General features: G+C 65.6%; 52 protein-coding genes. 28 read left to right on the top strand and 24 right to left on the bottom strand.

The genetic code is table 11. From position 1 onward, the window contains the following. The first annotated feature begins 455 nt into the window (after positions 1-455). Both AC1DGP_RS30535 and AC1DGP_RS30530 read left to right on the top strand, forming a co-directional pair. Positions 456-2,480 carry a peptidoglycan DD-metalloendopeptidase family protein gene (locus tag AC1DGP_RS30535; protein WP_476832928.1) on the top strand — a complete coding sequence of 675 codons (2,025 nt, stop codon included), beginning with the start codon at positions 456-458 and terminating at the stop codon, positions 2,478-2,480. Between the two features lie 134 nt (positions 2,481-2,614). After that, complete coding sequence (locus AC1DGP_RS30530; RefSeq protein ID WP_441493326.1) at positions 2,615-3,532, top strand: AEC family transporter; 918 nt, start codon at positions 2,615-2,617, stop codon at positions 3,530-3,532. A gap of 89 nt (positions 3,533-3,621) precedes the next feature. On the opposite strand, the gene gluQRS is transcribed toward AC1DGP_RS30530, so the two are convergent. Next, the gene (gene gluQRS, locus AC1DGP_RS30525; protein ID WP_441508256.1) at positions 3,622-4,518 is read right to left on the bottom strand and encodes a tRNA glutamyl-Q(34) synthetase GluQRS; all 897 of its coding nucleotides are present in this window, start codon (positions 4,516-4,518) and stop codon (positions 3,622-3,624) included. 119 nt (positions 4,519-4,637) lie between these two features. Between gluQRS and AC1DGP_RS30520 the strand changes: the two genes are divergently transcribed. After that, positions 4,638-5,279: a DNA-3-methyladenine glycosylase family protein gene (locus AC1DGP_RS30520; protein WP_441508255.1), complete on the top strand. Its 642-nt coding sequence runs from the start codon at positions 4,638-4,640 to the stop codon at positions 5,277-5,279. Positions 5,280-5,349: 70 nt separating this feature from the next. On the opposite strand, the gene AC1DGP_RS30515 is transcribed toward AC1DGP_RS30520, so the two are convergent. Both AC1DGP_RS30515 and AC1DGP_RS30510 read right to left on the bottom strand, forming a co-directional pair. Next, a complete protein-coding gene (locus AC1DGP_RS30515; RefSeq protein WP_113513399.1) occupies positions 5,350-6,135 on the bottom strand; it encodes an HpcH/HpaI aldolase family protein in 786 nt (261 codons plus the stop codon). A gap of 162 nt (positions 6,136-6,297) precedes the next feature. Beyond that, entirely contained in the window at positions 6,298-6,621 is a 324-nt protein-coding gene (locus tag AC1DGP_RS30510) for a DUF1476 domain-containing protein (RefSeq protein ID WP_113513401.1), read from the bottom strand. Positions 6,622-6,930: 309 nt separating this feature from the next. On the opposite strand from AC1DGP_RS30510, the gene purC reads away from it, so the two are divergent. The 4 genes from purC (at position 6,931) to purQ (ending at position 9,354) form a co-directional block, all read left to right on the top strand. After that, a complete protein-coding gene (gene purC, locus AC1DGP_RS30505; protein ID WP_043242352.1) occupies positions 6,931-7,728 on the top strand; it encodes a phosphoribosylaminoimidazolesuccinocarboxamide synthase in 798 nt (265 codons plus the stop codon). Positions 7,729-7,742: 14 nt separating this feature from the next. Next, positions 7,743-8,327 carry a hypothetical protein gene (locus AC1DGP_RS30500; RefSeq protein WP_441508254.1) on the top strand — a complete coding sequence of 195 codons (585 nt, stop codon included), beginning with the start codon at positions 7,743-7,745 and terminating at the stop codon, positions 8,325-8,327. A gap of 84 nt (positions 8,328-8,411) precedes the next feature. Further along, positions 8,412-8,654 carry a phosphoribosylformylglycinamidine synthase subunit PurS gene (gene purS / locus AC1DGP_RS30495; RefSeq protein WP_043242342.1) on the top strand — a complete coding sequence of 81 codons (243 nt, stop codon included), beginning with the start codon at positions 8,412-8,414 and terminating at the stop codon, positions 8,652-8,654. Positions 8,655-8,658: 4 nt separating this feature from the next. After that, the gene (gene purQ / locus AC1DGP_RS30490) at positions 8,659-9,354 is read left to right on the top strand and encodes a phosphoribosylformylglycinamidine synthase subunit PurQ (RefSeq protein ID WP_441493322.1); all 696 of its coding nucleotides are present in this window, start codon (positions 8,659-8,661) and stop codon (positions 9,352-9,354) included. A gap of 69 nt (positions 9,355-9,423) precedes the next feature. On the opposite strand, the gene AC1DGP_RS30485 is transcribed toward purQ, so the two are convergent. The 5 genes from AC1DGP_RS30485 to ccmA form a co-directional block, all read right to left on the bottom strand. Continuing rightward, positions 9,424-10,020: a DsbE family thiol:disulfide interchange protein gene (locus AC1DGP_RS30485; RefSeq protein ID WP_084651247.1), complete on the bottom strand. Its 597-nt coding sequence runs from the start codon at positions 10,018-10,020 to the stop codon at positions 9,424-9,426. Beyond that, positions 10,017-10,190 carry a heme exporter protein CcmD gene (gene ccmD / locus AC1DGP_RS30480; protein ID WP_476832927.1) on the bottom strand — a complete coding sequence of 58 codons (174 nt, stop codon included), beginning with the start codon at positions 10,188-10,190 and terminating at the stop codon, positions 10,017-10,019. The genes AC1DGP_RS30485 and ccmD overlap by 4 nt, the downstream gene beginning before the upstream one ends. Next, positions 10,187-10,945: a heme ABC transporter permease gene (locus tag AC1DGP_RS30475; RefSeq protein WP_476832926.1), complete on the bottom strand. Its 759-nt coding sequence runs from the start codon at positions 10,943-10,945 to the stop codon at positions 10,187-10,189. The genes ccmD and AC1DGP_RS30475 overlap by 4 nt, the downstream gene beginning before the upstream one ends. A gap of 89 nt (positions 10,946-11,034) precedes the next feature. Continuing rightward, a complete protein-coding gene (gene ccmB, locus AC1DGP_RS30470) occupies positions 11,035-11,703 on the bottom strand; it encodes a heme exporter protein CcmB (protein ID WP_441493319.1) in 669 nt (222 codons plus the stop codon). Further along, on the bottom strand, positions 11,700-12,356 hold the full coding sequence (ccmA, locus tag AC1DGP_RS30465; protein ID WP_476832925.1) for a heme ABC exporter ATP-binding protein CcmA: 657 nt from the start codon (positions 12,354-12,356) through the stop codon (positions 11,700-11,702). The genes ccmB and ccmA overlap by 4 nt, the downstream gene beginning before the upstream one ends. Before the next feature lie 195 nt (positions 12,357-12,551). Here ccmA and acnA point away from each other — a divergent pair, with 195 nt between their 5' ends. The 9 genes from acnA (at position 12,552) to AC1DGP_RS30420 (ending at position 22,485) form a co-directional block, all read left to right on the top strand. Beyond that, a complete protein-coding gene (gene acnA, locus AC1DGP_RS30460) occupies positions 12,552-15,251 on the top strand; it encodes an aconitate hydratase AcnA (protein ID WP_476769371.1) in 2,700 nt (899 codons plus the stop codon). 221 nt (positions 15,252-15,472) lie between these two features. After that, on the top strand, positions 15,473-15,754 hold the full coding sequence (locus AC1DGP_RS30455) for an acyl carrier protein (RefSeq protein WP_043242327.1): 282 nt from the start codon (positions 15,473-15,475) through the stop codon (positions 15,752-15,754). Between the two features lie 146 nt (positions 15,755-15,900). Further along, a complete protein-coding gene (locus tag AC1DGP_RS30450; RefSeq protein ID WP_069878634.1) occupies positions 15,901-16,362 on the top strand; it encodes a 3-hydroxyacyl-ACP dehydratase FabZ family protein in 462 nt (153 codons plus the stop codon). Position 16,363: 1 nt separating this feature from the next. Continuing rightward, positions 16,364-17,494: a beta-ketoacyl-ACP synthase gene (locus AC1DGP_RS30445; RefSeq protein ID WP_476832924.1), complete on the top strand. Its 1,131-nt coding sequence runs from the start codon at positions 16,364-16,366 to the stop codon at positions 17,492-17,494. A gap of 10 nt (positions 17,495-17,504) precedes the next feature. Further along, a complete protein-coding gene (locus AC1DGP_RS30440) occupies positions 17,505-18,788 on the top strand; it encodes a beta-ketoacyl-ACP synthase (protein ID WP_441493315.1) in 1,284 nt (427 codons plus the stop codon). Then, positions 18,785-19,531 (top strand): SDR family NAD(P)-dependent oxidoreductase, encoded by a 747-nt coding sequence (locus AC1DGP_RS30435; RefSeq protein ID WP_476832923.1) that lies wholly within the window; start codon positions 18,785-18,787, stop codon positions 19,529-19,531. The genes AC1DGP_RS30440 and AC1DGP_RS30435 overlap by 4 nt, the downstream gene beginning before the upstream one ends. Before the next feature lie 39 nt (positions 19,532-19,570). Then, positions 19,571-20,593, top strand: a complete 1,023-nt coding sequence (locus AC1DGP_RS30430; RefSeq protein WP_113513425.1) for a zinc-binding dehydrogenase — start codon at positions 19,571-19,573, stop codon at positions 20,591-20,593. 103 nt (positions 20,594-20,696) lie between these two features. After that, positions 20,697-21,677: a lipid A biosynthesis lauroyl acyltransferase gene (locus tag AC1DGP_RS30425; protein WP_441493313.1), complete on the top strand. Its 981-nt coding sequence runs from the start codon at positions 20,697-20,699 to the stop codon at positions 21,675-21,677. 67 nt (positions 21,678-21,744) lie between these two features. Continuing rightward, positions 21,745-22,485, top strand: a complete 741-nt coding sequence (locus AC1DGP_RS30420; protein ID WP_476832922.1) for a DUF1223 domain-containing protein — start codon at positions 21,745-21,747, stop codon at positions 22,483-22,485. Between the two features lie 4 nt (positions 22,486-22,489). On the opposite strand, the gene AC1DGP_RS30415 is transcribed toward AC1DGP_RS30420, so the two are convergent. The 3 genes from AC1DGP_RS30415 to AC1DGP_RS30405 form a co-directional block, all read right to left on the bottom strand. Further along, entirely contained in the window at positions 22,490-23,095 is a 606-nt protein-coding gene (locus AC1DGP_RS30415; RefSeq protein WP_476832921.1) for a TPM domain-containing protein, read from the bottom strand. Further along, positions 23,095-23,868 carry a TPM domain-containing protein gene (locus AC1DGP_RS30410; RefSeq protein ID WP_476832920.1) on the bottom strand — a complete coding sequence of 258 codons (774 nt, stop codon included), beginning with the start codon at positions 23,866-23,868 and terminating at the stop codon, positions 23,095-23,097. Before AC1DGP_RS30410 ends, AC1DGP_RS30415 begins: the two co-directional genes overlap by 1 nt. 90 nt (positions 23,869-23,958) lie before the next feature. Beyond that, positions 23,959-24,567 (bottom strand): LemA family protein, encoded by a 609-nt coding sequence (locus tag AC1DGP_RS30405; RefSeq protein ID WP_476832919.1) that lies wholly within the window; start codon positions 24,565-24,567, stop codon positions 23,959-23,961. A 166-nt stretch (positions 24,568-24,733) separates the two neighbouring features. Here AC1DGP_RS30405 and ggt point away from each other — a divergent pair, with 166 nt between their 5' ends. Continuing rightward, positions 24,734-26,506: a gamma-glutamyltransferase gene (gene ggt, locus AC1DGP_RS30400; RefSeq protein ID WP_476832918.1), complete on the top strand. Its 1,773-nt coding sequence runs from the start codon at positions 24,734-24,736 to the stop codon at positions 26,504-26,506. A 192-nt stretch (positions 26,507-26,698) separates the two neighbouring features. Here the strand turns inward: ggt and AC1DGP_RS30395 are convergent, their stop codons facing one another. The 3 genes from AC1DGP_RS30395 to AC1DGP_RS30385 all read right to left on the bottom strand — a co-directional run bounded on the left by AC1DGP_RS30395 (position 26,699) and on the right by AC1DGP_RS30385 (position 29,104). Further along, on the bottom strand, positions 26,699-27,124 hold the full coding sequence (locus AC1DGP_RS30395; RefSeq protein WP_476832917.1) for a hypothetical protein: 426 nt from the start codon (positions 27,122-27,124) through the stop codon (positions 26,699-26,701). Between the two features lie 60 nt (positions 27,125-27,184). Then, on the bottom strand, positions 27,185-28,408 hold the full coding sequence (rlmN, locus tag AC1DGP_RS30390; RefSeq protein WP_476832916.1) for a dual-specificity RNA methyltransferase RlmN: 1,224 nt from the start codon (positions 28,406-28,408) through the stop codon (positions 27,185-27,187). A gap of 102 nt (positions 28,409-28,510) precedes the next feature. Next, complete coding sequence (locus AC1DGP_RS30385; protein ID WP_084651246.1) at positions 28,511-29,104, bottom strand: hypothetical protein; 594 nt, start codon at positions 29,102-29,104, stop codon at positions 28,511-28,513. A gap of 243 nt (positions 29,105-29,347) precedes the next feature. Between AC1DGP_RS30385 and AC1DGP_RS30380 the strand changes: the two genes are divergently transcribed. Then, positions 29,348-30,322, top strand: coding sequence for an NADPH:quinone oxidoreductase family protein (locus tag AC1DGP_RS30380; RefSeq protein ID WP_476832915.1), 975 nt, complete (start codon positions 29,348-29,350; stop codon positions 30,320-30,322). Positions 30,323-30,329: 7 nt separating this feature from the next. On the opposite strand, the gene AC1DGP_RS30375 is transcribed toward AC1DGP_RS30380, so the two are convergent. After that, positions 30,330-30,704 carry a YkvA family protein gene (locus AC1DGP_RS30375; protein ID WP_069878622.1) on the bottom strand — a complete coding sequence of 125 codons (375 nt, stop codon included), beginning with the start codon at positions 30,702-30,704 and terminating at the stop codon, positions 30,330-30,332. Between the two features lie 177 nt (positions 30,705-30,881). On the opposite strand from AC1DGP_RS30375, the gene AC1DGP_RS30370 reads away from it, so the two are divergent. After that, positions 30,882-31,667, top strand: a complete 786-nt coding sequence (locus AC1DGP_RS30370) for an SDR family NAD(P)-dependent oxidoreductase (RefSeq protein WP_441493305.1) — start codon at positions 30,882-30,884, stop codon at positions 31,665-31,667. A gap of 195 nt (positions 31,668-31,862) precedes the next feature. Here AC1DGP_RS30370 and AC1DGP_RS30365 read toward each other — a convergent pair whose 3' ends face one another. Beyond that, entirely contained in the window at positions 31,863-32,489 is a 627-nt protein-coding gene (locus AC1DGP_RS30365) for a septation protein A (protein WP_244523403.1), read from the bottom strand. Beyond that, complete coding sequence (gene ftsY / locus AC1DGP_RS30360) at positions 32,486-33,709, bottom strand: signal recognition particle-docking protein FtsY (protein WP_476832914.1); 1,224 nt, start codon at positions 33,707-33,709, stop codon at positions 32,486-32,488. The genes AC1DGP_RS30365 and ftsY overlap by 4 nt, the downstream gene beginning before the upstream one ends. Positions 33,710-33,780: 71 nt before the next feature. Between ftsY and AC1DGP_RS30355 the strand changes: the two genes are divergently transcribed. From AC1DGP_RS30355 to AC1DGP_RS30345, 3 genes are all read left to right on the top strand, one after another. Then, positions 33,781-34,566 carry an RluA family pseudouridine synthase gene (locus AC1DGP_RS30355; RefSeq protein ID WP_476832913.1) on the top strand — a complete coding sequence of 262 codons (786 nt, stop codon included), beginning with the start codon at positions 33,781-33,783 and terminating at the stop codon, positions 34,564-34,566. Positions 34,567-34,629: 63 nt separating this feature from the next. Further along, positions 34,630-35,268: a DUF6875 domain-containing protein gene (locus tag AC1DGP_RS30350; RefSeq protein WP_476832912.1), complete on the top strand. Its 639-nt coding sequence runs from the start codon at positions 34,630-34,632 to the stop codon at positions 35,266-35,268. Further along, positions 35,268-36,431, top strand: a complete 1,164-nt coding sequence (locus tag AC1DGP_RS30345) for a GNAT family N-acetyltransferase (RefSeq protein ID WP_476832911.1) — start codon at positions 35,268-35,270, stop codon at positions 36,429-36,431. The genes AC1DGP_RS30350 and AC1DGP_RS30345 overlap by 1 nt, the downstream gene beginning before the upstream one ends. On the opposite strand, the gene AC1DGP_RS30340 is transcribed toward AC1DGP_RS30345, so the two are convergent. The 4 genes from AC1DGP_RS30340 to AC1DGP_RS30325 form a co-directional block, all read right to left on the bottom strand. Further along, positions 36,432-36,722 (bottom strand): 4a-hydroxytetrahydrobiopterin dehydratase, encoded by a 291-nt coding sequence (locus tag AC1DGP_RS30340; protein WP_043237017.1) that lies wholly within the window; start codon positions 36,720-36,722, stop codon positions 36,432-36,434. Positions 36,723-36,724: 2 nt separating this feature from the next. After that, positions 36,725-37,303 carry an RNA 2',3'-cyclic phosphodiesterase gene (gene thpR, locus AC1DGP_RS30335; protein WP_441493299.1) on the bottom strand — a complete coding sequence of 193 codons (579 nt, stop codon included), beginning with the start codon at positions 37,301-37,303 and terminating at the stop codon, positions 36,725-36,727. A gap of 109 nt (positions 37,304-37,412) precedes the next feature. Then, on the bottom strand, positions 37,413-38,468 hold the full coding sequence (locus AC1DGP_RS30330; RefSeq protein WP_441508239.1) for an aldo/keto reductase: 1,056 nt from the start codon (positions 38,466-38,468) through the stop codon (positions 37,413-37,415). Positions 38,469-38,590: 122 nt separating this feature from the next. Next, entirely contained in the window at positions 38,591-39,199 is a 609-nt protein-coding gene (locus AC1DGP_RS30325; RefSeq protein ID WP_476832910.1) for an arylesterase, read from the bottom strand. Positions 39,200-39,370: 171 nt separating this feature from the next. Between AC1DGP_RS30325 and AC1DGP_RS30320 the strand changes: the two genes are divergently transcribed. The 4 genes from AC1DGP_RS30320 (at position 39,371) to AC1DGP_RS30305 (ending at position 44,299) form a co-directional block, all read left to right on the top strand. Next, the gene (locus tag AC1DGP_RS30320; RefSeq protein WP_069878613.1) at positions 39,371-40,072 is read left to right on the top strand and encodes an ABC transporter ATP-binding protein; all 702 of its coding nucleotides are present in this window, start codon (positions 39,371-39,373) and stop codon (positions 40,070-40,072) included. Between the two features lie 9 nt (positions 40,073-40,081). Then, positions 40,082-42,670, top strand: coding sequence for an ABC transporter permease (locus tag AC1DGP_RS30315; protein ID WP_476767862.1), 2,589 nt, complete (start codon positions 40,082-40,084; stop codon positions 42,668-42,670). A 220-nt stretch (positions 42,671-42,890) separates the two neighbouring features. Beyond that, on the top strand, positions 42,891-43,664 hold the full coding sequence (locus tag AC1DGP_RS30310; protein ID WP_441493295.1) for a Bax inhibitor-1/YccA family protein: 774 nt from the start codon (positions 42,891-42,893) through the stop codon (positions 43,662-43,664). A gap of 86 nt (positions 43,665-43,750) precedes the next feature. Beyond that, on the top strand, positions 43,751-44,299 hold the full coding sequence (locus tag AC1DGP_RS30305) for an N-acetyltransferase family protein (RefSeq protein ID WP_476767861.1): 549 nt from the start codon (positions 43,751-43,753) through the stop codon (positions 44,297-44,299). On the opposite strand, the gene AC1DGP_RS30300 is transcribed toward AC1DGP_RS30305, so the two are convergent. Together AC1DGP_RS30300 and AC1DGP_RS30295 are read right to left on the bottom strand one after the other, a co-directional pair. Continuing rightward, entirely contained in the window at positions 44,283-44,651 is a 369-nt protein-coding gene (locus AC1DGP_RS30300) for a DUF2794 domain-containing protein (RefSeq protein ID WP_113513467.1), read from the bottom strand. The two genes, AC1DGP_RS30305 and AC1DGP_RS30300, sit on opposite strands and share 17 nt — an antisense overlap. A 336-nt stretch (positions 44,652-44,987) precedes the next feature. Then, positions 44,988-45,536 carry a peroxidase-related enzyme gene (locus AC1DGP_RS30295; RefSeq protein ID WP_441493328.1) on the bottom strand — a complete coding sequence of 183 codons (549 nt, stop codon included), beginning with the start codon at positions 45,534-45,536 and terminating at the stop codon, positions 44,988-44,990. Positions 45,537-45,760: 224 nt separating this feature from the next. Between AC1DGP_RS30295 and AC1DGP_RS30290 the strand changes: the two genes are divergently transcribed. After that, positions 45,761-50,605 (top strand): NAD-glutamate dehydrogenase, encoded by a 4,845-nt coding sequence (locus AC1DGP_RS30290; protein ID WP_476832909.1) that lies wholly within the window; start codon positions 45,761-45,763, stop codon positions 50,603-50,605. Between the two features lie 9 nt (positions 50,606-50,614). Next, positions 50,615-50,812, top strand: a complete 198-nt coding sequence (locus tag AC1DGP_RS30285; RefSeq protein ID WP_441508236.1) for a Trm112 family protein — start codon at positions 50,615-50,617, stop codon at positions 50,810-50,812. Positions 50,813-50,984: 172 nt separating this feature from the next. Here AC1DGP_RS30285 and AC1DGP_RS30280 read toward each other — a convergent pair. Continuing rightward, a partial coding sequence (locus AC1DGP_RS30280; RefSeq protein ID WP_476832908.1) for an IS481 family transposase occupies positions 50,985-51,774 on the bottom strand: 790 nt, incomplete at its 5' end.

The raw sequence follows: 51,774 nt of genomic DNA, 5'->3' as shown, positions 1-51,774 counted from the left end.
TGTCTTCAGTTTTCAAACAGCGGTGCGTCTAACAAAGACAAGCAGGCCAACCGATCTCTCGGCTACAAGGCCCGAAGCTCTCATGAAGCGCAGTAGAGCGGCCCCGCCAGCGGCGGCGCCGTCTCGATGGCTGCGTTATAGGCCCCACCCTCTCACCCTGTCAACGCCAAAACAAAACTTTTCCGACAGTTCGATGACTTTTTGTCCCGGCTCGCCGATCCCGACTTTATCCATCGCGCGCGTACGAGCGCGGCGCGCGCCCTACGTGCGTGGCGCCCGCAAAGAGCCGTAATCGACGGCCAAAGCCCCGCAGCGGCTCCGACCGCGGATTGATTCCGGGCTGCGACCCGGGCATGGTCGGAACCAGGCGCGTACGCGTGCAGCAGATGCGGCTTCTTCGGAATTCCGGCCCGCCCGGGCACCGGACCAGGATCAGGATTCTCTGACGACCAGCGATGAACGCCCATCCCGAGCTCAGCACGCCAGCAGAACCGCTATCGCCGGAAGCCGCCGCGCTTCTGGTCGATCTCGGTATCGAGCCGCCGATCCGGCCGGATGGTGCTCCGCATCAGGCGTTGGACCGGCGTGGCGTCTCGCTGCGCTGGTTGGCCGCCTGCGCGCTGGTCGGCTCCTGCGGCGCAGCCCTGCTCGGTGGGGCGATCCTGGTCTCGACCCGCGGGGATACGAGTTTCCCCGAGCAGCCCGAAATGGTGACCGCGCGCGGCCCGTCCTCTGCCGGCCTGGGTGGCGGGGCGCGCAAGGCGGACAAGCTGGTGGCGGACCAGCCTGTCATGGCGGCCCGACACAGCGCTCGCGCGCCCATGTCCCAACGCGTCGGTGACCGTGAGGTCATCCGCGTGCGCCCCTTCGTACGGCTTGCCTCCAACCTGTCGCTGACTACCGGCGTCTACGCGACGAGCATCCCGCCCTTCAATCCGCTGCGCCTGTTTGCGGAAGGTGGCCAGCCCGCCGAGCGCTATGCCGAACCGGCCGGCGACATGCCGGATGCCGATGTCACCATCGTCAAGCGCGACCTCACCACGATCGCGATTCCGCCCGCGCGCCCACGCCTCGGCGACCCCGACGTGATCAAGCAGGTCGAGGAAGAGCGCGCCAACCAGGCCGTGGCGGGCCGGCAACGCCCCTTGCCGATCCCACCACAGCTGATGCTCAGCCGCACGCTGGGCGGCGGTGCGGCGCCCAGCGCCACGAACGATCTTCTTGCCTATTCTCCGGCCACGGACACGCGCTTCTCCGGCATCGAGGTGCGCGTCGTCCCTGAAAATGTCACCAACGCACTGAAGACGCCCATCCCCGCATCCCGCGAGCCGCTTGTCGAGGACAAGCTGCTGATCACCCGGCGCGGCGAGAATTTCGAACAGGTCATGCGCAATGCCGGAGCTCCGGCCGAGCAGATCAGGGCGATGATCCAGGCCTTCAGCGGCAAGGTGCGCGTTGCCGCCTTGCCGGATGGCCAAGTCCTGCAAGCGCTGTTTGCACCCGGTCCGCGGCCAGGCGATCCGCGCCAGATCGTTCGCGTCTCGCTGCTCACCAACGGCCAGCCCGAGGCGACGATTGCGGTCAACGACCAGGGCGCTTTCGTTCCGGTCTCGCTGCCGAAGCAGGWGATCGTCGGCACGCCCCGCAGGGCAACCACGGAAGACGAAGAGGACGAGGAGGATACCGGCGGCGCTAGGCTCTATGAGAGCCTCTACGAGACCGGATTGCGCCACGACCTGCCGCGCCCGATGATCGACGAGCTGGTTCGGATTTTCTCCTACGACCTGGACTTCCAGCAGCGCGTGCGCGGCGGCGACAATCTCGAGGTGATCTTCACCGAGGACGAGGAAGGCGAGCGCGGTGAAATCCTGTCGGCAACGCTCACCATCAACGGCGATACCCGCCGGGTCTTTCGCTATCAGTCCCCTGAAGACGGCCTGATCGACTATTTTGACGAGGAAGGTCGCTCGCTGAAGAAGTTCCTGCTGCGCAAGCCGATCACCGATGCCGAGATGCGCTCCGGCTTCGGCATGCGCTACCACCCGGTCATGCGCTATTCGAAGATGCATACCGGCGTCGACTGGGCCAACCGCATCGGCACGCCGATCCTGGCCGCCGGCAACGGCACGGTGATCAAGGCCGACTGGGCCTCCGGCTACGGTCGGCGGATCGAACTCCAGCACGCGAACGGGTATGTCACGACCTATTCGCACCAGTCGGGTTTTGCCAAGGGCATCGCTGCCGGTGTGAAAGTGCGCCAGGGCCAGGTCATCGGCTATCTCGGCAATACCGGCCTCTCCACCGGACCGCATCTGCACTACGAGGTCATGGTCAACGGCAACTTCGTGAATCCGATGAAGATCCGCGTTCCGCGAGGACGCGAGCTCGAAGGCAAGACGCTGGCCGAGTTCAAGCGCCAGCGCGACGAGATCCAGGGCTTGATCGTGCGCTCGGGCGGCGTGCTGGCCCAGGCGCGCTAGTGCCCTCGCGGGACTGACCGAAAACGCGGCACGGCCATGCCGCTATTTGCGCCACCGCTTCCTTGACTTTGCCTGCTGCAAGACCGATCGCGAGGGGCGCCTTCCCGCTCCCGCTCATCGAATCTGTCGCGCCGATGCTCTCCTCCCTGCTTGTCGTCCTGCCCGTCTTCGGCCTGATCGGCCTCGGCTATGTCGCCCGCTGGACGAAGCTGGTCCGCGAGACGACCGGCGAAGGTCTTTCCGACTTCGTCTTCGTTCTGGCCGTGCCCTGCCTGCTGTTCCGGACGCTGGCCAAGGCCGACATCCCGGCGAGCCAACCCTGGGGCTACTGGATCTCCTATTTCACCGGCCTCACCATCGTCTGGGCCCTGGCCATGCTGATTGCGCACCGCGTCTTCAGCCGTAAGGGACCGGAGTTGGTGGTCTCGGGCTTCGCCGCGGCCCAGTCCAACACGGTCTTCGTCGGCGTGCCGATGATCCTGAAGGCCTATGGCGATGCCGGCGCGGTGCCGCTCGGCCTGCTGCTGGCGATCCACCTGCCTGTGACGATGACGGCGGCAACCCTGCTCGCCGAGGGCCGCTCGGCGTCGCTGAAGATGATGGCCCGCAGGCTCTTCACCCATCCCATCATCATCGGCATCCTGCTCGGCTCGGCGGTGCGGCCGGTGATCGGCTTCATCCCAGCCCCGGTCTGGACATTGGTCGACCTGCTCGCCGGTGCCGCGGTCCCTTGCGCCTTGATCAGCCTCGGCATCGCCATGCGGCGCTACGGGCTGGAATCGGGTCTCGGTCTGCCGGCCGTATTGAGCGCCCTCAAGCTCGGCCTTCACCCGCTGATCGTCTATCTGCTGGCGACCCGCGTCTTCGAGATGCCGGCGCACTGGTCAGGCGTCGCAGTGCTCTTCGCCGCCTGCCCCTGCGGGATCAACGCCTATCTCTTCGCCGAGCGCTATCGGCAGGGTGTCGCCGATGCCTCGAGCGCGATCGCGCTCTCGACCATGCTCTCGCTCTTTACCACCGCGGCCTGGCTGACCTGGCTCGGCGTCGGCTGAACCGCCGATGCATCGGCCCAAAAAATGGGTTGCCGCTTTCGGGCCGATCCAAACATAGCCCGCGGACCGGATATGGGATCCGGCCCGATCTAGGCAAAGCCGAGCCGCGCGCGGATGTCTGCGGCCGTAACACCCTGTGCCCTCAGCTCCGCGAGGCCTTCCGACATCCGGCTCTTGGCGAGCTTCTGGCCGGTCTCGTCCTGCAACAACCGATGGAAGTGGTAACGCGGCACCGGCAGGTCGAGCAGGTGTTGCAGCACGAGATGGATATCGGTCGCCGCTTCGAGATCCCGTCCGCGCACGACGTGCGTGACGCCCTGAAGCGCGTCATCCGCGACTACGGCAAGGTGGTAGCTGGTCGGCACGTCCTTGCGTGCCAGAACCACATCCCCCCAGCGCGCGGGAGCAGCCGCTACACGCGTCACTCGCCCATCCTCATCGAAGAGCGGATACCCGACCTCCCCGCCGATCCCTGCCGCCGCCCGCCCCATCGCCAGCCGCAACACATGGGCCTCGCCGCTCGCCGCGCGCTTGCCCGCGTCATCGGGAAGCAGCGCGCAGCAAGTCCCGGGATAGAGCGGCGATCCGTCGGGATCGCGCGGCCAGGGCCGGCCCGCCTCTGCTTCCTTGACCTCCACTGCACGCATGATCTGCCCGCGCGAGCAGAAGCAGGGATAGATCAGCGCCTTCGCCTGCAGCCGGCCGAGCGCGGCGCGATAATCGTCGAAATGTTCGGACTGCCGGCGGATGGCGGCGTCGAAGCGGATGCCGAGCCAGGCGAGATCGTCATGGATGCCTTGCTCGAATTCCGGCCGACAGCGCGCGACGTCGATATCCTCGATGCGCAGCAGCAGCCTGCCGCCCAATCGCTTGGCCAGGCGCTCGTTCATCAGCGCCGAGAAAGCGTGGCCGAGATGTAGCCGGCCGTTCGGGCTGGGCGCGAAACGAAACACCGGTCTGTCGCAATCGCGTGAGGACGTTGCCATGGGCCCTCTCTATGGTCTGGCCATGACTGGGCCAAGTCTTCAGGAATGCCTAAGTCTTCGGACACAGCCAACTCTCCTGACGCGCGCGCACTGCCACCATCCCGGTTCAAGAAGCGACGATGACCAGAATCACCTGTGACGCCGACCTCGAAGAGGGCATGGCCGCGCTCCGCCCGCTTCACCCGAGCTGGAGCGCCATCATCGACCGGACCGGCCTGCCGCCGCTGCGTCGCCGCGAGGGCGGCTTCAAGGGGCTGGCAACGATCATCGTGGCGCAGCAGCTTTCGGTGGCGAGCGCGCGCGCCGTCTGGACCCGGGTCGAGTCGGTCCTGACGCCGCTCACGCCGGAGCGCGTGCTCGCTGCAAGCGATGAGGATATGCGGCTGTCCGGTCTCTCGCGGCCGAAGCAGCGCACCCTGCGCGCCGTTGCCGCGGCAATGGTCGACGGAACGCTCGACCTGGGGTCTCTGGAGGGCGGTACGCCGGAATATATCCACGAGCACATGACCGCCGTCTCCGGCATCGGACCCTGGACCGCGGATATCTATCTGTTGTTCTGCCTCGGACACCGCGACGGCTTCGCAGCCGGCGATCTCGCCATCCAGGAGGCTGCACGCGTCGCCTTCGGCCTCGATGCCCGCCCGAAACCGGGCGAGCTGCAGGAGATGGCCGAGGCCTGGCGCCCCTGGCGCGGCGTGGCAGCCAGACTGCTCTGGGCCTACTACGCCGCGCTGAAGCGCCGCGAGGGGATCAACGCCTAAAGCATCGGCCCGCGAAGTGGAGTGCGGCTTTCGGGAAAGCCGATGCGAATACAGAAGGTTGGATCGGACCTTAGCCGCGAACCACTTTGAGCGCGGCCTGAGCGGCCGCGCGCAGGAAGCCCGAATCGCTCATCACGGTGACAAGCCTGGCTCCCATCTCGACACCCTCCTTCGCCCTCTCGGCGGTGGCGGCATAGAATGCGACCGGCTTGTTCACGGCAGACGCACGGGCCACGATGTGACGCAGGGCCTCGTCGACCTCCTTCGCCGAGGCGTTGACCGACGCTCCGCCGGACAATGCGATCGAAAGATCGGATGGGCCAACGAACAACGCGTCGATGCCTTCAAGCGCCAGAATATCGTCGAGAATCGCCATGGCCTCGCGCGTCTCGATCATCGCGAAGGTCATCGAGAAACGATTGGCGGCCTTGAGATAGCTATTGGCATCGAGCCCCGAAGCGCCCAGGCCGCCATAGCTGCCCCAGCTGCGTTCTCCGAGCGGCGGATACTTGGCATAGGCCGCCAGACGGCGCGCATCCTCCATGGTGTTGATCATCGGCGCGATCACGCCCGAGACGCCGGCATCGAACAGCTTCGACACGTTCTGGAATTCGCCAACCGCGATCCGCGCCAGAGCAGGCTTTCCGGCCGCATTGATCAGCGGGATCGCCCGGATGACCTCGCCAAGCGTGATCGGCCCGTGCTGCATGTCGAGCGTGACGGCGTCAAAACCTTCCTGCGCGAGCACTCCGGCAATGCTCGGATCGGGAAGCCCGCACCAGGCAGACAGGAGCGTATCGCCCTTGGCGAGACGATCGGCGAGCGAGGACAGGACGGTTGGCTTGGCGGAAGACATCGGCGTTTTCATCCGGTTGAGCCCGCTCTTGAGACACGGCGGGACGAGGACAGTGGGCAGCAAACTCGCACAAAAACAAACGGGCGCTCATGCGCCCGTTTCAACCACGTCCTGCGTTTGGTGAACCGGCCATGCCGATTCACGTGAAACAGGGATTCGCCACTAGCGCCCGGCCTGGACTTCCTCTGCGGCCCTGATCAGGAGCTCGGTCATCACGCGGCGAATCTCCTCGTCCGCAACCGCGACGCTCGCAGTTGCGAAATCGGACCTCACCTTGCGCAGCACGTCATCGTCGCCGGCCTCCTCGAAATCGGCCAAGACTACGGACTTAGCGTAAGCGTCCGCTTCAGCGCCGCTCTTGCCGAGCTTCTCGGCTGCCCAGAGGCCGAGAAGCTTGTTACGCCGGGCCGTCGCCTTGAAGCGCAGCTCCTCGTCGAGGGCGAACCTGTTCTCGAAGGCATCCTTGCGCTGATCGAATGTCGTCATGCGGGTTAAGTCCTCTTGCGGGCTCCGGGTGGCTTCTCCAAGCGATATAGGGTGCCGCAGCGCCCAGGGCCAGCGCGGATTGCAATCTGGCGATCGGGCCCTTCGCCCGGTTTGTTGCGTTTGCAGTGCAGAAGCGCCATATAGCGGTCGCGAGGGTGGCCGATTGGGCTATGCTCGCTTTGAACCGGACCAATCCGCAATCCAGGCCGATCGCGTCCGAGCGCAGATCTAAGGCGAGGCTTGCGAAGGACCGGCGGAACAGGGGCCACGATCCCGCCGCGGGCAACCGCGACCAGAGAAAGGCCGATTTTGGATTTCCTCAAGCCACGGTACATCCCGATGAATCGCCGCCGTCGCATTTACGAAGGCAAGGCGAAGGTCCTCTATGAGGGACCGGAGCCCGGTACGCTGATCCAGCACTTCAAGGACGACGCCACCGCCTTCAACGCCAAAAAACATGAGGTGATCGACGGCAAGGGCGTCCTGAACAACAGGATCTCCGAGCACATCTTCTCCAATCTCAACGATATCGGCGTGCCGACGCATTTCATCCGTCGGCTGAACATGCGCGAGCAGCTGATCCGCGAGGTCGAGATCATTCCGCTCGAGGTGGTGGTGCGCAACGTCGCCGCCGGCTCGCTCTCGACTAAGCTCGGTCTCGAAGAGGGCACGCAGCTGCCGCGCTCGATCATCGAGTTCTATTACAAGAACGACGCGCTGAACGATCCGATGGTCTCGGAAGAGCACATCACCGCCTTCGGCTGGGCGACGCCCCAGGAAATCGACGACATCATGGCGCTTGCCATCCGCGTCAATGATTTCCTCTCCGGCTTGTTCCTCGGCGCCGGCATCCGCCTCGTCGACTTCAAGATGGAATGCGGCCGGCTCTGGGAAGGCGAGATGATGCGCATCGTCGTCGCCGACGAGATCAGCCCGGATTCCTGCCGGCTCTGGGACATCAAGTCCAAGGACAAGATGGACAAGGACCGCTTCCGTCGCGACATGGGTGGGCTGATCGAGGCCTATACCGAAGTGGCCCGCCGCCTCGGCATCATGGGCGAGAACGAAAAGGCCGGCCCTGCCGCCGGACCTCGCCTGGTGCAGTGAGCACTGGCGGAGCCGTGACAGCGAATTGGAAACGGGAGCGCCTGCGCTCCCGTTTGCTTTTGGCTGCGCTGCTCGGCGGCCTGAGCCTGCTCACCGCCTGCAGCAACCATTTCGGACCCGGCCTTGCCGAGCTGGCGGCCGATCGGGGCTGGCAGCCGCTGCCGATCGGCTCCTGGGTCGTCAATGACGGCCTCGAGCCCCGTACCATCGTCTATTGCGCCGGCGCGCCCTGCCTGCGCCCCGCTGTCGCAGCCTTGATCGCCGTTGAAGGCCGCAAGGCCGACGAGTTCGAACGAGGCCTCGCCACCGACCCAGCCCGTCTGGCGCGTGAATTCTCGAAGCCGGTCGATGCTGCAAAGGGCGCGAAGCCCAGGCCCACAGCGGCCACGGTCAAGAGCACCACCAGCGTTTCCCGCTTCGATGGCGGCGGTCCGTCCGGATTGCTCGTCGAAATTCGCGGCAAGGGCGAGACCGGACTGCTTGCGGCAACCGCGATCCTCTATGGCAGGGAAGCCGGCAAGCTCGTCATGGCGATCGCGGTCAGCAACGATGCCGAGGCCGCGCAAAACTATGCACGCGCCGCCTGGCGCAGCCGCTGATTCGCCGTGAAGCCCTGACATGTGGTTGAGCCCGAACCGATTCGCCGCTAAGGCACCCCGCAGAAGCCCTGCCCGGAGAGCACAATGAAAGCCCGCGTCACCGTCACCCTCAAGAACGGCGTGCTCGATCCGCAGGGCAAGGCGATCGAAGGCGCTCTGAAATCGCTCGGCATCGACGGTGTCGGCTCGGTGCGTCAGGGCAAGGTCTTCGACATCGAGTTCACCGCCGGCGACAAGGCCGCCGCCGAGAGCGCGCTCAAGGATGCCTGCGAGAAGCTGCTCGCCAACACCGTCATCGAGAATTACCGCGTCGAAATCGGAGCGTGAGACGATGAAAGCCGCCGTCGTCACTTTCCCCGGATCCAATCGCGAGGGTGATGTCGCCACTGCCCTGCGGCAGGCCGGTGCCACCGTCACCCATGTCTGGCATGCGGACACGGAGCTTCCGGCCGGCACGGATCTCGTCGTGCTGCCGGGCGGCTTCTCCTATGGCGACTATCTGCGCTGCGGCGCCATCGCCGGCCGGGCCCATATCATGGATGCGACGCGAGCCCATGCGGCGCGCGGCGGCTATGTGCTCGGCATCTGCAACGGCTTTCAGATCGCCTGCGAAGCGGGGTTGCTCCCGGGTGTCCTTGCCCGCAACGCCAATCTGAAATTCGTCTGCAAGCGCCAGCATCTCACCGTCGAACGCGCTGATACCGCCTTCACCCGTGCCTACACCAAGGGCCAGGTCATCGATGTCTGCATCGCCCATGGCGAAGGCAACTATATCGTTGATCCCGAGACCTTGGCGCGCCTCGAAGGCGAGGGCCTGGTGGCCTTCCGCTACGCCGACGCCGACGGTCAGGTCACCGCCGAAGCCAACCCCAATGGTTCGCTGAACGGCATTGCCGGCATCTACTCGCCCGGCTTCAATGTGCTCGGATTGATGCCGCATCCGGAAAACCTGATCGATTCGCTCACGGGCGGCACCGATGGGCGCGGCATGTTCGAGAGCCTGATCAGCGGCAAGAAGGCAGCCTGACCGGCTCGCTCCCCGTCATGCTTGGGTTTGGCCCGGCATGACGGATACGACCGGGCCGGGCGGCCCGGCTCACTTCGCCAGCGAAGCCGCCTTCGCCAGCAGCTTCTGCGCGCTGTTCACATCGAGCGCGCCGACATGCTTGTCGACGATCCGCCCGTCCGGGCCGATCAAGAAGGTTTCCGGCACGCCATAGACGCCCCATTCGATTGCGCCACGGCCGGCGCGATCGACGCCCACGGCAGAATAGGGATTGCCGAGCGCTCCCAGGAAGCGGCGGGCATTCTCGGCCTCGTCCTTGTAATTCAGCCCGACCACGGCGACCTTGCCCTGCTTGACCACGGGCGCCTCAGCCATCGCGACAAGATGCGGGTGCTCGACGCGGCAGGGCGCGCACCAGCTCGCGAAGACATTGACGATGGTGGCCCGCCCCTTGGCCAGGTCGGCCATGGTGAAGGCCGGGACTGGCTGCCCGTCGCGCTGCAACCCTTCGAGCGCGGTCAGCGCGATCGTCGGAGCCGGCTTGCCGATCAGCGCCGATGGAACCTTGCTGGCATCCCCGCTGAACAGCCCGACCAGGAAGACCAGGGACAGCCCGGCAAACAGGATCAGGGGAATCAGGAAAACCAGCGGCGAGCGCCGGCCTGGCGCGCTCTCGACCTCGCTCACGACAATGCCTTCCCGGAACGGCGGCCGGCGCCGCGCTGTTCCAGCGCGTCGAGAGCCTGCCTTTGCGCGCGGTGATCGCGCCAGGTCATCAGAATCAGCCCGCCGAGGATCATCACGACAGACGCATAGGCGATCAGGATGTAGCCGGCATGCGGCCCAAACGCGCTCATACCGCGACCTCCGCCGCCAGCCGGTCCAGCCTCTCGGCCTCGAAGATCGTCAGCGTCCGGACCCGGCGGCGCATGATCTCGGCCCGCATGGCGACGAGATGCAGCGCCAACGCCAGCAGCGTGAAGCCGACTGCCAGGATCAGGAGCGGCCAGAGCATGGCGGGATGAATGGTCGGCCCGCCGGCGCGGAAGACCGATGCCGGCTGGTGCAGCGTATTCCACCAGTCGACCGAGAACTTGATGATCGGCACATTGACGAAGCCGACCAGTGTCAGGATCGCCACTGCCCGCCCGGCGCGCGAGGGATCGTCGAGCGTGCGCCACAGCGCCATGATGCCGAGATAGACCAGGAAGAGCACGAGCACCGAGGTGAGCCGCGCATCCCAGACCCAATAGGTCCCCCACATCGGCTTGCCCCAGAGAGCCCCCGTGATCAGGCAGATCAGCGCGAAGCAGGCTCCGATCGGAGCCGCCGCCTTCTGCGCCACATCCGCAAGCGGATGGCGCCAGACCAGGGTGCCCAGTGCCGAGACCGCCATCATCGAGTAGAACATCAGCGCGAGCCAGGCAGCCGGCACATGCACGAACATGATGCGGATGGTTTCGCCCTGCTGGTAATCCGCCGGCGCGACGAAAAAGGCGAGATAGAAGCCGACGGCAAGCAGCAACGCGGCCGCGCCCCCAAGCCAGGGCAGCAGCCGGCTCGACAGGCGCATGAAACGCGTCGGATTTGCCAGTTCGATCAGGCTAGCCATGCGGCCCTTTTGCTCTTCATTTGACGAGTGAGGATGTAGCAACCGGCTTCACGCTTCACAATCGCAGCCGATGGCCATGGCGTCGCAGCCTATTCCGCCTGCCGGAGCGCCGCAGCAGCGGCGATGGTGCCGATAACGAGCGTCGCGAGCGACAAGGCGCACAGAATCAGAAACGGCGTCAGGAAGGGCACCGTGCCGCCAAGCGCGCTGTTGGAAGCCGAGACGCCGAAGATCAGCACGGGCACCGTCAGCGGCGCGACGAGGATCGGCAGGATCAGGCCGCCCCGCTTGAGGCCGGCCGTCAGCGCGGCTCCCGTGGCGCCGATGAAACTCAGCGCCGGCGTCCCGACCAGAAGCGTCCCGGCGACCGGCAGCATCGCCTCGGCGGGAAGCGCGACCAGCAGGCCAAGCAGCGGAGCAGCCAGCGCCAGCGGCAGGCCGGTCGTCAGCCAATGGGCGAGCCCCTTGGCCAGTACGGCGAGTTCCAGGGGCAGGGCGGAGGCTCGGATCAGGTCGAGAGAACCGTCCTCCTCATCGCCCTGGAAGAGCCGGTCGAGCCCGATCAGGGTCGCAAGCAACGCTCCGAGCCAGAGAATGGCCGGGCCGATCCGCGAGAGCAGATTGAGATCGGGCCCGAGCGCAAAGGGCACCAGCACGACCAGCGTCAGGAAGAACACCAGCGCGAGCTCCCCGCCTCCGCCGGCACGGGCCGCCAGGGCGAGGTCGCGTTTCAGGATCGCCAGGAAAGCTCCGCTCACGGCCCGATCCTCATCTCGCGCGCCGTTTCCAGGCCAAGCGGGCCATGCGTCGCCGCCAGGATCGCGCCGCCCGCATCGAGATGGGCCTGCATCAGCCCGATCAGCATGCGTTGGGAGGCCGTATCGAGCGCCGAGGCCGGTTCATCGAGCAGCCAGAGCGGCCGTCGTGAAACCAGGAGCCGTGCCAGCGCGACGCGCCGGCGCTGCCCGGCCGAGAGATAGCCGACCGGCAGAGCCGCGACATGCGGCAAACCGATAGCGGCAAGCGCCTCATCGGCGGCGAGCCCGGGCTCGCCGAGCAGGGCCTGGACGAAATCGAGATTCTCGCGCGCCGTCAGCGCCGTTTTCAATCCGTCGCGATGACCGACGAGATGGATCTGCTCCATCAGGGGCGCATCGCCGATGCCGGTTACTCGCAAAACTCCCCCGGCGGGCCGCAACCGCCCGCAGATCATGGCGATCAGGCTCGACTTGCCGGCGCCGTTGCGGCCGGTGAGCGCAATCGCCTCCCCGCTCCCGAGCGTGAAGTCCAGCTTTTCGAAAACCAGTCGCCCGCCTCGGCGGCAAGCCAGGTCTTCGGCGCTCAGCGTGAGTGGGGCGTAGGAAAACTGCGTCAAGGCCAGGGCATCTTCCCGTGCGTCAGAAGCTGCCACGCACGCGTTTCGTTCATGTAGCGGGCTTCTTGGAATTGATCTATAGAACGCTCGGCTACGCCGCACGCCGATCCGGCGCGGGGCTCGGGCACTCCCGGGGCGGCGCGCGCGTCATGCGCATTAGGCCTTCGATCTCGCCTGCCCGCAAGGGCGACCGAATCGCGACCGCAACCCCTTGATCAGGATTATGCCCGCATGGCTAACCAGGATTCCTTCAAGTCCCGCAAGACGCTCGACGTCGGCGGCAAGAGCTACGTCTATTACTCCCTGCCCGACGCCGAGGCGAACGGCCTTCCCGGCATTTCGAAGCTTCCCTTCTCCATGAAGGTTCTGCTCGAGAACCTGCTGCGCTTCGAGGATGGCCGCTCGGTCACCAAGACCGACATCGAGGGCTTCGTTGCCTGGCTGTCCGACAAGGGCAAGGCCGGCAAGGAGATCGGCTTTAGGCCCGCACGCGTGCTGATGCAGGATTTCACCGGCGTTCCGGCAGTGGTCGACCTGGCCGCGATGCGCGATGGCGTCGTCGCGCTCGGCGGCGATCCGGCCAAGATCAACCCGCTCGTCCCCGTCGACCTCGTCATCGACCATTCGGTCATCGTCGACGAGTTCGGCACGCCCAAGGCCCTCTCGCAGAATGTCGAGCTGGAATATGAGCGCAACGGCGAGCGCTACCGCTTCCTGAAATGGGGCCAGGGCGCCTTCGACAATTTCCGCGTCGTCCCGCCCGGTACCGGCATCTGCCATCAGGTCAATCTCGAATACCTCGCCCAGACCGTCTGGACCCGGACCGAGACGATCGACGGCAAGGAGGTCGAGGTCGCCTATCCCGACACCGTCGTCGGTACCGATTCGCACACCACCATGGTCAACGGCCTGGCCGTGCTCGGCTGGGGCGTGGGCGGCATCGAGGCCGAGGCTGCCATGCTCGGCCAGCCGCAGTCCATGCTTCTGCCCGAGGTCATCGGCTTCAAGCTCACCGGCTCGCTGCGCGAAGGCATCACCGCGACCGACCTCGTGCTGACCGTCACCCAGATGCTGCGCAAGAAGGGTGTCGTCGGCAAGTTCGTCGAGTTCTTCGGCCCCGGCCTCTACAACCTGACGCTCGCCGACCGCGCCACCATCGCCAATATGGGCCCGGAATACGGTGCAACCTGCGGCTTCTTCCCGGTCGACGCCGAAACGATCGACTATCTCACCACCACCGGCCGCAAGTCGGATCGGATCGCGCTGGTCGAGGCCTACAGCAAGGCACAGGGCCTGTTCGCCACCATCGAGACGCCGGACCCGGTCTTCACCGACACGCTGGAACTCGACCTGACCACGGTCCAGCCTTCGATGGCCGGCCCGAAGCGCCCCGAGGGCCGCGTCGACCTCGGCGCCGTCGCCAAGGGCTTCGCCGCAGCGATGGACACCGAATACAAGAAGGGCGCCGAGATTGCCCGCCGGGTTCCCGTCGAAGGCCGCGCCCATGATCTCGGCCATGGCGATGTCGTCATTGCCGCCATCACCTCCTGCACCAACACCTCGAACCCCTCGGTGCTGATGGCCGCGGGCCTGCTCGCCCGCAACGCGGTCGCCAAGGGCCTGACGGTGAAGCCCTGGGTCAAGACCTCGCTTGCCCCCGGCTCGCAGGTCGTGGCGGAGTATCTCGCCAAGTCCGGCCTCCAGACCGACCTCGACACGCTCGGCTTCAACCTGGTCGGCTTCGGGTGCACCACCTGCATCGGCAATTCCGGTCCCCTGCCGGGCCCGATCTCGAAGGCGATCAATGATCAGGGCCTGATCGCGGGCGCCGTGATCTCCGGCAACCGCAATTTCGAAGGACGCGTCTCGCCGGACGTGCAGGCGAACTACCTCGCATCGCCGCCGCTGGTCGTCGCCTATGCGCTCGCCGGCAGCGTCCAGAAGGACCTGACGACCGAGCCGCTCGGCACGGGCAAGGACGGCCAGCCCGTCTTCCTGAAGGACATCTGGCCCTCCAACAAGGAGATCCAGAGCTTCATCGCCCAGAACGTCACGCGCGCCATCTTCGAGGCGAAATATGCCGACGTGTTCAAGGGCGACCAGCACTGGCAGGACGTGAAGACCCCGGAGAGCCAGACCTACGCCTGGGACGATGCCTCGACCTATGTGCAGAACCCGCCCTATTTCCAGGGCATGGGCAGGAAGCCTTCGCCGGTCACCGAGATCGTCGGCGCGCGCATCCTCGGCCTGTTCGGCGACAAGATCACGACCGACCACATCTCGCCGGCCGGTTCGATCAAGGCCGCCTCGCCGGCGGGCAAGTACCTGACCGAGCACGGCGTCGCCGTCGCCGACTTCAACCAGTACGGCACGCGGCGCGGCAATCATGAGGTGATGATGCGCGGCACCTTCGCCAATATCCGCATCCGCAACCACATGATGGGGCCGAACGGGCGCGAGGGTGGCTACACCATCCACTATCCCAGCAAGGAAGAGCTGCCGATCTACGACGCGGCCATGCGCTACCAGGAGGAGAAGGTGCCGCTGGTCATCTTCGCCGGCGTCGAATACGGCAACGGCTCCTCGCGTGACTGGGCGGCGAAGGGCACCAACCTGCTCGGCGTCAAGGCCGTGATCGCGCAGAGCTTCGAGCGCATCCATCGCTCGAATCTCGTCGGCATGGGCGTTGTCCCCTTCACGCTTGCGGAAGGCACGAGCTGGGCCTCGCTGGGCCTGAAGGGTGACGAGAGCGTCACCATCAAGGGGCTGGCTACGGTCAAGCCGCGCCAGATGCTGGAGGCGGAGATCACCTTCGCCGACGGCACGCTCAAGAATGTCCCGATTCTCTGCCGCATCGATACGCTGGACGAGCTCGATTACTTCAAGAACGCCGGCATCCTGCACTACGTGCTGCGCGGCATCGCGGCGTAGTCCGCGCCCTGCCCTGGCTCCGTCTGACGGGGCCGGGGACATCGACATGCAGGGCCGGCCTCTGGCCGGCCCTGTTTCGCCTTGCGGCGCCTCCAGTTGTCCTCGCGCAGGCGTAGGTGTAATGGGGCGTCACAGCCATCCTTGGCGGGGGGCTTGGGGCAGGCGCGCGCCAGCGCGCCCGGATGTCCGCCGCCACAATCCAAGACGACGGGAGCACCCGCATGTCCGCCACGTTCGAGACGGTCGCCGGTATCATTTCGGAGACCTGCGATATTCCTCGCGAGAAGATCACGCCCCAGAGCCACGCCATCGAAGACCTCGGCATCGACTCGCTGGCTTTCCTCGACATCGCCTTCGCGATCGACAAGGCTTTCGGCATCAAGTTGCCGCTCGAGCAGTGGACCCAGGAGGTCAACGAAGGCAAAGCGCCGGCCGAGCAGTATTTCGTGCTTGAGAACCTGTGCCAGCGCATCGACGACCTCGTCGCCGCCAAGAAGGCCTGAATTTCGCTCGCAGGGCCGCCGCTTCGATGAATTCGCGAGGCGGCCTTGAGACGGACACCCTCTCCCGATAGAGCATGATGCAGCCGAGCCGGGCGTTCCCTCGCCCGCTCGGCGCATCTGTTGCTCGCCACCCGGTCAGGACCCGCATGCGCCTCGAATATTTCGACATGATCGACACGGTCGTGACCTTCGATCCGTCGCAGAAGCGCATCGCCACACGTTCGACCGTGCCGAGCGCGAGCCCCGTTTTCGAGGGGCATTTCCCCGGCCACCCGCTTGTTCCCGGCGTGCTCCTCACCGAGACCATGGCCCAGGCTTCCGGCTATCTTCTGCTCGCTCTCAACCAGTTGCAGCAGATGCCGTTCCTGATGATGGTCGACAAGGCGCGCTTCCGCACCTTCGTCGAACCTGATGCGGTGCTGGATGTCAGTGCAGAGCTCGTTCACGAAGGCTCGGGCTACGCCGCCACCAAGGCAAGAATCGCGATCGACGGCAAGCCGATCTGCGATGCCGAGCTGCGTTTCCGCCTGATGCCGTTCCCGGCCGACATGCGGACGTTGATGGAGCAACGGATCGCGGCGATCGGCCTCGTCCCGGAACGGAACTGACATGATGCGTGACGTCGTCATCACTGGCATCGGCCTGGCCTCCAGCCTGGGCGAAGGCATCGAGACGCATGCAGCGGCTCTGGCCTCCTCCGTTGCACCGGTCGTCGATACCGAGAGTTTCGCGCCCTATCCCGTGCACCGGCTGAAGCCGCTCGAACTCGATCGGCAGATTCCGAAGAAATCCGACCAGCGCCAGATGGAGCCATGGCAGCGGCTTGGCGTCTATGCCGCAGGTCTTGCCCTCGATGCTGCCGGCCTGAAGGACGACGTCGAAGCCAAGAGCGAGCTCCAGGTCATCGTCGCGGCCGGTGGTGGCGAACGCGATCATGCTGTCGATTCCGCGATCCTGACCGGCTTGCGCGGCGCGAACCAGCCTGGCGCCTTCCTGAACGAGCGGCTGATGGGCGACCTGCGCCCGACGCTCTTCCTGGCGCAGCTCTCCAATCTTCTCGCCGGCAATATCGCGATCGTCCACGGCGTCACCGGCGCTTCGCGCACCTTCATGGGCGAAGAGCAGGCCGGCGTCGACGCGATCCGCACCGCCCATGCCCGCGTCGCCTCCAGCCAGGCAGACGTGATGCTGGTGGGCGGCGCCTACAATGCCGAGCGTCGCGACATGCTGCTGCTGCTCGAAGCCGGTGGCTATTTGCGCAAGGGTGATTTCGCACCCGTCTTCGAACGGCAGGATGCGCCGGGACTGATCACCGGCAGCGCCGCAGCGTTCCTCGTCCTCGAATCAGCCGAGCGCGCCAAGGCGCGTGGCGCCAAGGTTCTGGCCGGCCTCAGCCATGTCGCGGCCGCCCGCGCGCGCCGCAGCGAGCAGGGCGCGGTCGAGGCCACATTGCGCAAGCTGGTTGCCGGCTTCGGCGCAGTGTCGTCTTCAGCCCTCGTCATCTCGGCGGCGACCGGCGCAGCCGGCGTCACCGGCGAAGAGGCATCGGCCATCGCCAACCTGCCCGCCGCCAAACGCATTGCCACAGGCGATCTCGTTGGCCACAGCCTCGAGGCTGCATTCCCCATTTCGGTTGCCCTTGCCGCCATCGCCCTTGCCAATGGCCAGGCAAGCGAAGCGATCGTCACCGGCGCCGGCCATTGGCGCGGAGAAGGCGCGGCGCGCCTCGTGAAAGCGTGAGGATATCGCCATGAGCGCACAGCATCGCGACTCCAAGGGCCGCCCCGTCGTCGCCGTCACCGGACTGGGTGTCGTCACCTCGCTCGGCCAGGGCAAGCAGACCAACTGGGAGGCGCTGACCGCCGGGCGCTCGGGCATCCATCGCATCGAGCGCTTTCCGATCGACGGGCTGCGCACGACCATCGCCGGCACGGTCGATTTCCTCTTCGATGCGCCTTTCACGGCGCCTCAGCTTTCCGAGAAGCTCGCGACGCTTGCCGCAGAGGAGGCCGTGAGCCAAAGCGGGCTCGGCTCGGACGGTGATTTTCCCGGCGAACTCTTCATGGCCGTTCCTCCGGTCGAGATGGAATGGCCGCAGAAGCAGGAACTGGCGCAAGCCATCGACGGCGACGTCGATTATGACGGATTGCTGCGCGCCGCCGCCGCGCACAAACACAAGCCGATGCATGAGCTCTTCCTGTTCGGAGGCGTCGCCGATCACATCGCCGATCGGTTTGGGACCCGAGGTTCGCCGATCTCGCTCTCGACCGCCTGCTCGTCGGGCGCAACCGCCATCCAAATGGGCGTGGAGGCGATCCGGCGCGGCGAGACGAGCGCGGCGCTGTGCGTCGGCACTGACGGCTCGGTCCATGCCGAGGCGCTGATCCGCTTCTCCCTGCTCTCGGCATTGTCGACGCAGAACGATCCGCCGGAAGGCGCGTCCAAGCCCTTTTCCAAGAACCGCGACGGTTTCGTCATGGGCGAAGGGGCCGGGGCGCTGGTTCTCGAGGATTACGACCACGCCCTGGCGCGTGGCGCGACCATCCTCGGCATCGTCGCCGGTTGCGGCGAGCGTGGCGACGGCTTCCACCGCACGCGTTCGAGCCCGGACGGCAAGCCCGCGATCCTCGCCATGCAGGATGCACTGGCCGATGCCGGGCTGACGCCGGACGATGTCGACTACATCAACGCGCACGGCACCTCGACGCCCGAGAATGACAAGATGGAGGCGATGAGCTGCTCCGCCGTCTTCGGCGAGCGCATGGCGCGCCTGCCGATCTCCTCGAACAAGTCGATGATCGGCCATACGCTCACAGCCGCTGGTGCAGTCGAGGCGGTGATCTCGCTTCTGACCATCGCCAATGGCCGCATCCCGCCGACGATCAACTACAACCTGCCAGACGCTGCCATTGCCCTCGATGTCGTGCCGAATACGGCGCGCGACGCCAAGGTCAGGACCGTCATCTCCAATTCCTTCGGTTTCGGCGGGCAAAACACCTGTCTCGTGCTGACCGCCCCCCCGGAGGCGGCATGACCCGCATTCTCGTCACCGGCGGCGCCAAGGGCGTTGGCGCCGAGATCGTGCGCGCGCTCGCAGCCGCAGGGCATGATGTCGATTTCACCTATCGGTCATCGGCCGATCAGGCGCTGGCGCTGGCAGCCGAGATCGGCGCGGCACATCCCAGCCAGGCCGTTCGCGCGCTGCCGCTCGATCTCGCCGACAAACCAGCCCTGGACACATTCTGCGAGGCGGTCGAGGGCGACAGCTATTTCGGCTTCATCCACAACGCCGGACAACCCTACGACTCGCTCGCAGCGATGATGGTGCAGGACAAGGCCGAAGCGATCATGCAGGTCAATTTCTGGGCCTTCACGCGTCTTGCCAAGAGCCTGATGCGCGGCATGCTGCGCGCCCGCAGCGGACGCATCGTCGCGATCGGTTCCGTGGCCGCGCTGCGCGGCAATCCGGGCAACGCCGCCTATGCCGCCTCGAAGGGCGCGCTGATTTCCTACGCCAACACCCTGGCCGTCGAAACCGGCAAGCGCGGCGTCACCGTCAACGTGATCGCGCCGGGCTTCATCGATACCGACATGATGGCCCCCTACGCCGCCTATCGGGAAAAGATGGAAAGCCAGATCCCCGCCGGCCGCTTCGCGAAGCCCGAGGAGATCGCCGGGCTCGCCACCTTCCTGATGAGCCCCCCGGCCGGCTATATCACCGGCACCGTCCTGCCGATCGATGGTGGCCTGACGGCACAGCTCGGCGTGCATCGCTGAGCGCGCTCAGCCGGCAGATGCGTATTTGAAAGGCTCGACATGCGTTCCCTCCAGCTCTTCGGCGACCGTGACCTGCGCCTGACCGAAATCGACCCGCCGCCGCCACCCGCCGCCGGCGAGGTGCAGATTCGCGTGCGCGCCGTCGGTCTGAACTATCTCGATGTCTGGGGTTTCCGCGGCATGGCCTTCGCCAAGCGCAAGATGCCTCAGGCGGCCGGTGTCGAGGCCGCAGGCGAGGTTGTGGCTGTCGGCGAAGGTGTCAGCCGTTTCCGGGAGGGCGACACCGTCACCATGTACGGCGCCGAGACCTGCGGCCACTGCAAGGCCTGCCGCGAGGGTCGCGACAATCTCTGCGAGAATGTCGCCGGCATCATGGGCTTCCATATCGACGGCTTCGCCCGCGAGCTGATCAACCGGCCCGAGCGCCTCGTGATCAAGGCTCCGAAGGGCGTGTCCTTCGAGGAGGCCGCCTGCGCGCCGATCGGCTTCGGCACGGTGCAGCACATGCTCTTCGACAATGCCAAGCTGGAGCCGGGTGAATCCATTCTCGTTCACGCCGGCGGCTCCGGCATCGGCACCGCCGCGATCCTGATGGCCAAGGCGATCGGCTGCACGGTCTACACCACCGTCGGCGACGACGAGAAGGGTGCCAAGGCCAAGGCGCTCGGCGCCGATTTCGTGGTCAACTACAAGACCGAGCGCTTCGAGGGCGAAGTGCGCCAGCTCACCAAGCGCAAGGGCGTCGATGTCGTCTTCGAGCATGTCGGTGCCGATACCTGGAATGGCTCGCTGCTTTGCCTAAAGCGCGGCGGCAGGCTCGTCACCTGCGGCGCAACGTCGGGCCCCTCGACCACGATGAACCTGATGCAGCTCTTCCAGCAGCAATACCGGATCTTCGGCTCCTTCGGCTGCCGCATCGAGAACATCGCGCAGTCGCTGGAGAAGATGGCGGGCGGCATGAAGCCGGTGATCGACTCGGTCTTCCCACTCGAGGATTTCGAGAAGGGGCTCGCCCGACTCGAGGGCCGCAAGGTCTTCGGCAAGGTCATTGTGGCCTTCTGAGCCCGGAATTCGCGCGCCAGACTTGACCGGCGCGTATTCCTGACGCAAGTCGCGCGGCTGGCGCCGGGCCTTTCCGGCTCTTCGGAAAGAGGCCCTCGCGGCATTGAGACGTTTGAAGCACTTCGCGGGCCGGCTCGTTGCGGCCGTCATGATCGGCCTGATCCGGGCTCTGTTCGGTTTCCTGCGCCTGCTCGGGCCGGAACGCGCCAGTGATCTCGGAGGCTGGCTGCTGCGCAGCGTCAGCCCGCTGATCCCCGTCAATCGCGTCGCACTGGCCAATATCCGTGCCGCCTTCCCGGAGAAGAACGAGGCCGAAGTCCGGACGATCGCGCGGGGAGCCTGGGAGAATCTCGGCCGCACCGCTGCCGAGTACGCGCATCTCAAGACCCTCTTCGACTATGACGACGACAACCGGGATGCTCCCTCGCGGGTCGAGGTCTCCGGCATCGAGCATTTCGTCGCGCTGAAGGATGACGAGAAGCCAGGACTGATCTTCTCGGCGCATCTCGCCAACTGGGAGCTCCCGGCGATCTGCGCCGCGGCCTACAAGCTCGACACAACCGCGGTCTTCCGCGCGCCGAATGACCCGGCGATCGCCAACGTGGTGCACGAGATTCGCTCCGGCGCCATGGGCGGGCTTGCCGCGGCGAAGCAGGGCGCTGCCTTCGCGATGCAGGGCGTGCTTGAGAAGGATGGCCATCTCGGCATGCTGATCGACCAGCATTTCACCCGGGGCGTGGTGATCCCCTTCCTGGGCCGCCCGGCCCTGACCAACCCGATCCTCGGCAAGTTCGCACGCCGGTTCGACTGCCCGGTCCACGGCGTGCGGGTCATCCGCCTGCCGGGGCAGCGCTTCCGGCTGGAACTGACGCCACCGCTCGACCTGCCCCGCGACGAAGCCGGCGAGATCGATGTCACGGGCGCCATGGCGATGATGACCGCGGTGGTGGAAGGCTGGGTGCGCGAGCACCCTGAGCAATGGCTCTGGATGCATCGGCGCTGGCGCCCGAACATGATCAAGGCGGCTGCGCTGGCGAATTACGGGGATACGACCTGGCCACAGCCCAAATTCAAGGCAACGTGATTTCCAAGTGAGGCTTATTGAGCGCTTTGGTAACGTCTCGCAGTCAGCTTGAAGCCGAGTTTCGAGAATGACCCGCCGGTTACGCGCCTTTTCTGCCTTCCTTGCTGCCCTTGCGTTTGGCGGCGCGACAGCGCTTGCCCAGACGCCGGCCAAGCCGCCAAGGGCGGTGATCGAACTTTTCACCAGCCAGGGCTGCTCATCCTGCCCCGCGGCCGACGCCCTCTTCGTCGAGTTGGCCAAGGACCCGAGCCTGATCGCCCTCACCATGCCGGTGACCTATTGGGATTATCTCGGCTGGAAGGACACGCTCGGCCAGGACGTTTTCAGCAAGCGCCAGAAATATTACGCCAAAGGTCGCGGCGACGGCCAGATCTACACGCCTCAGGCTGTGATCAACGGCGCTTCGCACATGGTCGGCTCCGACAAGGCCCTGATCGAGCAATCGCTCAAGGAGCACGCGAGCCCGGCGCTTCCGGTCTCCGTCACCCTGTCCGAAGCCTCCGGCCACCTGAGCATCAAGCTCGATCCCACCGGAACCGGCAGCGAGCGTGGCGGCGGTGTCTGGCTGGTGCCGATCTCGCGCCTTGTCACGGTGCCCATCGAACGCGGCGAGAACAAGGGCAAATCGGTGACCTACGCCAATGTCGTGCGCGGCATCGTCAAGGTTGGCGAATGGACCGGGGCGGCCACGACGATGTCGGTCCCGCTCGCGGCGACACAGCTTCCGAATGCCGACGCTTATGTCGTCCTGGTGCAGGGCGACCAGCCCAATCGGGTGATCTTGGGCGCCGCACGCAGCCCGCGCTGAGGCTTCAGAGCAGAACCACCTTGTTCGGTAGCTCGTCGACGTCGTCTGCCGCTGGCGGCGCATGGCGAGCAAGAATGCTGCCGACGGCTCCAACGGCAGCGATCAGGCCTTCGCGCAGGCGGTCCTCCTTCGCTGCCCCGAGCAGCGGCTCGATGATGCCGCGCCAGACCGCCTGATCGATCGTCTCGTCTATTCCGATATCCGCGACGATTTCGGCATAGCGCTCCTGCAGGGCGATGTAGAGCAGGACGCCGGTGCGCCCACGCGTGCGGGTAAGGCCGCGTGCGGTGAACTCGCGCAGCGCAACGTCATGGGCCCGCCGGCGCTTGATGAAGCCAGGCACGAATCGCCCACCGCGCCCATACCAGAGCAGCGTCACCATCAAAGTCGCAGCGCAGACGAGTTGGATCAGGAAGATTCGCGGAGCGCTGGTTGCCGTCAGCATCAGCAACGGCCAGGGCACGAACAGCGCCAGCACCAGTGCCATCACCAAAGGCACGGTGCGGTAGCTGCTTGCAGCGCGGTCGATCACCACGACGATCTCGCCGGAGGTCAGGCTTTCCGCCTGCCGCACCGCTTCCGCGATCGCCTCCTGGTCTTGCGTATCCATCACCAACTCCCAGAAGCACCGCCGCCGCCGGACGAGCCCCCGCCGCCTGAAAAGCCGCCGCCCGAACCCGAACCCCAGCCGCCGCCACCGCCCCAGCCGGAACCGGAACCCGTCCCCCAGCCGGAGTTGGTCGGCGGCAGCGTCACCCAGCGGCCATCGCGCATCCGGTGTCCGCGCCCGCCGCCTTGCTGGTTCAGCCCACGCAGGATGCTGACCACGACGATGAAGATGAAGAACATCACCAGGATGACGGCAACATCCTCCCCAAAGCTGCTCTCGTCACTGCGGACGGTCGCGCGGCGCTGCCATTCCTCGGCATCTCCAGCCAGAATGCTTAGGATCGCGTCGACGCCGCCCTCGATGCCGCCGGCAAAATCACCCGTCTTGAATTTCGGTGCCACCGCGGTGGTGATGATGACCTTCGAGAGCGCGTCCGTGAGCGCGCCCTCCAGCCCATAACCGACCTCGATGCGGACCCTGCGCTCGTTCGGCGCGACGAGCAGCAGCACGCCGTTATTCCTGGCCTTCTCGCCGAGCTGCCAGTGCCGGAACAGGCGATTGCTGAAATCTTCGACGGCGTAGCCCTGGAGCGACGGCACGGTCGCAATCACGACCTGATCGCTGGTCTTGGCCTCATGGGCCTGCAGCTTCTGCTCGATGCGGCTGCGCGCCGCGGCATCGAGCAGATTGGCGTTGTCGACGATGCGGCCGGTCAGGGCAGGAAAATTGGGATCGGCAGCAAGCGCCAAGCCGGCCCAGAGCAGGACAAGCAACAGGGAGAGATAACGGAGAACCCCTCTCCCTTCTGGAAGAGGGGCTACCCGACCTGTTCGGTGAGCGAGCCGGGGCACCCCGGGGCCCGCTTAGAACTTCACCTCTGGCGGCTTCTCCGCGCCCGCCGCCGCGGAGAAGGTTTCCATCGCCTTGGCGCCCCAGAACAGCCGCGCCCAGATCACGCCGGGGAAGGTGCGGATCTCGGTGTTGAAGCTCTGCACCGCCTGGATGTAATCGCGCCGGGCTACCGCAACACGGTTCTCGGTGCCTTCGAGCTGCGACTGCAGGGCGAGAAAGTTCTGGTTCGACTTGAGCTCAGGATAGCGCTCGACCGTGACCAGGAGCCGTCCCAGAGCGCCCGTCAGGGCATTCTGCGCATCCTGATACTCCTTGAACTTCGCGGGATCTGTGATGGTCGACGCGTCGACCTTGATCTGCGTCGCCTTGGCGCGCGCCTCGATCACCTGGGTCAGCACCTCGCGCTCCTGCGAGGCATAGCCCTTCACGGTCTCGACCAGATTGGGGATCAGGTCGGCGCGGCGTTGATACTGGTTCTGGACCTCACTCCAGGCCGCTTTGGCCCTCTCCTCGAGTGTCGGCACATTGTTGATCCCGCAGCCCGCGAGCACGAGGCCGAAGAGGGTGACGGCCGCAAGCGCAAGGCTGCGGCGACGAACGGTGGAGAGCGCGAACGACATGTCGATGCCCCTTTTGGCAATGATCGAGCGATCGATTCGGAGCTTAGCGCTCCGCTCGAGCGGGTGAAAGGCAGCTCGTACAATCACGCGTTGCGTTATCCGGGCCTTGCACCGCAGCCCTTCCACTGCTGGGATGGGCGTCAGCCCGCAGCGGGAGATCGCCAGCATGAACCTCTCCTTCTCCACATCACGCTCCGCCGGACGATCAACCCTCCTTGCGCTGGCCGCAGCCAGTGCCCTTTGGGCGGGAGGAGCGGCCTCACAGCCCCTTGCACCCGCGCCCGAAGCTGCGACCGGCCGCATCGCCAAAGCCGTCGGCACCGCGCAGCGCTACATGGCGGCGGCCGCCAATCCGCTCGCTGCCAGCGCCGGCCGCGAGATCCTGCGCGCCGGCGGCAGCGCGACCGACGCTGCTATCGCGATCCAGCTCGTTCTCAACCTGGTCGAGCCGCAGAGCTCGGGCATCGGTGGCGGTGCCTTCTTCGTGCACTGGGACGAGGCCGGACGAGCACTCGTCACGCTGGACGGCCGCGAGCGGGCTCCCCAGGCAGCCAGGCCCGACCGCTTCATCGGCGCCGACGGCAAGCCGATGAAGTTCATCGACGCCGTCGTCGGCGGCCGATCGGTCGGCGTGCCCGGCACGGTCAAGCTGCTGGAGGAGGCGCATAAGCGCTGGGGCAGACTGCCCTGGGCCACCGTCATGGCCCCCGCGATCAAGCTGGCGGAAGAGGGCTTCACCATCTCTCCGCGCCTCAACGGCCTGCTTTCCGGTGAGACAAATCTCGCAAAGGACCCGCGCGCCGCCGCCTATTTCTACGAGCCGGACGGCAAGGCCAAGGCGGTCGGCACGGTCCTGAAGAATCCGGCCTTCGCCGCAACGCTTCGTGCCATCGCCGAGAGAGGGTCCGACGCCTTCTACTCCGGGCCGATCGCCGAGGACATCGTCTCGACCGTGACCGGTCACAAGACCAACCCCGGCGATATGACGCTCGCCGATCTGCAAGCCTACAAGGTCGAGGAGCGAGAGGCCGTCTGCGGCTCCTATCGGGTCTGGCGGATTTGCGGCATGGGGCCGCCGAGCTCCGGCGCGATTGCCGTCCAGCAGATGCTCGGCATTCTCGAAACCCAGAACATGGCCCGGCTCGGCCCTTCTGCCGACAGTGCACACTGGTTCAGCGAGGCAGGTCGCCTCGCCTTCGCCGATCGCGCGCTCTTCCTCGCCGACCCGGCCTTCGTCAGCGTGCCCGTCAGCGGCTTGATCGACCGCGATTACATCCGATCGCGCGCCGGGCTCGTCAGCCCCGACAAGTCGATGGGCCGCGCCAAAGCCGGCGATCCTCCCAACAAGCGGGCCCAGCTCTTTGCCCCCTCGGACGGCATCGAGAACGGCACGAGCCATATCTCGGTGATCGATGCAGACGGCAACGCGGTCTCAATGACCACGACGATCGAGGATGGCTTCGGCTCGCGGCAGATGACCAAGGGCGGCTTTCTGCTCAACAATGAGCTGACCGATTTCAATTTCGCTCCGGAGGAGGAGGGCAAGCCCGTCGCCAACCGCGTCGAGGGCGGGAAGCGCCCGCGTTCGTCGATGGCGCCGACCCTGGTGTTCGATGCCTTTGGCCGCCTCTACGCCGTGGTCGGCTCCCCCGGCGGCAGCCAGATCATTGGCTTTGTCGGCAAGACGCTGGTCGCCCTGCTGGATTGGAAGATGGATCCGCAAGCCGCCGTCGACTTCGCCAATTTCGGCAGCCGCAATGGCCCCACCGAGCTTGAAAAGGGCACTGAGGCCGAGGCCTGGAAGACAGCGCTCGAGGCCAAGGGCCATGAGGTCAGGCTGCTGGAAATGACCTCGGGCATCCAGGCGATCGTCAAGACCCCTGAAGGCTTTGTCGGGGGAGCCGATGGCCGGCGCGAGGGCGTGGCGATCGGCGACTAAAGCATCGGCCCGAAAAGTGGATTGCGGTTTTCGGAAAAGCCGATGCAAACACAGAAGGTTAGATCATCGGACCGGATACGATATCCGGTCCGATGATGTAGCGGGTCCGGCACATCATGCCCGGGCGAATCCGGGCCTCATCGGCTTCGGAGTGTCTCGGGTCGGCGCTGCGCCCGAGACAGGCGGCAGGCGTTAAACCTGCCCGACCGGGCGCTCCCCACCCGCGCCGCGCCCCGCGATCAGCCAGTAGACGAAGCCGGTGGCGGCCCCGACCAGGAACAGCGCTGCGATGATCTGTGTCTCGCTCGCCGTCGGTGCGCGTGACAGCCGCAGCATGGCGAGCGGCAGCAGCGCCGCGAGCGTGCCTGTCAGCCCGCTCTGGATAAGCCCGCTGCGAATGCGAAAGAGCTCGGAGCCGATAGCGACGAGCGCGACCGGTGCGACCATGATTGCAAAGCCCAGCCGGCCGAGCAGCGTGAAGGCAGCTTCCGCCGTGGGGCCGGGATCGAAGCCGCTCTCGGCCTGGGCGAAGAGCGCTGTGAGCAGACGCTCGAAGCCGCCGCCGATCAGCAGGGCGATGTCAGGCGAAACCACGCTGGCGATGAGCAGGGCAAACATCCCCGATCCCATCGCAACGAGCAACGCGAATGGAATCAACAGCAGCCAACGCAGCATATGTCAGCCCGCCAGCGCCGCAGCTTCGGCCTCGCTCTGCTCCAGCATCAGCCGGGCACGCGCCGAGAGCTTTTCAGTCTCGCTCTTGAGCTGGCCGCAGGCGGCGAGGATGTCGCGCCCGCGTGGCGTACGCACCGGCGAGGCATAGCCTGCGCGGTACACGATCTCGGAGAAGCGCTCGATCCGGTCCCAGTCAGAGCATTCATAGCGCGTGCCGGGCCAGGGATTGAACGGGATCAGGTTGATCTTGGCCGGAATGCCCTTGAGCAGCCTGACGAGCTCGCGCGCCTCGGCATCGCTGTCGTTGACGTCCTTCAGCATCACGTATTCGAAGGTGATGCGCTTGGCGTTCGACAGGCCGGGATAGTTGCGGCAAGCCTCGAGCAGGTCGCGGATCGGATACTTCTTGTTCAGCGGCACCAGTTCATTGCGCAGGTCGTCGCGCACGGCATGCAGCGAGATCGCCAGCATCGTGCCCATCTCCGCGCCGAGCGCTTCGATCTGCGGCACCACGCCGGAGGTCGAAACCGTGATGCGGCGACGGCCGAGTGACAAGCCCTCATTGTCCGAGATCACGTCGATCGCATCGCGGACGCCGTCGAAATTATAGAGCGGCTCGCCCATGCCCATGAAGACGATGTTCGAGACGAAGCGGCCACCATCATTCGGCACGAAGGCACCCTCGGGCGGGGTGCGCCCGGGGAAGTCGCCGAGACGATCGCGCGCCACCATCAGCTGCGCCACAATCTCCTCGGTGGTGAGGTTGCGCACCAGGCGCTGCGTACCGGTGTGGCAGAAGGTGCAGCTGAGCGTGCAGCCGACCTGGCTCGAGACACAGAGCGTGCCGCGGTCGACCTCGGGGATATAGACGCATTCGATCTCGGCACCACGATCGCGTGCACCGACCGGAGGCATCCGCAACAGCCATTTGCGTGTGCCGTCGCTTGAGACCTGCTCGGCCGTTACCTCCGGCAGATCGAGCGTGAAGCGCTCGGCCAGCGCGGCGCGCAAGACCTTGCTGATCGTCGTCATCGCGGAGAAATCGCGGACGCCGTAATGATAGATCCAGTTCCAGAGCTGGCCGACGCGCATGCGTCGCTCCTTCTCGGAAACGCCGATTTCAGCCAGCGCATCGGACAGGCCGGCGCGTGTGCGCCCGACCAGCGAGGCAGGTCGCAAAACGGGTTCGGCCGCCGGAGCGGGGGAAGCAGGGACGGACAGGGACATCGGAACTCGGGCTCAAGCGGGCATCATGCGCCCGCGCTCGGCGGGCTCATATCATAATCCGCATAAAGCGCGAAATCGGCGGAAATGCGCCGCCTGCCCGCGCTACTTGCAGGCGTCTTCGGCGCGCTTGACGATCTGGTTGAGACCGGCGAGCGAATATTTGTCGCTGGTCGGATTGCCGCGTTTCGACATGCCCTTGACCTCGAGGCTCGCGCCCTTGCGCAGCGCGTCGAGCATGCGGCCTTCCTCAGCCGGGTTCTTGAGCCACATGTTCTGGCCCTTTGCGACGAGCGCGAAGCGCTCATTGCCGATGATCGCCTGATGCTCGACATCTTCCTTGAGGTCGAAATTCATCACCAGGCTGATCTCGTTGCGCACCCCTTCCGTGGGGCGGCTGGAGACGAAGAGCATGCCTTCGACATCCTTGAGATTGGCAGGGATGCGGGTTTCCGCCTTGGAAAGCGCGTAGCAGACCTTGGATCGCCCCTGCTGCGACGAGAAAGCCTGCCACTTTCCGGCCGTCTCGAGCAGCATCGCCTGGGCCTGGCCCGAAGCCGCAGCGCGTTGGGCCGGAGCAGGCGCTCGCTGCGCCTGGGCCGGGGAAATCAGAAACGGCAAAGCCAGCGCGACCAGCGCCGAAGCCAGTTTCGCATGCCGGGTGGCGGTGACGCCGGTTCGGAAGTAGTTGAGAATCATCGACCGCCATCAATCAGCAGAAATGTTAACAGCATCTCTATTTCCGAAGCATTTTGCGCGGAATCTCAAGAATGCCTGAACCATAGGATGTCACGATCCTGGCGAAAATGCGAATATGACGCTGCCGCGAACAAGGTTCCGTCCGCACCGGGGCCGTGGCACAATCCGCCGGGAAATAGGCGGTGACCAGCGTTGTCCGGATGGTATCGCGGGCACAAGCCAGGCTGAGGACGGTGCGACGAGATGAAAGCACTGCTTTGCGAGACCCACGGGCCGGCAGAAAGCCTGGTGATCCGTGAACTTCCCGATCCGAAACCCGGTCCGGGCGAGGTCGTCATCACCGTCAAGGCGGCGGCGCTGAACTTCTTCGACACGCTGATCATCCAGAATCGCTACCAGACCAAGCCGCCCCTGCCTTTCTCGCCAGCAGGCGAATGCGCGGGCATCATCAGCGCGATCGGCCGCGATGTCGAAGGCTGGCGCATCGGCGAGCGTGTCGCCGTATGGCTCGGGCATGGTGGAGCGCGTGAAAAGGTCGCGGTCTCCTCCCGGGCGATCGTGCGCGTGCCGGATACCCTTGATGACGCGCAGGCCGCCGGGCTCTTCGTGACCTATGGCACCGCCATGCACGGCCTCATCCAGCGCGCCGGGCTCAAGGCCGGCGAGACCCTGGCCATTCTCGGCGCAGGCGGCGGCGCGGGCCTGGCCGCCGTCGAGATCGGCGCCTTGCTCGGCGGCCATGTCATCGCCTGCGCCTCGTCGCCGGAGAAGCTGGCGCTGGCACGTGAACATGGCGCCCAGGAGGAGATCGACTACAGCATCGAGGATGTGAAGGCGGGCCTGCGCCGCCTGACCGAGAATCGCGGCGTCGACGTGCTCTACGACACGGTTGGCGGCGATCTCGCCGAGCCGGCATTGCGCGCCATGGCCTGGGAGGGGCGCTACCTCGTTGTCGGCTTTGCCGGCGGCGCGATCCCGAAGATTCCACTCAACCTGCTGCTCCTCAGGAGTTGCGATCTGCGAGGCGTGTTCTGGGGTGAGTTCGTCGCGCGCGAACCGGCGGCGCATCACCGCAACATGGAACGACTGCTGGAATGGGCCGCAGCCGGGCGCATCAGCGCCCATGTCCACGCCACCTTCCCGCTCGAACGCGCTGCGGAAGCGTTTGCGATGATCGGGGATCGCAAGGCGCAGGGCAAAATCGTCCTGACGCCCTGAACGGGGCTCAAAGCCCCGCCAGCGTGTCCTGCGCCTTCTGGCGATGCTCCGGCGTGATCGACCCCGCGACCGCGGCGATCGCAGCCGCCATCACGGCCGCATCGTCGCTGAAGCCAAGGATCGGCATGATGTCGGGAATCGCATCGATCGGCAGCACGAAATAGCCGAGCGCGGCCAGCAATGTCAGCCGGACACGCCGGGGCGTCGCCGGATCGCGGGTGCAGAAATAGGCTGCCAGCAGATCCTCGGCAAAGGGGATGCGCTTGGCGACCCGCTTGAGAAGGCTCATCAGATCGGCGCCGAAACGCGCTTCGTCGCGCAGGCTCCGCCGGATCGCCGCCATCTCTTCGGCGCTGAAACGCGAACTGAAACCCTCGCTCATTCCTCTCTCCGTGGAAGGACCTGAAAACCCCGGCCCAGTGCGGAATACACATTTCCCGCGCCGAAAATGTGGCCCCGGACGCAAGGCTGCACAAGGGTTGCGCCAAGAATCGTCCTTGGAGCGGCCGATGGCGCGGATTAAGGCTGGTCCAGCCATTTTTGCGAACAGGGACCTGACATGAAGCTCGATTCGTCCATCGCGGCCGTCGTCACCGGCGGCGCGTCCGGCCTCGGCGAAGGCACCGCACGCATGCTCGCCTCCCAGGGCGCGAAGGTCGCCATCTTCGACATGAATGCCGAGCGCGGCAAACAGGTGGCGAGCGAAATCGGCGGCATCTTTGCCCTTTGCGATGTCTCGAACGATGCCTCGGTCGACGAAGCCCTGCTCACGGCTCGTCAGGCGCATGGCATCGAGCGCATCCTGGTGAACTGCGCCGGAATCGCCCCGGGCCGCCGTGTCGTCTCGAAGAAGCGGGAGACCGGCGAACTCGTGGCCCACGACCTCGCGACCTTCGAGAAGACGCTCGCCGTCAACCTCGCCGGCACTTTCCGCATGATCGCACGCTCGGCGCTCGCACTCGCCGCGGAGCCACCGGTCACGCCCGATGGCGGGCGCGGAGTCTTCATCTGCACGGCTTCGGTCGCGGCCGAGGATGGCCAGATCGGCCAGGCGGCCTATTCCGCCTCGAAGGGCGGCATTGTCGGCATGACCCTGCCGATCGCGCGTGACCTCGCCCAGCTTGGCATCCGCGTCATGACGATCATGCCCGGCCTGTTCGAGACTCCGATGTTCGCGTCGGTACCGGACGACTATCGCCAGGCGCTGGAAGCCTCGATCCCGCATCCCTCGCGCCTCGGCCGCCCCGCCGAATATGCCGCGCTGGTCAGGAGCATCGTCGAGAACGACATGCTGAACGGCACGGCAATCCGCCTCGATGGCGCGATCCGGCTCGCGCCGAAATAGCGCGCTGCGTCAATTAATCCTGAAGACCTCGCACCCGTCTTGTCGCGGTAGAGGTCCCACCGCATCGCGTCGCCGCCTCGTGCTTACGCCCGAAGCGCAAGGGAGCGCGGCGCAGAACATGGCGCCGGCCTCTTCATCGCTGGCGGACGAGGCTACAACGCCGCGGGCAGCCGTGCCGCCCCTTGCAGGGACGCCCTATTTTCCGGGCGTCGCAGGCGGCTTGATCTCATGCTTCAGGATCAGCGGCGTCTGAGCCAGGGCAAAGGCCATGGTCAGTGGCATCACGCCCCAGACCTTGAAGGCGACCCAGAAATCCTGCGTCTGCGTGCGCCAGACGATCTCGTTCAACGCGGCAAGGACGAAGAAGAACAGGCCCCAGCGGAAGGTGAGCTTGCGCCAGCCCTCCTCGTCGAGCTGCAGGACAGTTTCGAGCACCAGCGCCAGCAGCGAACGCCCGAAGAACAGTCCGCCAAGCAGGATGCAGCCGAACAGCGTGTTGACGATGGTCGGCTTCACCTTGATGAAGAAGGCATCGTCGAGCGCCAGCGTCAGGCCGCCAAAGACCGTCACCACGACCGCGTTGACGATCGCCATGCGCGGCAGATGGTGCAGCAACACACGCGACAGGGCGAGCGAGACAAGCGACGCCACGATGAAGATGCCGGTCGCAACAAAGATGCGCCGGTCTTCGGCGACGCCGAACAGGCGGTCGCCATAGGAGTTGGCGAAAAAGAAGATGGCCAGCGGCCCGAACTCGAGGCCGAGCTTGAGCAGCGGGTTAACGCCCTTGTCCTTAGTCGTCCCGGCCAGACTCTCGCTCACGCGGCTTCTCCCAATCCAGCAACCGCTCGTGCAAAATCACGTGCGGAGAATGGTTCCAGATCCTCGACACTCTCGCCGACGCCGATGAAATGCACCGGCAGGCCAAACTGGGCGGCGAGCGCCACGAGGATGCCGCCACGCGCCGTGCCGTCGAGTTTCGTCATCACCAGCCCGGTCACACCAGCCGTCTCGCGAAAGGCCTCGACCTGCGAGATCGCATTCTGGCCCACCGTCGCGTCGAGCACCAGCAAGGCTGCATGCGGCGCCTCCGCGTCGAGCTTGCGGATCACCCGCACCACTTTGGCGAGCTCGTCCATCAACCCTGCCTTGTTCTGCAGCCGGCCGGCTGTGTCGACGAGAAGGATATCGACCCCGTTGGCCCTGGCTTTCTGCAGCGCCTCAAAGGCCAAACCCGACGCATCCGCACCCTGCTGACCAAAGACAACCTCCGCACCCGTGCGCTCGCCCCAGACCTTGAGCTGCTCGATCGCAGCTGCGCGGAACGTATCGCCCGCAGCGAGCATCACCGACTTGCCTTCGGCACGGAATTTCGCAGCCAGCTTGCCGATCGTCGTCGTCTTGCCGGAGCCATTGACCCCGACCATCAGGATCACGAACGGCTTTTTCGTGGCGTCGATCGTCAAGGGGTGCGCCACCGGCGTCAGAATGCTCTCGACCTCGCGCGCCAGGATGGCCTTCACCTCCTCCGGCTCGATCTGCTTGTCATAGCGTCCCTCGCCCACCGCCTTGGCGACGCGCGCCGAGGTGGCGAGACCAAGATCGGCCTGGATCAGGATGTCTTCGAGATCCTCCAGCGTGGCGGCATTGAGCTTGCGCTTGGTGAAGAGCTCCGTGATGCCGGTGGTCAGCGCCGAGGAGGTACGGGAGAGCCCGTCCGCCAGCCTGCGCCACCAGCTGCGCTTCGGCTGCGGCGCCGGGCTCGGCTCCGCGGGCTGTCCGGATGCCATGGGCGAAACCGGCGCTGGCTCCGGTTCGGCTTCGACCTCCGGCATCGCGATCGGCAGGGGCGCAGCCTCGCCGATCAGCAGATCGGGGGCGATTGGGGCATCGGGTACAGCGTCAGGAGCCGGCTCGGCTGCGGCATCCGGCAAATCCGGGGAGGGCGCGGCTGCGCTCTCAGGAGCGGGCTTGGACTGTTCCTGCTCCAGCCCGAACAGCCTCGAAAAGAAGCCGCGCTTTTTCGGTTCGCTCTCGCTCATCACTCGTCCCGTCATCCTGCAGGCCAGGCGCCCGAGTTGCGCCACACCGCTGGTTTGGATAGCGCAATGCCATGAGCAGACCGGATCAACCAGCAATTTCGCGCGAGACCCCAGAAGCCGCCCTGCCGGTGCCACTGCTCTATCGCGACGCGATGATGCTGGTGATCGACAAGCCCGCCGGCCTGCCCTCGCATCGCGGCCCGCAGGCAAAGCGCCGCGTCATTCCCGTGCTGACCGATTATCTCGACGCCCTGCGCTTTGGTCTGCCGCGACGGCCGGAAGCCGCCCACCGGCTCGACAAGGATACGTCCGGCTGCCTCATCCTCGGCCGCCACCCACGCGCAATGGCCGAGCTCAACCAGCTGTTCCGCGACGGCCGCATCGACAAGACCTATTGGGCTATCGTCGAGGGTGGCCCGCAGGACGACGAAGGCATGATCGATCTGCCCCTCGCCAGGCGCTCTCCCGAACGCGGCTGGTGGATGAAGGTCGACCCGGAGGGATTGCCTTCACAAACCCGTTATCGGGTGCTGGGTCGCGCGGAGGGTTTGACATGGCTCGAACTCGAGCCGCTCACCGGCCGCACGCATCAATTGCGGGTGCATTGCGCGGCCTCCGGCTGGCCCATGCTGGGCGACGAAGTCTACGGCTCGGCGCCGCGGGACGGCGGACCCGGACTCCAGCTCCATGCCCGCGCTGTCAGCGTTCCGCTCTATCGCAAGCGCGAGCCGGTCAGAGTCGAGGCGCCCCCGCCTTCGCACATGCTGGAGGCGCTTGGGCGCTGCGGCTGGAGCAAATCTTTCGGGAATCCTAACGCCGCTGTCGAACAGGGCGAACCGTCATCAACCCTTCGCTAATTTGAGCTTGCTATCGCTAGGGAACAGCAACCGGAGCGTGCATTGATGCCGGAGACAGCGACCTTGAGCAGCAGAGCCAGCCCCGGTGGGCTCATGACGCTCGAAGCTGCACGCCAATCCGCGCGTGAGGCCGCCCCGGATGCACCACTGGCGACATTGCTCTCCTGGGTCGAAGACTATCTGATGAGAGGTCATGCCGATCTCGGCAGGACCGGCGCCGTCTGCCCCTTCACACGCCAGGCGGCCCGGCTCGATACGGTCCGCCTCGGCATTTCCAATCAACGCGCCACGGATGAGGATGCGGCCTTCGCCCTGGTTCGGAGCGGTTTCGGTGCACTCGACGCCATCCCCTGCAAGGCCGGCATGCAGCACTTCCGCACGGTGATCATCGGCTTTCCGAAATGCGACAGCCCGGACGGCATCGCCATGCTCAAGCGCGTCCAGGACCGTCACAAATTCTACTCGCTGCGGCGCAACCGCATGATCGGGCTGATGCATGCGACGTCGGAGGCGCCAGGCCTTTGGAATTCGGATTTCCGGCCGCTGCGCGCGCCTCTGCCTGTCATCGCCATCCGCCACATGGTCGAGCATGACGCGCCCTTCGCGGCCAGGCACCCCCTGCTGCTCCTGCCCTATCTCGCCCGCTTCCCGATCACAGGGTCGAGGCGGCTGATCGCGCATCTGCGCGCCGGAGCCCAATGATGAGCAAGCGGCGGGAAGGCTCTGAGATCGGCGGAGCCGTGACGACAGAGGTCATAACCGAACGCGATGATCTCCTCGCACTCCAGCCGGAATGGGACGCGTTCTTTGCACGCGCGGCCCTGCCGCATCAGGTCTTCCAGAGCCACGTCTTCCTGAAGCACTGGGCCGCGCATTATCTCGAGGGGCATGGCCGGCTCAGTATCGTCATTGCACGCCGCCAGGGTGTCCTTGCGATGATCTGGCCGCTCGTCCGGCAGCGCCGCTGCAGCCTCGAGACGCTCCGCTTCATGGGCATCCCGGTCGCGCAGTTCGGTGACATCCTCGTCGAGCCCGGCCCCGACCGCGATACTCTGGTGCGGGCAGGATGGCGCGCCCTGCGCGCACTGGGCGCCGATCTGTTCGAGGCGCGCAAACTGCGAGCAGACTCCATTCTCGCCGCTTCCGGCCTGCTCGGTGAAGCGATGCCGATCGAGCAGCTCAACGCCCCCTTTGCCGATCTGGTCTGGCGGGTCGGCACGAACGGCCCGAGCAGCGCCTACCCGGGCCGCGAACGCTCGAATTACCGTCGGCGCCTGCGCCGGCTCGAGGAACGCGGCACGATCAGCTTCGAGGCGCCGCCGCCCGGTCCTGCCGCCGCAGCCCTCGCCGGCGACGCCGTGGCCTTCAAGCAAGCCTCGCTGCTGCGCCACGGCACCGTCGCGCCGACGATCGACGATCCTCGCTTCGCGGCCTTCTTTCGGGATTTTGCCGGAGATGCGGACGGGGGGAGTTCGCTGCGCGTCTCCGCAATATGCTGCGATGGCGCCCCGGTCGGCATCGACCTCTCGCTTGACTGCAAGGGCCGCAGCTTCGGCCATGTCCTCGCAGCCCATCCCGATTTCGAGCGGGGCGGCGTCGGCAGCATCCTGATTCATCACAGCTTCGCCAGCGCCAGGGCACGCGGCAATGCCGTGTTCGACCTGCTGGCCCCGTCGGATGCCTACAAGCTCGAACACGCCGACGGGCAGACCGGTGTCAGCGACCTCCTGCTGCCGCTCTCCCTCAAGGGGCGGCTCGCCTGCAGCGTCGGTTTCCAACGCTTGCGGCCCGTTCTGAAGAGCGCGGCCAAGCGACTTCCACCCGGTATTGCGCGCCGTGTCGCGATCTGGGGCAGGGCTGGCTGATCAGCCGGCCATGGCGTCCATGGCGCGGGCGAGCTTGACGTCGAGCTCGGTCAGCCCGCCGGCATCATGCGTAGCCAACGTCACCTCGACCGTCTTGTAGACATTCGACCATTCCGGATGATGGTCCATCCTTTCGGCCAGCAGCGCGACGCGGCTCATCCAGCCGAAGGCCTCATTGAAATCATGGAAGATGAAGCGCTTGGCGATGGCCTCACGACCCTCGACCAGTTTCCAGCCCACCAGCGTCATGAGCGCTTCGTTGCGAGCTTCGGCACTCAGTCGCTTGCGCATGATCATCTCCGCTGGAAATCGCTTCGCGGCAGCCGGTTGGGGTAGGATGGGCCAAGCGGATAGGCGGCCTCAAGCACATAAGGCCCGCCGCCGATCGAATCCCGCGATGACATCAGGGTGAAGCGCCGGGCCGTGAAGGCGATCGGCCGGACGATAGGATGCATCGCCAAATAATGCGCAACCTCGACAGGCGAGGTATCGCGCAGCCGGGCAAGCGTGACATGCGGCACGAATTTGCGCCCTTCCGCCGGTAATCCGAGGCGGCGCATCAGGCGCTCGATATCGGCCTGGAGCTCGCTGAGCTGGCGACTGGGTTGCACCCGCGCAAACACGGCGCGCGGCTTGTCGCCCCCGAAACTGCCCAATGCGTCGAGCGTCACCTCGAAGGGCTGTGTCTGCAGATCGGCGAGAAAGCTGTCGACATCATGGGCCATGCGGCGGTCGACATCGCCGAGGAAGCGCAAGGTAACGTGATAGTCGGCCGGCTCGATCCAGCGCGCACCAACGAGTCCGCCCCGATGCAGCGTCAGCGTCGAGGCGACCTCGGCGGGTATCTCCAGAGCTGTGAACAGCCTCGGCATGGCAAATCAGTGCCAAGTTTTTGTGACTCTGGCGAGACGAAAAGCGATGGAGCGCAGGAAAACCTCTGCAAACCTTCGCCCTCCCGCCCCGCCATGAGCCGCGCTGGTTTCAGGGACAGGGGTTTCCGACCAGTTGGTGAATCGCGTCGATCTTTGCTTCAACCTCGGGCGAAAGTGCGACATCGATCGAACCGATATCGGCCCGCAATTGTTCCATTGTCGTCGCGCCAATGATGTTGGCCGTCACGAAGGGGCGCGAATTGACGTAGGCCAGCGCCATTTGCGCCGGATCCAGACCAGCCTCGCGGGCAACCGCGATATAGCGCTTCACCGCATCTTCCGCGCCGACAGCCTCGTAGCGCTGGCCGCGATTGAACAGCGTCGAGCGCGCGCCGGCCGGCTTGGCACCGTCCAGATATTTGCCGGTGAGGTAGCCCTGGGCCAGCGGCGAATAGGCCAGCAGGCCGACCTGCTCACGCATCGCTATCTCGGCCAACCCCGTCTCAAAGGTACGGTTGAGCAGGTTGTAGGCATTCTGGATCGATTGGACGCGAGGCCCTCCGCGCGCTTCGGAATCGCGCACGAAGCTCATCGTGCCCCAGGCGCTCTCGTTGGAGAGCCCGAGATGACGGATCTTGCCAGCCTTCACGATCTCGCCGAAGGCGTCGAGTTGTTCGGCGATCGGCGTCTCGCCATCGGGCGTTTCGAAAGCGGCCTTGTTGAAGCGCGTTGGATTCGAGCCCCACGGCATCGCACGCTCGGGGAAATGCAGCTGGTAGAGGTCGATATAGTCCGTCTGAAGCCGCTTCAGGCTCTTGTCGACAGCCTCGAAGATCTGCTTGCGGTTGATGCGGGTCGGTCCGCGATCGTCCCGGAACCAGTCATTGGCCGAGCGGCCGACGATCTTGGAGGCCAGGATGACCTTGTCGCGGTTCTTCCGCGCCTTGAACCAGCTGCCGATGATCCGCTCCGTCGAGCCCTGCGTCTCCGGCCGCGGCGGAATCGAGTACATTTCTGCCGTATCGAAGAAATTCACGCCCTGCGCGAGAGCGTAGTCCATCTGCTCATGGCCCTCGGCTTCGGTGTTCTGCTGGCCCCAGGTCATGGTTCCAAGGCAAATGACCGAAACCTGGAGGTCGGTGCGCCCAAGACGGCGATATTGCATGGTCAGACAACTCCGGAGATTGCGCGCAGGGGCGCTCATGGGGTGGGAAGCGATTTTCGGGCCGACCGGCATGATGCGAACGCCCTGCTCCGTGGCGGCGCATCGGTCCGGAACGGAAGGGATCAGGATTTCGAGCGGATGGTCTCCAGGAAACGCTCGACCGTCGGCAGAATCCGCTCGACGATGACGCGCACGCCTTCGGCTGTCGGATGCAGCAGATCCGGCTGGTTCAGCGCACGATCGCCCGCAATGCCCTCGAGAAAGAACGGATAGAACACCAGCGCGTGTTTCTCGGCGAGTGCCCTGAACAGCCCGTCGAAACGGCCGGTGTACTCCGCGCCGAGATTGCGCGGCGCATACATCCCGGCCAGCAGCACCGGGATACCGCGCACTTTCAGCCGCGTGATGATGTCCTCGAGCGCTTTTTCCGTCACCGCCGGATCGAAACCGCGCAGCGCGTCATTGGCGCCAAGCTCGACAATCACACCATCGGTCCCGTCGGGCACCGACCAGTCGAGCCGCTCGAGGCCCCCCTGGGCGACATCGCCCGAGACACCGGCATTGGCGATATCGACGGCATGTCCCTTCTGGCGCAAGGCTTGCTCCAGCACCGCCGGAAATGCCGCGCTCGCTGGCAGGCCATAGCCGGCGCTGAGGCTGTCGCCCAGCACGACAAGCTTGAGCGGGCGCGGTGTCTGGGCTTGTGCCATGGCTGAAACCGGAAGGAGCATCAAAAGCGCCAGGCAAAAGGCCGCAGCGCAAAAAGCACGGGCAAATGATTGGACAAGCGCGCGACCGCGCCCATATCGGGCGGCGGGGCGCAACGCGCCGAGACCCCATCCCCATCGCGATGCGATGCGGATGGACGGCGTCGATGGCATTGAAGACAGGATCATGTGGCGATGAGTGATAAGTCAGCCCCGGCGATCGAATTGCGGGATGTCCATCTTAGTCTGGGGCGTGCAGCCGCCCGCGTCCATATCCTGAAGGGCGTTTCTTTGTCACTGGCTGCCGGCGAGGCGACCGGGCTGGTCGGTCCTTCGGGATCAGGCAAATCCACCCTGTTGATGACGATGGCCGGGCTCGAACGACCCGATTCCGGACTGGTGAAGGTAGCGGGCCAGGATCTTGGTCAGCTCGGGGAAGATGGCCTTGCGGTTTTTCGTGGGCGCCAGATCGGCATCGTCTTTCAGTCCTTCCATCTCGTTCCGACCATGACGGCGCGCGAGAATGTCGCTCTGCCACTCGAACTTGCGGGCGCAGACGATGCGTTCGCCCGGGCGGAAGCCGAGCTGCGCAATGTCGGGCTCGGCGATCGCATGGACCATTATCCGGCCCAGCTCTCCGGCGGCGAGCAGCAGCGTGTCGCGATCGCTCGCGCCGTCGCGCCTGATCCGGCCATTCTCGTCGCCGACGAACCGACCGGCAATCTCGACGAGAGCACCGGCCGCTCGATCGTCGATCTGATCTTCGCGCTGCGCCGCGAGCGGGGCGCCACCCTCGTGCTGGTCACGCATGACCTCTCGCTTGCCGCGGCCTGCGACCGGACGGTGCGCCTGCGCGCCGGGCGGATCGAAGCCGATGCCGATCTCGCCGTCGCCTGAGCCCTCGCCATGCACGCTCCGGTCAAGCCCACCGCTGCCACCCCTCCCCGCTCACCTTTTGGCCCGGCACTCGCCCTGCGGCTCGCCTGGCGCGATCTGCGTGGTGGCCTGCGCGGTTTCGGCGTCTTCATCGCCTGTCTCGCTCTCGGCGTCATGGCCATCGCAGCCGTCGGCTCGGCGTCGCGCGGCCTGACGGAAGGATTGCATCGCGAAGGGCGACGCATTCTCGGCGGTGACGTCGCCTTCAGCCTGATCCATCGCGAGGCCACCGCCGTCGAGCGGAGCTTTCTCGAAGGACGTGGCGCCCTCTCGACCATCGCCACGATGCGCGGCATGGCCAATGCGGGCGACAAGGGCGCGGCCCTGATCGAGCTCAAGGCGGTGGATTCCGCCTATCCGAGCATCGGCGAGGTCGTCAGCGAGCCGGCTGGCCCGCTTTCCGATCTGCTGTCCCAGAGCAATGGCAGCTTCGGCGCCATTGCCGATCCCGTGCTGCTTGGTCGCCTCGACCTGAAGGTCGGCGACACGATCTCGGTCGGCAGCGCGCGCGTGCAATTGCGCGCCAGCCTCGTCTCAGAGCCGGACAAGATCGCGTCGGGCGTCGGCTTCGGTCCTCGTCTTCTGGTGTCCCAGGACGCATTGCGTGCCACCGGATTGCTCCAGCCGGGCAGCCTGGTGCGCTGGACCTATCGCGTCTCGCTGCCCCCCACGGCGTCCGATGATGCTGCCCTCGAGCGCCTCACCGCCGATGCCGGTCACCAACAGCCGGATGCTGGTTGGGAAATCCGCTCGCGCGCCAATGCCGCGCCGAGCTTTCAGCGCAATCTCGAGCGTTTCACGCAGTTCCTGACCTTGGTCGGACTGACCGCCCTGCTGGTTGGCGGTGTCGGCGTCGCCAATGCGGTGCGCCGCTTCGTCGAGGCCAAGAAGCTCGATTTCGCGACCTTGAAGGCGATCGGCGCAACCGGCGGGCATGTCGTCGCGATCCATCTGACCGAGGTCATGATCGTTGCGGCGCTTGGCATCGCGATCGGTCTTCTGCTGGGCGCCGCCGCGCCCTTCGCGCTCGGCTATGCGCTTCGCGACCTGCTGCCCCTGCCCTTCGAGCCGACATTGGCGCCAGGAGAGCTGGTGATCGCGGCGCTCTATGGCCTGCTGACCGCGCTGGTCTTTGCGATATTGCCGCTCGGCCGGGCGCATGACGTGCCAGTCTCGGCCCTGTTCCGCGACCAGATCGAGCCGGATCTGCGCCGGCCCAGGCTGGTCTATCTCGGTGTTTTCCTTGCGGCTCTCATCGGCCTCGTCGGCGTCGCAGTCGCCTTCGCCTATGACCGCCGCATCGCACTGATCTATATCGCCGTGGCCGCCGGCATCTTCCTGCTGCTGCGCCTCGTCGCCTGGAGTCTGATGGCTCTCGCTCGCCGCAGCCCGCGACCGCGGAACCCGGCCCTGCGGATGGCGCTCGCCAATGCCCATCGCCCCGGCGCATTGACGCCGTCGCTCGTGCTCTCGCTGGGCCTCGGAGTCGCCCTGCTCTCGGCGCTCGCCTTCATCGATGTCAGCCTCACCCGGCAGTTGACCCAGTCGCTGCCGGACAAGGCGCCGAGTTTCTTCTTCCTCGATATCCCGAACGGCCAGAGCGCGCGCTTTGACAGCTTCATCGCCGAAACGAGGCCAGGCGCCACGCTCGAACGCGTCCCGATGATGCGCGGCCGCATCACCAGTCTCAACGGCGTGCGTGCCGAGCAGATCAAGGCCTCCGAGCAGGCAGCCTGGGTCCTGGATGGCGATCGCGGCATCACCTATGCGGAAACCATGCCCGAGGGCTCGATCATCACTGCCGGGGAATGGTGGCCGGCAGGCTACCGCGGCGAACCGCTCGTCTCCTTCGATGCGCCGATCGCCGCCGGGCTTGGGCTCAAGGTCGGCGATAGCGTCACCGTGAACGTGCTGGGCCGCAACATCACGGCGCGGATCGCCAATCTGCGCACCATCGAATGGCGCTCGCTCGGCATCAATTTCGTCATGGTGTTCTCGCCCAACACCTTTGCCGGCGCGCCGCACACCAATCTCGCAACTGTCACCTCCGGGACCGACGCGACGGCCGGCGCCGATGCGCAGCTGCTGCGCCGGCTGGCGGTCGAATTCCCATCGGTCACCGCCGTGCGGGTGAAGGACGCGCTCGAAGCGGTCAACACCATCGTCAGCCAGCTCGCGACCGCGATTCGCGGCGCCTCGGGCCTGGCGATCGCCTCCAGCCTGCTGGTCCTGGCAGGCGCTCTCGCGGCCGGGCAGCATGCGCGGCTATACGACGCGATGATCCTGAAGACGCTCGGCGCGACACGTCGCTTCATACTTTCGTCGTACGCCCTCGAATATGCCGGAATAGGTTTTGTCTCCGCCCTGTTCGGCGTTGTCGCCGGCGCATTGGCAGGCTGGGGGGTCGTCACCCAAGTGATGAAGATAGAATTCGTCAGCGATCCAACCGGCGCGATCCTCGCTGCGACTGCCGCGATCATGGTCACCGTCCTGTTCGGATTGTTCGGAACCCTAAAAATACTATCGAAGGCGCCAGCTTCTCATCTGCGGAATTTATGAGAACTGTCGCTCTTGCCTCCGAGATAGACATGGAGCGTTCGCCGCATTGCATCATTCTGGGGCCCGTGATCTATTCAGGCGGCGCTCTTAACCATGGCGGCCTCTTGTAAGGTCGCTCAATCCCCCTCATATTCCGCGTTGTCGCCACGATTTTGGGCGATGGTGGAGATCGCGGAGGCGATGTCCGCCCCGGAATTCTACCTGTGAGGGAAATCGCTCTATGAGCAACTTCGACCGCAATGCTCCAGTCTGGGGTGCCGGCCGCGCACAGCAGACCAGCGCCGTCGAGATGGATCAGGGCCTGCGCTCGTTCATGCTCGGCGTCTACAACAACATGTCGATCGGTCTGGCCATCACCGGCCTTGCCGCCCTCGGCATCAGCATGCTCGCGATCGGCGGCGTCTCGGCGGAAGGCAAGATCACCGCACTGACCCCGCTCGGCCAGGCCCTTTATCTCAGCCCGCTCAAATGGGTTGTGATGCTGGCCCCGCTCGCCTTCATCTTCTTCTTCTCGTTCAAGGCCGAGAGCATGAGCTCCTCGACCGCGCGCACCATGTTCTTCGCCTTCGCGGCGGTGATGGGCGTGTCGATGTCCTCGATCTTCGTCGTCTTCACCGGCGCGTCGGTCACTCAGGTCTTCTTCATCACGGCCGCCGCCTTCGGCGCGCTCAGCCTTGCCGGCTACACCACGAAGAAGTCGCTTTCGGGCATGGGCTCCTTCCTGATCATGGGCCTGATCGGTCTGGTGATCGCCTCGGTGGTCAACATCTTCCTGGCCTCGAGCGCGCTCTCTTTCGCCATCTCGGCGATCGGCGTGCTGGTCTTCGCCGGCCTGACCGCCTGGGATACCCAGCGCCTGAAGGAGATGTATCTCTACTCGGATCTGGACGCCGAATCGGCTGCGAAGCTCTCGGTGAACGGCGCTCTGTCGCTCTACCTGAACTTCATCAACATGTTCCAGATGCTGCTTCAGCTGTTTGGCGATCGTCGCTGATCGATCGTCCGCCTTGCAGATCAAGCGAGCCCCGGCTGCAAAGCCGGGGCTTTTCTTTTGCGTTCCTCGCGGTCCATCTTGATCGGATGGACCCCATCACGATCAGGGACGGTCGCATCGACGACATCCCCGTCATCACCACGATCTATGCCGATGCCGTCTCGAACGGCACCGCCTCCTGGGAGCTTGAACCGCCCTCGACCGGCGAGATGCAGCGGCGCTTCGAGGCGCTCATTGCCGATGGCTATCCCTATCTCGTCGCGACCAGAGGCGAGGATCTGCTCGGTTATGCCTATGCCGGTGCCTATCGCCCGCGCCCGGCCTATCGCAGCACGGTGGAGGACTCGATCTATCTCTCGCGGCAAGCACAGGGCTTCGGTATCGGCCGCGCTCTGCTGAGCGCGCTGATCGCCGCGTGCGAAGTCAGGGGCTTCCGGCAGATGGTCGCGGTCATTGGCGATGGGAACGGCGCCTCGGCCGCCTCGCGACGGCTGCATGAACACGCCGGATTCGCGCTCATCGGGGTCGCCAGGGCCGTCGGCTACAAGCACGGCCGCTGGCTCGACCAGATGCTGATGCAGAAGGAAATCGGCGACGGCAACCGAACCGCGCCGCCCCTCAACTCACCACGCTGAGCTTCTTGTCGACCACCCGCAGGACACGGCTGAGATCCGAGCCGCGCTTCAGGATCAGCCCGGTCGCCGCGACGATCGAGTACGCGCCCTGGCGCTTGGCAAGGGCGGGATCCTTGACGATCCGGTAGAGCGGGACCTCGGAGGTTCGGCGATAAACCGAGAACTGTGCCTTGTCCTTCAGGAAATCGATGGCGTAGTCGCGCCATTCGCCGGCAGCGACCATCCGGCCGTAGAGATTGAGAAGCTCAGAGAGTTCCCGGCGATCAAAAGTAACGGCCGCCGGCTTGGCCGGACCGGGGAAGGCAACCACCGCCCCGGCCCCGTGCGATTGCGGCGTTTCGCTTTCGCTCATAGCGCCTCCCGATCGGCGGTCGGGCAGGGCCCGATCGCACTTCCCGTTGGGCAGGATGATGCGCCCCGGATGCTGCGCTGGCAAGAGATCGAGGCAGGCCGAAAAGAATCACGCCTTCGTCAGCCACGCCGCATTTTCGCCGCGAACGCGCCAAGCGATGGCCAAGTTGCCGGGCTCAACTCTCCTCGTTGCCTCGACGGCCCGGCCTCATTGAGTTCCGGATACGTCAGCCCCCCAGCCCCCCGGGCTTGGTGAGGTCGGGCCTATCGGTTCGAGGCTACCTCAACGGCTGGCGGTTTCCGCTGGCCGTTTTCTTTTGGCGAAAATGCAGGCTCTTCAGCGGTTTTGTCCGTGATACTGGGCATTTGGCCGCATATCGACGGCCGAGGCCATCCTGTTCGACATGTTGAAGAACGAAGCGACCGCACCGACATCCCAGATGTCACGTTCGCCGAATCCCGCCGCCCGCAACGCCTCGCGATCACCTTCCTCGACGAGATAGGGCGTCTCGCTCAGCTTCACCGCAAAATCGAGCATCGAACGATGGCGGGGCGAGAGCGAGGCAGCGCGATAGTTCATGGCCATCAGCTCGCCGAGCACCGGATCCCCCGAGAGCTGACGGACCGCGGCGCCATGTGCCGTCAGGCAGTAATAGCACCGGTTCACGCTCGACACGGCGACGGCGATCATTTCGCGCTCGAGCTTGGAGAGACCCGAAGGGCCGAGCATCAGGTCGTTGTAGAACGCGGCGAAGGCCGTGAGCTTGGCATCGTCATGGGCGTAGGCCAGCAGCACATACGGCACGAAGCCGAGCTTCTCCTGGCATTTGGCGAAATAGGCCCGATTCTCGGCCGACAGTTCGACTTCCGGCAACGCCAGCGCCATCACCCTTGGCGACTCATCCTGCCGAGTCGGAAGCTCTCCGACCTTCGATTTGTCATGCTTGTTCGACATGGTCCGTTTCCTGATGTGTCGGCGGGGTTGAACTTTCGACAGGATCTGCCGCGATGTTCGCACGGGCGCCCTTGTTCGTGTGCATGATGCGACGAAAGTTGAAAGGCGCCGCAGCCTATGTCATCGCTGCGGCAAAATAACTGAGGGTTCTGGGGATGGTTAAACGAGTGACGAATGCAACGATCGAGGCTCTGGCCGCGGTCGAGGCCGCAGCCTCCCAGAGCGGAACCGGCATGCCGGCGGAGTTTCCGAAGCTGCTCTATGGCCGCGTCGTTGCCGAAGATATCGTCGCACTCCCGCCGGATCTCCTCGCCCGTGCCGCTGCCGCCGCCTACAAGCATCTGACCGCGAAGCGCCGGCCCGGCACGCCGAATCTGCGTTTCCGGGACGAGGCGTTCAGCGAGCATGGCCGCGAACGCCAGATCACGATTCTCGAGGTCGTGAACGATAACAAGGCTTTCCTGCTCGATTCGACGCTGGCTGAGCTCACCGAGCAGGGTTACGAGCCTCGCCTCGTCGCCCACCCCATCCTGGCGGTCGTGCGCGATGCCGACGGCGCTTTTCACTCGCTTGCAGGCGAAGCGACCGGACGGGCTCCGGAAGGCGCTCGCCGCGAAAGCCTGATCCATATCCATCTCGACCGTATCGACACGCCCGAGGCGCGCGAGCGCCTGAAGACCGGTCTTGAGCGGGTCTATGTCGATGTCGGCCTAGCGGTCGACGATTGGGCGGCCATGCGCGGGCGAATCACCGAGGTGATTCAAGCCTATCGCTCCAACCCGCCCCCGCTTGCCGAGGACGAGGTCGCTGAGGCTCTGCAATTCCTCGAATGGATCGCCGGCGACAATTTCACGCTTCTCGGCATTCGAGCCTACCGTTTCCCGGGCGGTGATGCGGCTGCCGACCCGATCGACAGCTCGGGTCTCGGCATCCTGCGCGATCCCTCCGTGCGCATGCTGCGCAAGAATCGCGAAATGGTGGTGATGACGCCGGAGATTCGCGCCTTCCTCGCCAAACCGCAGGCGCTGATCATCACCAAGGCCAACGTCAAGAGCCGCGTGCATCGCCGCGTCCATCTCGACTATATCGGCGTCAAGCTGTTCACACCTGATGGCCATCTCGACGGCGAGATGCGCATCGTCGGCCTGCTGACCTCCAATGCCTATACGGGCAGCGCCCGCGCCATTCCCTATCTGCGGCTCAAGGTCGCGCGCGTCGCCAAGAACACGGGCTTCGACGCGGCGAGCTATTCCGGCCGCGCGCTGCTCAACGTGCTCGATGCCTTTCCGCGCGACGAGCTTTTCCAGATCGACGGCGAGACACTCGAACGCTTCGCGCTCGATATCCTGCAGCTGACCGAGCGCCCGCGCATCCGCGCGCTGGCCCGGGTCGACGAGTTCGACCGCTTCGTCTCGATCCTCGTCTTCATTCCGAAGGATCGCTACGACACGCAGGTCCGCCGTCGCGTCGGCGAATTCCTGGCGCGGATCTATGAGGGGCGCCTGTCGGCCGCTTACCCGGCCTATCCGGAAGGCCCGCTGTCCCGCACCCATTACATCATCGGCCGCGACGAAGGCCGCACACCAAGGGTCGATCGCGCCACGCTGGAAGCCGGCATTGCTGCGATCGTCCGAACCTGGGCGGATGGCCTCAAGGACGTTCTCGACGAGCAGAAGGCGGGCCCGGCAGCGCGGTCGCTGACCGAGCGCTATGCCGAGGCCTTTGGCGCGGCCTATCGCGAGCGCTTCTCGGCAACCGATGCGCTCGAAGACATCGACATGCTGCAGAAGCTCACCCCGGAGCGGTCGCGCGCGGTCAATCTCTATCGCCGCGAGGGCGATACCGCGGCGCGGGCCAATCTCAAGGTCTTCTCGAGTGGTTCGCCGATCTCCCTCTCCGCCCGCGTGCCGGTGCTCGAGAACATGGGCTTCCGCGTCGTCAACGAGCGGACCTTCAACCTGACGCCGGCAGCCAATGGAGTTGAAGCGCCTGAGGCCGCCCGTGTCTGGCTGCACGACATGACGCTTGAGCGTGCCGGCGGAGGCGAAATCGATGTCGCCCGCCTCGATCCGACGATCGAAGCAGCGCTGATGGCCCAGTTCCGTGGGCTGGCGGAATCGGACCGTTTTGACCAGCTCGTCCTTGCCGCCGGAATCGCCTGGCGCGAGGCGGCGCTGCTGCGTGCGCTCGGGCGCTATCTCAGGCAGGTCGGCGCGCCCTACGCCCAGGACTACATCGCCGATGCGCTGACCCGACACCCCGGCATCGCCTCGAAGCTGATCGCCTATTTCGTCGCCAAATTCGACCCGCATTTCGATGCGAGCAAGCGCGAGAAGGCGATGCAGGCCGAGCGTGACAGCATCGAAGCCGCGCTCAACGACGTCACCAGCCTGGACGAGGACCGCATTCTGCGGCGCCTGGTCAACCTGATCGAAGCGGCGCTGCGCACCAATTTCTTCCAGATCGGCCCGGATGGCTATCCGCGCAGCACGATCTCGCTGAAATTCGAATGCGCCAGGCTCGACGATCTGCCGCTGCCGCATCCGCTCTACGAGATCTTCGTCTATTCGCCCCGCGTCGAGGGTGTGCACCTGCGCTTCGGCAAGGTCGCGCGCGGCGGCCTGCGCTGGTCCGACCGGCCGCAGGATTTCCGCACCGAGGTGCTGGGCCTGGTCAAGGCTCAGCAGGTGAAGAACGCCGTGATCGTTCCGGTCGGCGCCAAGGGCGGCTTCTTCCCCAAGCAGTTGCCGCCGGCGAGTGATCGCCAGGCCTGGATCGCGGAAGGCACCGAGAGCTACCGCATCTTCGTCCGCACCCTGCTGGAGCTCACCGACAATCTCGACGGCGAGACGGTCATTCCGCCGGCCGACACCGTGCGCCATGATGGCGATGATCCCTATCTCGTCGTCGCCGCCGACAAGGGCACCGCAACCTTCTCCGATATCGCGAACGCGCTTTCGATCGAGAAGGGACATTGGCTCGGCGATGCCTTCGCCTCTGGCGGCAGCCAGGGCTATGACCACAAGAAGATGGGCATCACCGCACGTGGCGCCTGGGAGGCCGTGAAGCGGCATTTTCGCGAGATCGACATCGACATCCAGTCGACCCCCTTCTCGGTGGCGGGTGTCGGCGACATGTCGGGCGACGTCTTCGGCAACGGCATGCTGCTCTCGCCGGCGATCAGGCTTGTGGCCGCCTTCGACCACCGCGACATCTTCCTCGATCCGGAGCCCGATCTGGCAGCGTCACACGCCGAACGCCAGCGCCTGTTCGCGCTGCCCCGCTCCTCGTGGCAGGACTACGACAAGTCGCTGATCTCCAAGGGCGGCGGCGTATTCTCGCGCCAGGCCAAGAGCATCCCACTCTCCCCGGTGCTGCGCGCGCTGCTTGATCTCGACAAGGCGGAAGTCACCCCGCCCGAACTGATGACCGCAATCCTCAAGGCGCGGGTCGACCTGCTCTGGTTCGGCGGCATCGGCACCTATATCCGAGCCACCGACGAGACCGATGCCCAGGTCGGCGACCGCGCCAATGACGCGATCCGGATTGCGGGCGCCGATCTGCGGGCCCGTGTCGTCGGCGAAGGCGCCAATCTGGGCTGCACCCAGCGCGGACGCATCGAAGCCGCCCGCAACGGCATCAGGATCAACACCGATGCCATCGACAACTCCGCCGGCGTCAACACCTCCGACGTCGAGGTCAATATCAAGATCGCACTCGCGGGCCCTGTCCGCGACGGGCGCCTGCCTGAGAAGAAGCGCAACGCCCTGCTCGTCGACATGACCGATGAGGTCGGCCTCCTCGTCCTGCGCAACAACTACCTGCAGACGCTGGCGCTTTCGCTGACCGAGGCTCAGGGCGCGACGGCAACGCCCGCGCTGCGTCGCCTGATGCTGACGCTGGAAGCCCAGGGCCGCCTCGATCGCTCGGTCGAGTTCCTGCCGACCGATATGGTGCTGGCCGAGCGCGAGAAGCGCGGCGAGGGCCTGACCCGGCCGGAGCTTGCCGTGCTGCTGGCCTATGCCAAGCTCGCGCTGCACGATGCCTTGCTCGAATCGGCCATTCCGGACGATCTCTATCTCAACAACGAGCTCGCCCGTTATTTCCCGAAGGCGCTGCGCGACAAATACGGCGCCGAGATTGCCAGCCACAAGCTGCGTCGCGAGATCGTCGCAACCCAGCTCGCCAACGCCATCATCAACCGTGGCGGCCCGGCCATCGTCTCGACCCTGGCCGGCCAGACACGCGCCGACGCACCGGCGATCGCCGCGGCCTACGCCATTGCGCGTGACTCCTTCGATCTGATCGCCCTGAACGGGGCGATCGATGCGCTCGACGCCAAGATCCCGGGCAAGACCCAGATCGGTCTCTATGCCGCGGCCCAGGAACTCGTCACCGATCGGATGAGCTGGTTCCTGCGTCGGGGCGTCGCCAAACCGGGCTCCATCGAGCAAACGGTTGCGCATTACGCGAGGGGCGTCTCCGCACTCGCCGGCGAACTCGACAGCCTGCTGCCCGAGGCAGCCGCCCAGGCGCGTACGGCCCGCATCGCCGTTCTCGTCTCGGAATCAGTGCCCGAAACCCTCGCTGCGCGGATTGCCAGCCTGCCCGCACTTGCCCAGGCGACCGACATCGTCGACATCGCCGACCGGACCAAACGGTCGATTTCCGAGGTGGCGCGGATTCATTTCGGCGCCGATTCGGTCTTCGGCCTGTCCAGCCTGGCGGCAGCAGCAGCAGCCGTACCGGCGACCGACGATTATGAGCGCCTGGCCCGCGACCGCGCCATCGAAACGCTGGTCGATGCTCATGCCGGGTTGACTCAGGAGATCGCCTCGGGCGCAACCGGATCCGACACCCTCGATGGCTGGCTGGCCGAGCGTGGCGCGGAGGCCGATCGCACCCGCGCGACGGTCTCGGCCATCACGATGTCGGGCCTGTCCCTGCCGAAATTGATGGTCGCAGCCGGCATGCTCGCCGATCTTCCGAGAAAGCACTGAGACGAGATCATGACCGAACGCGACATGCCCGCCACCCGGATCGACCCGAAACTGCTCGAGATCCTGGTCTGCCCGGTGACCAAGAGCACGCTCGAATACGACGCAGCAAGGCAGGAGCTGATCAGCCGCCCTGCCAAGCTCGCCTATCCGATCCGCGACGGCATTCCGATCATGCTGCCGGAAGAGGCACGGCAGATCGAGGGATAGACCCCGCTCTCGAGGCCCACTTCGGAGCGATCAGTGTCATGGTCGGGCCTGTCCGACCACGACGCCTCTTCTTAAAGCATCGGCCCGAAAAGTGGATTGCGGTTTTCGGGAAGGCCGATGCAAAGACAAAGAGTTAGATCATCGGACTGGATACGATATCCGGTCCGATGATCTAGATGTTTAGTCCCGGCATTTGATGGATTGGATCGAGCCTGAATCGTTCTGGCTCTGAAGTCCAGCATTTGCAGATGAACTCGTAGGGTGTGAGCCCCCTAAGGGTCTTCAGCCGGCGGCCGAAATTGTAGGCGRCAACGAAGTCTGTGAGGTGCGCCTCGAACTGGCGATGATCGTCATAGTGGAAGCGCTTGACGGTCGCTTCCTTGATKGTGMGGTTCATCCGTTCGGCCTGGCCGTTGGTCCATGGATGATAGGGTTTGGTCAGTCGGTGCTCGATGCCGAGCTCCCAGCAAGCGCGGTCGAAGGGATGGCCGCGCATCATGGCTGTCGGACCGGAACGGTTCTTGGGCAGATCAGCGAAAGCCATGCCGTTATCGGTAAGGACCGTGTGTATCTGGTAGGGGAATACCTCGGCCACAGCCCGCAGGAAGTCTGCGCCGATCTTGCTGCCGATGCGCGCGTGGAACTCAACGTAGGTGAACTTGGAGACCCGATCGAKAGCCAGGAACATGTGCAGCTTGCCTTCGGCGTGGCGCAGTTCGCAGCTGTCGATGTGGACGTAGCCGATGGCGTAGGTCTTGAACTGGCTGCGCTTGTCCGCCGTTTCATCCTTAGGCAGTCGGGAGATGCCGTGGCGTTGGAGGCAACGGTGCAGGGCGCTGCGGCTGAGGCCGGGGATGGTGTCCTTCAGGCAACCCAGCACGTCGTCCAGCGGCAGCAGTGTCTTCTGCCGGAAGGCCACGACGATGGCTTCCTCGGCCGGCGTCAGCACCGTACTTCGAGGG

The organism is Allobosea sp. 05T433 (assembly GCF_056396065.1).
The sequence above is the reverse complement of the archived record's forward strand: the minus strand, read 5'-3'. Positions and strand labels throughout refer to the sequence as shown.

Excerpts from the sequence above, each read along its gene's own strand:
- AC1DGP_RS30405 (WP_476832919.1), bottom strand. The coding sequence starts at position 24,567 with ATGTCGTTCGCGCTCTCCACCGTTCGTCGCCGCAGCCTTGCGCTTGCG.
- AC1DGP_RS30520 (WP_441508255.1), top strand. The coding sequence starts at position 4,638 with ATGACCAGAATCACCTGTGACGCCGACCTCGAAGAGGGCATGGCCGCG.
- AC1DGP_RS30325 (WP_476832910.1), bottom strand. The coding sequence starts at position 39,199 with ATGCTCCTTCCGGTTTCAGCCATGGCACAAGCCCAGACACCGCGCCCG.
- AC1DGP_RS30345 (WP_476832911.1), top strand. The coding sequence starts at position 35,268 with ATGAGCAAGCGGCGGGAAGGCTCTGAGATCGGCGGAGCCGTGACGACA.
- AC1DGP_RS30290 (WP_476832909.1), top strand. The coding sequence starts at position 45,761 with ATGGTTAAACGAGTGACGAATGCAACGATCGAGGCTCTGGCCGCGGTC.
- AC1DGP_RS30510 (WP_113513401.1), bottom strand. The coding sequence starts at position 6,621 with ATGACGACATTCGATCAGCGCAAGGATGCCTTCGAGAACAGGTTCGCC.
- ccmD (WP_476832927.1), bottom strand. The coding sequence starts at position 10,190 with ATGAGCGCGTTTGGGCCGCATGCCGGCTACATCCTGATCGCCTATGCG.
- rlmN (WP_476832916.1), bottom strand. The coding sequence starts at position 28,408 with ATGTCCCTGTCCGTCCCTGCTTCCCCCGCTCCGGCGGCCGAACCCGTT.
- purQ (WP_441493322.1), top strand. The coding sequence starts at position 8,659 with ATGAAAGCCGCCGTCGTCACTTTCCCCGGATCCAATCGCGAGGGTGAT.
- gluQRS (WP_441508256.1), bottom strand. The coding sequence starts at position 4,518 with ATGGCAACGTCCTCACGCGATTGCGACAGACCGGTGTTTCGTTTCGCG.
- AC1DGP_RS30475 (WP_476832926.1), bottom strand. The coding sequence starts at position 10,945 with ATGGCTAGCCTGATCGAACTGGCAAATCCGACGCGTTTCATGCGCCTG.
- AC1DGP_RS30310 (WP_441493295.1), top strand. The coding sequence starts at position 42,891 with ATGAGCAACTTCGACCGCAATGCTCCAGTCTGGGGTGCCGGCCGCGCA.
- acnA (WP_476769371.1), top strand. The coding sequence starts at position 12,552 with ATGGCTAACCAGGATTCCTTCAAGTCCCGCAAGACGCTCGACGTCGGC.
- AC1DGP_RS30420 (WP_476832922.1), top strand. The coding sequence starts at position 21,745 with ATGACCCGCCGGTTACGCGCCTTTTCTGCCTTCCTTGCTGCCCTTGCG.
- AC1DGP_RS30380 (WP_476832915.1), top strand. The coding sequence starts at position 29,348 with ATGAAAGCACTGCTTTGCGAGACCCACGGGCCGGCAGAAAGCCTGGTG.
- AC1DGP_RS30530 (WP_441493326.1), top strand. The coding sequence starts at position 2,615 with ATGCTCTCCTCCCTGCTTGTCGTCCTGCCCGTCTTCGGCCTGATCGGC.
- AC1DGP_RS30300 (WP_113513467.1), bottom strand. The coding sequence starts at position 44,651 with ATGAGCGAAAGCGAAACGCCGCAATCGCACGGGGCCGGGGCGGTGGTT.
- AC1DGP_RS30330 (WP_441508239.1), bottom strand. The coding sequence starts at position 38,468 with ATGCAATATCGCCGTCTTGGGCGCACCGACCTCCAGGTTTCGGTCATT.
- ftsY (WP_476832914.1), bottom strand. The coding sequence starts at position 33,709 with ATGAGCGAGAGCGAACCGAAAAAGCGCGGCTTCTTTTCGAGGCTGTTC.
- AC1DGP_RS30285 (WP_441508236.1), top strand. The coding sequence starts at position 50,615 with ATGACCGAACGCGACATGCCCGCCACCCGGATCGACCCGAAACTGCTC.
- AC1DGP_RS30295 (WP_441493328.1), bottom strand. The coding sequence starts at position 45,536 with ATGGCGCTGGCGTTGCCGGAAGTCGAACTGTCGGCCGAGAATCGGGCC.
- AC1DGP_RS30450 (WP_069878634.1), top strand. The coding sequence starts at position 15,901 with ATGCGCCTCGAATATTTCGACATGATCGACACGGTCGTGACCTTCGAT.
- AC1DGP_RS30355 (WP_476832913.1), top strand. The coding sequence starts at position 33,781 with ATGAGCAGACCGGATCAACCAGCAATTTCGCGCGAGACCCCAGAAGCC.
- AC1DGP_RS30370 (WP_441493305.1), top strand. The coding sequence starts at position 30,882 with ATGAAGCTCGATTCGTCCATCGCGGCCGTCGTCACCGGCGGCGCGTCC.
- purS (WP_043242342.1), top strand. The coding sequence starts at position 8,412 with ATGAAAGCCCGCGTCACCGTCACCCTCAAGAACGGCGTGCTCGATCCG.
- AC1DGP_RS30455 (WP_043242327.1), top strand. The coding sequence starts at position 15,473 with ATGTCCGCCACGTTCGAGACGGTCGCCGGTATCATTTCGGAGACCTGC.
- AC1DGP_RS30320 (WP_069878613.1), top strand. The coding sequence starts at position 39,371 with ATGAGTGATAAGTCAGCCCCGGCGATCGAATTGCGGGATGTCCATCTT.
- AC1DGP_RS30305 (WP_476767861.1), top strand. The coding sequence starts at position 43,751 with ATGGACCCCATCACGATCAGGGACGGTCGCATCGACGACATCCCCGTC.
- thpR (WP_441493299.1), bottom strand. The coding sequence starts at position 37,303 with ATGCCGAGGCTGTTCACAGCTCTGGAGATACCCGCCGAGGTCGCCTCG.
- AC1DGP_RS30445 (WP_476832924.1), top strand. The coding sequence starts at position 16,364 with ATGATGCGTGACGTCGTCATCACTGGCATCGGCCTGGCCTCCAGCCTG.
- AC1DGP_RS30340 (WP_043237017.1), bottom strand. The coding sequence starts at position 36,722 with ATGCGCAAGCGACTGAGTGCCGAAGCTCGCAACGAAGCGCTCATGACG.
- AC1DGP_RS30395 (WP_476832917.1), bottom strand. The coding sequence starts at position 27,124 with ATGTTTGCCCTGCTCATCGCCAGCGTGGTTTCGCCTGACATCGCCCTG.
- AC1DGP_RS30435 (WP_476832923.1), top strand. The coding sequence starts at position 18,785 with ATGACCCGCATTCTCGTCACCGGCGGCGCCAAGGGCGTTGGCGCCGAG.
- AC1DGP_RS30375 (WP_069878622.1), bottom strand. The coding sequence starts at position 30,704 with ATGAGCGAGGGTTTCAGTTCGCGTTTCAGCGCCGAAGAGATGGCGGCG.
- AC1DGP_RS30385 (WP_084651246.1), bottom strand. The coding sequence starts at position 29,104 with ATGATTCTCAACTACTTCCGAACCGGCGTCACCGCCACCCGGCATGCG.
- AC1DGP_RS30315 (WP_476767862.1), top strand. The coding sequence starts at position 40,082 with ATGCACGCTCCGGTCAAGCCCACCGCTGCCACCCCTCCCCGCTCACCT.
- ggt (WP_476832918.1), top strand. The coding sequence starts at position 24,734 with ATGAACCTCTCCTTCTCCACATCACGCTCCGCCGGACGATCAACCCTC.
- AC1DGP_RS30515 (WP_113513399.1), bottom strand. The coding sequence starts at position 6,135 with ATGTCTTCCGCCAAGCCAACCGTCCTGTCCTCGCTCGCCGATCGTCTC.
- AC1DGP_RS30430 (WP_113513425.1), top strand. The coding sequence starts at position 19,571 with ATGCGTTCCCTCCAGCTCTTCGGCGACCGTGACCTGCGCCTGACCGAA.
- AC1DGP_RS30440 (WP_441493315.1), top strand. The coding sequence starts at position 17,505 with ATGAGCGCACAGCATCGCGACTCCAAGGGCCGCCCCGTCGTCGCCGTC.
- AC1DGP_RS30415 (WP_476832921.1), bottom strand. The coding sequence starts at position 23,095 with ATGGATACGCAAGACCAGGAGGCGATCGCGGAAGCGGTGCGGCAGGCG.